Raw genomic sequence first — 55,931 nt, forward strand, 5'->3', positions numbered from 1 at the left:
GCACCGGCGAACCGTTCGAGACGCCGTCGCGCAGATCGAAGTGCGCGTCGATCGTGATGAGACCCGTGGATCCGGATCCGAGGGCGACGGGGTAGGTGAGGGAGTTGTCGCCGCCGAGGGCGATCACCAGCCGGGAGGCCGCGGCGAGCTGGGATACGCGGGCGATCGTGCGCGCGACACCCTCGTCGCCGTCGGGCTCGTGCACGTCGCCGGCGTCGGAGATCTGCAGCGCGGCGTTCAGATCCACGATGGGCGGGCCCATCAGGGTCGGGCTGTAGCGGCGGAGCGCTTCGCGGATCGCGGCCGGCGTCGCATGCGCGCCCGTGGGGGAGAGCGACGTGCGCCAGGTCGGAACTCCGAGCACGACCGCGTCGGCGGGGGTGCCGAACGCGGGCCAGTCGCCCCCGCGGGGCCAGAGGGGATCGTGCGACAGTGCCATGGGAGTCCCTTCTCGGAGGCGCGGACCGCATCCGATAGACAGCGTGCCACGGCGCCGGCCCTCGGCGGTGGCGTGCGGCCGAGCGCTGTCTGGCCCACGAGACACCCGGCTTCGTGCGGCGTGTGGTGCGGAGCCCACGCCAGCCCTCGCCCTGGCCCGGCCCCTGGCCTTGGGGTCGGCCCTACCCTGGCCTGGTGCCCGGCTTTGGGGTCGGCCCCTCCGCCACGCCAGGCTCCTGGCGCCGACCCTAACCTGGCCTGGTGCCCGGCTTTGGGGTCGGCCCCTCTACGCCGGTCCTGGACCGTCCGTCACGATCGCACAGGATGTCACGATCGGCACAGGCCGTCACGATCAGCACACGACACCCCCGGACTCCTGTGCTGATCGTGACAGGGTGTGCCGATCGTCACAGACCACGGAGCGCGGCGAGGATCGCGGCCTGCACCGAAGGCCAGTCGTGCACGACCTGTGCGTAGTCGAACCGGAGGGTGCGGTATCCGAGACGCGCGGCGGCCGCGTCGCGCACGAGATCCGGGTGCCGCTTCACCGGTCCGTCGTGGTTCTCCTTGCCGTCCACTTCGATGATGAGCCGGCCGACCATGAAGTCGACTCTGCCGACCTCGTCGATCTGCACCTGGCAGGCGAGGCGCAGACCGATCGCATGCAGCCTCAGCCGCAGCAGCGATTCGAGTCCGCTGTCGGCATCGGGTCGCGCCAGTTCCGTGAGCCAGCGTGCCGAGGCCGGCAACGCATCGCGGATCCGCCTCCGCGCCGTCGCAGGCAGAAGCCGCTTCCGCCAGGCGGATTCGAACGCGGCGAAGAACGCCTCGTCTCCGGCGCGGCGGCGCAGGTGCAGCAGGGCGGTTTCGAGGTCGGTCCGGCCGAGCGGTGGCGAGCCGCGGTAGTAGTGCGGAACGCAGGCGCAGTCCGGGTGCGTGCGGCCATGCCGCCCCGCACCCAGCCAGACGTGCGGTCCGGCGACCTCGGGCAGCACCCAGATCCCTCGCTCCGTCAGCACGCTCGCGCAGGTGAGCGCGCCACCGTGCGCGACCGCGGCACGGACATCGGGAGCGATCGGACCGACGGCGAACACGCCGTCCCTCAGGCGGTCGACCGTTCCGGCGCGCACGGCTCGGGAGAGCGTCGTGCGCGTGAAGCCGAGGCGCTGCAGTTCCGGACCAGGGGCGATGCCGCCCCGGCGGCGGATCGTATCGATCAGAGAGAGCATGCTACGAGGGTGACGAACTCCGTCGTCCCCGGGGCGGCGATCACAGGATCTGTGCACAACCCTCGATGAGCGTCGGCTGTGGAGGACGATCGGCGGGCACCTCGACTGACACGATCAGCACACGATGCGACGATCGGCACACGAAATGGCCGGATCCGTGTGCTGATCGTGACAGGGTGTGCTGATCGTGACGGCTTGGCGGGATCCACGCCCCCGCTCGCACCCCGCACGCCCACGCCGCGGCCCGCCCGTCCCACGCCGCGGCCCGCCCGTCCCACGCCGCGGCCCCCGCGCCCCGCACGCCCCGAACGCCGGCCCCGCTACACCGGGATGACCGCGTGCGCGACGGCGAAGATCGCGAGTCCGGCGAGCGCTCCGACGACCGTGCCGTTCAGCCGGATGTACTGCAGGTCGCGGCCGACCATGAGCTCGATCTTCTCCGTGGTCTCGGCGGGATCCCACCGCTCCACGGTGTCGGTGATGATCGAGGCGATGTCGTGCCGGTAGCGGTCGACGAGGAACACCGCGGCGTCGGTGACCCAGCCGTCCACCCGTCGCTGCAAGGGCTCCTCGGTGGCGAGGCGGCCCCCGAGCTCGGCGAGCGCCGCCGCAGCCCGACGGCGCAGGCCGCTCTCCGGATCCGCGAGTGCCGACAGCAGTCCGGTCTTCGCCGCGTTCCACGCCTCTGCCGCCAGCGCCCCGACGCGGGGGCTGTCGAACACGGCGGCCTTGGCGTTCTCCAGGCGCGCCCGGGTGCCGGCGTCGTGCTGCAGGTTGTCCGCGAGGCGGGCGAGGTAGCCGTCCAGCGCGAGCCGGGCCGGGTGGCGCGGATCCGCCTGCACGGCCCGCACGAACCGCACTGCTTCGTTGTAGGCGGCCTCGTCCACGAACCGGTGCGCGAGTCGCGGCACCCACCCCGGCAGCCGGCGCGAGAGCAGCCCCTGGAACGCCGCCGCGTTGCCGTCCAGCCAGGTCGCGATGCTGTCGACGGCGAGGTCGACCGCCCCGCGATGGGCGTCCGCCTCGACGATCCGCTGCAGCCAGGTGCCCGCCGGCGTGCCCCACTCCGGTTCCACGAGGTGCTCGCGCGCGAGCTCCGCGATCACGCTCTGCACGTCGTCGTCGCTCAGGGCGCGCAGGACCGCGGAGGCGATCGTGGATCCCTCGCTGGAGACCCGCTCGGCGTGGGCGGGATCTCCCAGCCAGGATCCGAGCCGCGCGGCGATCGAGGTCTCGGAGAGCTTCGTGCGCACGACCTCGGCGGAGAGGAAATTGGTCTCGACGAACTCGCCGAGCGTGCGTCCGATCTCGTCCTTGCGGTTGGGGATGATCGCGGTGTGCGGGATCGGCAGCCCGAGCGGACGGCGGAACAGCGCCGTCACGGCGAACCAGTCGGCGAGGGCGCCCACCATGCCGCCCTCCGCGGCGGCGCGCACGTACTCGAGCCACGGATAGCGGGCCTGCAGCCAGAACGCCAGCACGAAGGCGACGGCCATGATCCCGAGCGCGGCGAGGGCGACGGCCTTCATCCGGCGCAGGGCGCGCAGGCGCTCCTGATCGGCGGGGGACAGCAGTGCTTCACGGGCGCGCGCCATGGGGCCATCCTTCCATCCCGGGGGCCGGAGCGGCCGTAGCGCGCACGACGGGCCGAGTGCGCGATCGATGCAGACGGCGCCCGTGGCGCGCGAGGCCGGCGGGCATGCAGACGGGAGAGGGACGACGGCCGGCGAGTACGGCGACAGGAGACGGGAGAGAGGCGAAGGCCGGCGGGCGCGGCGACAGGAGACGGGAGGGGAAGAGGGATCCGTCCCCAAACGGATCCCTCTCGCAAGCGCCCCAGCGCGATCGGCTGCGGCGTCGGAGGTCCGACGCCCGCGTCCGGCGACCACCGCACGGCGCTCCCGGCGCACGGCGTCCCGCGCCGGCGACCCGGGAGGCGGCCGTTTCGTGCGGGTATCACGAACGGCCGGCGGATGTACGTGTCGTCGGCTCAAGGATCCCGCATTCCGACCCCGTGGGCGTGGTGGATCCGGCGTATTCCTGCGCCGGGGTCAGCGGATCCGGCGGCCGATACGGTGGAGGCGTGCTTCGTGAACAGCGCCTCGAGGTGGTCCTGAGGGCGGTCGTGACGGTGCGCCCGTCCGAGGACCCGGTCCTCCGGCGCGCCCTCGCCGACGCCGTCCCCGGCGATGAGGCGTTCGTCGCGGCGCTACGCGCCTTCGTCGATCTCTGCGCGGGCCAGGGCACGGACGGCGAGGCGGCCGCTGTGGCGCTGGACGCCGTGGATCCCTCCGACGTCGACGCCCTCGCCCTCGCCAGGGCGGTGGCGGGCTGGGCGCGGGCGGCGTGGCCCGCCGTGGCGCGCGTGCATCGTGATCCGCTGCAGGACGCCGCGGCGGATCCGCGACCGCTCGGCCGGCGGATGCGGCGCCCGCTGGAGCTGCTGCTGATCGAGGCGGCGCTGGGCTGCTCGCGCCTCGATCTGGCGGCGGAGTTCGCGGCCGAGTGCGACCCGGATGACCCCGTCGGCTTCGACGGGCCGGACGATCCGGTGCGCGCGCTGCTCCGCTGCATCCTGGCGCGCGTGCGACTTTTCGGCGGGGACGTCGTCGCGGCTGAGGCCTTCGCGCGCGCCGCCGAGGGGACGCCGGGTCTGCCGCCGCTGATGCACGCGTTCGCGGCGGCCTGCGTCGCGCTGGTCGACAGCAACGCCGATCAGCGCGCGGCGATGCGCGAGGCGCTGCGCGAGCTCGCGACGGTCGATGCACCGCCGACGCACCTGCTGGTCAGCGGCATCCATGTGATCGGCGCGTACGCCGCGAATGCGCAGAACGACGTGCGCACCGCGGCGCGTTTCGTGCTGCGCGCCGGCGTCGACGCCCGGCTCTCCAACCTCCGTGTCGTCGATCGCGCGCTCTGCGGGGAGATCCTCGTGCGCGCGGCGCTGGACGATCGGGATCTCGACGCGGCCCGGGCGTGGCACGAGGAGCTGTCGGTGCTCGTGGACCACCCGATCGCCGACACGGTGATGGATCGCATCGCGAGCCGCATCGCCCACGCCGAGGGCGACGATGCGCGGGCGGCCGCGCTCGCCGAGCGCAGCGTGGCGCGTGCGATCGACCGGCGCCGCGTCGTGGAGGCCACCGAGGGGGAGATCCTCGCCGCCCGTGCCCGCATCGCCGCGGGGGAGGTGGCGGAATCGGTGCGCCGGCTGACCGCGGTGGTCGAGGCGAGCGAGGGCGCCGGTCGCGACGTGGTGCGGGCGATGGCGGCTCGCGAGCTGCGGCGCACCGGACGTCGCCTGCCGCCGGATCGGCGTCGCGCCTGGAACGGGCTCAGCGACCGGGAGCGGGAGGTCGCGGTGCTGCTCGCGCGCGGCGACTCCAACGCGGACATCGCCGCGGCGCTGTTCATCTCGCCGCACACGGTGCGCGGTCATGTCTCGCGGATCCTGTTCGCCTTCGGAACGCCCACCCGCGCCGGCGTCGCGAGCGCGCTCGCCGGGACGGGGGATCCGGCCGGCGCAGCACCGCCGTCCGGCACGGCGGCGCTCACCCCGCGGCAGCGCCAGGTCGCGGAGCTCGTCGCCTCGGGCGCCTCCAACCGCGAGATCGCGACCCTGCTCGGGATCGGCGAGTTCACGGTCGAGAAGCACGTCGGGGCGATCCTGCAGCGCTGGGACATCGCCTCCCGGGCGGCGATCGGCGCCATTCTGCTCCGCGACGGTCCGCCGGACGGAACGGTAGCCTCGTCTTCGTGATCGAAGACATCAAGAAGCGCGCTCTGCACCGCACCAGCATTCTCGAGGGTCAGCTCCGCGGCGTCGCGAAGATGATCGAGAACGAGGACTACTGCATGGACATCATCACCCAGTCCCGTGCGATCCAGCGCTCCCTGGAATCGCTGAACCGGCTCCTCATCGAGAACCACCTGCGCACGCACGTCGCCCACATGTTCGACGAGGGCGGCGCCCAGCGCGAGCAGGCGATCGACGAGCTGTTGAAGGCGTTCGACTTCCAGGGGAAGTAGCTCGCCCGAAACACACTCGAAACACGCATTTTCGTTGGAGATGACCTCACCGACAACGAATATCGTCGCAAATATCTGAGATTCCTTCGTTTTCTTCTGTACCGACCTTGGATCCTGTGACAGACTCTCTGCAGCGAATTACTCGATGTGGAGGTTCCATGAGCAGTCCTGTGCCCGTACCTGCTCAGAGCACGACCGACGCGCCGACCGGCGGTGTCGAGATCTCTGGTGTCACCAAGTACTACGGCGATGCGACCGCCGTCGACCGGCTGTCGCTGTCCATCCGCCCCGGGGAGTTCCTCTCCCTGCTGGGCCCGTCGGGGTGCGGCAAGACCACGACGCTGCGCATGATCGCCGGCTTCGAGCATCCGGACGAGGGCGACATCCGCCTGAGCGGCCGCAGCGTCCTCGGCCTTCCCCCGCACAAGCGGGAGGTCAACACGGTCTTCCAGGCCTATGCGCTGTTCCCGCACATGACCGTCGCGGAGAACGTCGCCTACGGGCTGCAGCAGCGCAAGGTGCCCAAGGCCGAGCAGCGCGAGCGCGTGGCCGAGGCGCTCGACATGGTGCAGCTGCGCCGCTTCGCCGACCGCAAGCCCACCCAGCTCAGCGGCGGGCAGCAGCAGCGCATCGCGCTGTCCCGCGCCCTGATCAACCGCCCGTCCGTGCTGCTGCTGGACGAGCCGCTCGCGGCACTGGACCGCCAGCTCCGCGAGGAGATGCAGCTCGAGCTGAAGCTGCTGCAGTCGCGGCTCGGCACCACGTTCGTCTTCGTCACGCACGACCAGGCCGAGGCCCTGTCGATGAGCGACCGGATCGCGGTGATGCGCGCCGGCCGCATCGAGCAGCTGGCCGCCCCCGCCGACATCTACGCCGAGCCGGCGTCCGCCTATGTGGCGTCGTTCATCGGCCAGCAGAACTTCCTGCACGGCGCCGTCCTCGGCGGCGGAGACGCCGTCGACACCTTCGCCGGGGCTGTGCACGGCCGCTGGGGCGGGGAGCAGGGGCAGCCCGGATCCACCGCGGTCGCCGCGATCCGTCCCGAGTTCCTGCGGCTCGCGCCGGCCGGCACCGCCGACGGGCCTGGTATCGACGGCACGGTCCTCGGGGTCTCCCACCTCGGCGAGACCCTGCAGGTCGCGGTCGACGTGGGCCGCGAGCAGGCGTTCCTCGTGCGGATCCCGGCGCCCGGGGCGCCCTCGGTCGCCGTCGGCGATGCGGTGCGCTGCACCTGGAGTCCTGCCGACGTGCGCATCTTCGCCGGCGACGGCATCCCCGAGACCGCGACGCACGTGATCGCGCTCCCGAAGGAGGCCGCCTGATGGCGTACGGCGGGATCCTCGACCGCCCGCCGGTCCGGGTGCTCGCGAACACGGCCTCGGCGCGGAAGATCCGCACCGAGCTGACCCGGCGAGGGTTCCTCGCCACCGCGATCGCCGCCTCGGGCGCGGTGCTCTTCACGGCGTGCGCCCCCGGCAAGGCCTCCGCCGCCTCGAGCGCGCACGGCGGGCCGCTCGAGGACAAGCTCTCGATCTACACGTGGAGCGACTACGACGCCCCGGAGGTGCTCACCGCCTTCACGAAGAAGAAGGGGCCGAAGGTCGTCGTCGACGCCTTCAACTCCAACGAGGAGCTGATCGCCAAGCTCGTCGCGGCGCGCGGCACCTCGGGCTACGACATCGTCGTGCCGAGCGGTCTGTTCATCCTGCCGATGGCGGAGAACGGACTGCTGGAGAAGCTCAACCTCGATCTCATCCCGAACTTCGCGACGATGAACCCGAGCTTCATCCATCGTTCCTTCGACCCGAAGAACGAGTACTCGATCTGCAAGGCCTGGGGGACGACGGGCTTCGTCTACGACAGGACCGTGATCAAGCGCGAGCTCACGAGCTGGGCCGACTTCATCGACGCCGCGCAGAAGGAGGCCTCGGGCCGGACCGCGGTGCTGGACGATCCGGCGCCCCTGTGCGGCATCTACTTCTGGTCGCATGACATCGACTGGAACACCACCGAGAAGAAGCCCCTCGACGCCTGCGAGACGTTCATGACGAAGGAGCTCGCGCCGCACATCACCACGTTCGACTCGGCGCCCGGCGGGCAGATCATCCCGCAGGCCTCGGCCGCGCTCGTGCAGTCGTACAGCGGCGATGCGCGCACCGGGATCTCCCAGTCGAAGGACCCCGACCGCTGGCAGTGGGTGCTCGGCGGTCCGGCGACGGAGCTGTGGATGGACAACTGGGCGATCGCGAAGGGTGCTCCGCATCCCGAGGCGGCGCACGCCTTCATCGACTTCATCATCGCGCCGGATGTGCAGCTCGCCCAGGTCGACTACATCGGCTACGACACGGGCGTGCAGGGCACGCGGCAGAAGGCCGAGGAGGCCGGATTGGAGCGGCTCGACATGGTGTACTTCGACGACGCGCAGGTGCAGACGATGCACGAGCAGAAGTTCACGAGCGCCCAGGAGCGGATCGTGGCGATCTGGAACGCGACGAAGGCGGCCGCCGGTGCATAAGCTCAGGATCCGCTTCGGTCTGGCCCTGCCCGCCTGGGTGTGGCTGCTCGTCTTCTTCGTCGTGCCGATCGGCGTCGTCGTCTGGTACAGCTTCGGCTACAAGCCGAGCATCTTCGCGACCAATGCGAACGACAAGCTGTCCTTCGACCGCTACATCGAGGCGCTCTCGCCCACGTTCTTCGCGACCTTCCAGAACACGCTCTGGGTGGGCGTCGCGGGCACGGTCCTGTGCCTGCTGATCGGCGCCCCCGTCGCGTACTGGATCGCCGTGAAGTGCGCGCCGAGCCGCCGGGGCATGTTCCTCGCGCTGGTGATGGTGCCGTTCTGGACCAACTTCCTGGTGCGCACGATCGGCTGGCAGATCATCCTCGCCCCGGAGGGGTGGCTCTCGCACGCCCTGCAGTTCCTGGGGGTGATCCCCGGTCCGCTCGGAGTGCTGAACACCCGCGGGGCGGTGCTCCTCGGCGTGGTCTACAACTACCTGCCGCTGATGATCCTGCCGCTGTTCGTCGCGTTCGACCGCGTGAGCGGACCGCTCCGCGAGGCCAGCAAGGATCTCGGCGCCGGCAGCTGGAAGACGTTCCTCCGGGTCACCGTCCCGCTCGCGCAGCCCGGCATCATCGCCGGAGTGCTGCTGGTCTACATCCCGCTCATGGGCGACTACATCACGGCCACGGTGCTGGGCGGAGCGAAGGGCAACATGGTGGGTCAGATCGTGGCCAGCCAGTTCCAGACCGCGCAGAACTGGGCGCTCGGCTCCGCGATGGCGGTGCTGCTCATCCTCACCATCGCGCTGTCGATCGGGGTCGCGGCCGCGATCGGCTGGCTCGTGACGATCCCGATCCGCCGCAGCTACCGCCTGACGCTCGAGGAGGCACGATGACCGTCGTCGCAGAACGACCCGCTGAGCAGGCGGACCCCTCGCCGTCCGCACGTGCCGCGGCCGGCGCGCGCACCCGGGCGCCGCGCAACGTCAGCCGCTGGCTGCTGCCGCTGTGGGCGACGCTCGTGTTCGTCTTCCTCTTCCTGCCGATCGCCGTCGTGATCGTGTACTCGTTCAACGTCGGCCGCCTGCTCATCTCGTGGGACCACTTCGGGTTCGACTCGTTCGCGGCGATCGTCACCAAGCCCGCGGTGCGCGACGCGGTGCTCGTGTCGCTGCGCACCGGTCTCATCGCCGCCGTGCTCGCGACCGCCCTCGGCACGCTCGCCGGCATCGCGATGGCGCGCACCCCCGGCAAGTGGGTGCCCTGGTTCCTCGCGCTGCTGCTGCTCATCTCGGTCACCCCCGAGATCGTGGACGCGGTCGCGCTGCTGCCGTGGGTCGTGTTCCTCGGCCAGGATCTGGGGATGTCGATCTTCAACGACGGAACGGTGCGCCTCGTGATCGGCCAGTCGCTGTTCTCGATCGCGATCGTGTCGTACATCGTGCGGGCGCGCCTGGTCGGATTGGACGCGAAGCTCGAGGAGGCGTCGGCGGATCTCTACGCCAAGCCGCTCACCACCTTCTTCAAGGTGACCCTGCCGCTGGCGATGCCGGCCGTGCTCGCCGGCTTCCTGCTCTCGTTCACGCTGGGTCTGGACAACACCATCGTCTCCGCGTTCGTCCAGGTCTCCGGCACGACGCCCTGGCCGGTGTACGTGCTGAGCGCTCTGCGCAGCGGCCTGCGTCCGGAGATCGCCGCGGTGTCGACGATCATGCTCGTGCTGACGCTCGGCGCGCTCGCGCTCGTCGCCCTGGTGCTCAAGCGCGCCGGCGACTCGGCGGCCGACATCGCCCGGACCATGGCCGGCGGCTGAGGCGGATCCGAAGCTCCCGTCGCAGAAGATGCCGCTCTGAGACCTCCGGAGCGGCATCTTCTGCGACGGGAACGGACCTTTTGCGACGGGAACGGACCTTTTGCGACGGGAACGGATCCGGTCCCCGCAACCGGGCCTGGAGGGACGAACCGGGAGGCAATACGCTCGGCTGCGTGGACGCCTCCGACCTCGCCGCACTCCGCGGCGGCCTGCTCGCCTTCTGCTATCAGATGCTGGGCTCGCCGTTCGACGCCGAGGACGCGGTGCAGGACGCGCTCGAGCGGGCCTGGCGCAGCCGGGCCTCGTACCGGCCCGACCGCGCCGCCCTGTCCACCTGGGTGTACCGGATCGCGCGCAACGTGTGCGTCGACCGGCTCCGGGAGAGCCCGCGGCGCCCGCTGCCCCGCGACCTCACCGCCGCGGGGATCGACGTCGGGGCGCCGCTGGTCCCGGCGCTCGACGTCCCGTGGCTGATGCCCGCGCCGACCGGCTGGTGGGCGGACTCCGAGCCCGAGCGCGCGGTCGCCGAGGCGTCCGGGGTGCGACTCGCGGTGACCCTCGTGCTGCAGGCGCTGCCGCCGAAGCAGCGCGGCGTGTTCATCCTGCGCGAGGTGCTGGGGCATTCGGCGGCGGAGACCGCGGAGATCCTCGAGACGACCGTGCCGGCGGTGAACTCCGCGCTGCAGCGCGCCAAGGCGGCGGTCGCCGAGCGCGCGGCGCGTCCTGCGCCGTTGCGGCGGGAGACGGTCGAGGGGTATGCGCGAGCGATCGAGCGCGCCGACGTCGCGGCCCTCGCCGCTCTCGTCGCCGATGACGTCCTGTTCGAGATGCCGCCCGTGCCGCACTGGTCGATCGGGCGCGAGACGTATGCCGCCTTCATGGCGCACCTGTTCGCGTGGCAGGGGTCGCGCTGGGCGACCCGGCCGATCTCCGCCAACGGGCAGCACGGGATCCTGCTGCTGCGCGTCGATGAGGAGGGCGCCCGCCCGCACACGGTGCAGCTGTTCGAGGCCGATGCCTCGGGGGAGCGGATCGGGCACGTGCTGGTGTACCGCGACGACGCGCTGTTCGCGCTGTTCGAGCGGGACGGAGCCGTCACCGACGCCGGGGGATCGGACCCGCCCGGCACCGATGAGTTCGACCCCGCTCGCGCGTAGACCCTGGTGACGCCCTCCGCGGCCCATGCGCGGGGCGGGACAAGGAGCACGACATGGCACGCATCATCGTGGCGCAGTTCATCACCCTCGACGGGGTCGTGGAGGACCCGGACGGTTCCGGCGGCACGCCGTTCGGCGGGTGGTGCTTCCGGCACGGGCCCGCGGCGATCTCGGGGGACAAGTTCCACTACGGATCGATCCTGCAGACCGGGATCTTCCTCTTCGGCCGCCGCACCTGGGAGGCGTTCGCGGCGATGTGGCCGGCGCGGGAGGAGACCGATGCGTTCGCCCGGGCGCTGAACGCCGCCGACAAGGCGGTCGTGACCGGAGGGGACGTCGACCTGAGCCGGTGGCGGAACTCCCGGAGGGTCGCGGCGGATCCGATCGGCTGGGCCCGCCAGACCGCCGCCGAGCGCGATGTCGTCCTGATCGGCAGCGGATCTCTCGTCGAGCGCTTCGTCGAGGCCGGCGTGGTCGACGAGTACCGGCTGCGCGTGTTCCCGACCGCGACGGGCGCGGGCCGTCGGCTGTTCCCCGACGGCGCGGCACTCGATCTCGTCAGCGTCGAGCAGGTCGGACCCACGAGCCTCGTGATCGCGACCCCGTCCGTCCGGGGTCGTTGAGCGAGACGCCCTTCGTCTCACCCAGGGTCGTTGAGCGAGACACTCTTCGTCGCACCCGGGGTCGTTGAGCGAGACGCCCTTCGTCTCACCCGGGGTCGTTGAGCGAGCACGGCCGCAGGCCGAGCGAGACGAAACGCGGCGCCCTCGCAGGACACCGCGTTTCGTCTCGGTCGGCTTCGCCGTCCTCGCTCGACCACCCCGGGGGTCAGAGAACGTTCTCGGCCTCCGTGAGCACTCCGCGCAGGATCCCGGTGATCTCGCGGAACTCCGCCGGGCCGATCGTGAGCGGCGGGGCGAGCTGGATCACGGGGTCGCCGCGGTCGTCCGCGCGGCAGTACAGCCCCGCCTCGTAGAGGGCGCCGGAGAGGAATCCGCGCAGCAGGCGCTCGGACTCGTCGTCGTCGAAGGTCTCCCGGGTCGTCTTGTCCTTGACGAGCTCGATCCCGAAGAAGTAGCCGTCGCCGCGCACGTCGCCGACGAGCGGAAGGTCGAGCAGCGTCTCGAGCTCCGCGCGGAACAGCGGAGAGTTCTCGCGCACGCGCTCGTTGAGCTTCTCCTCCTCGAAGATGTTGAGGTTCTCCAGGGCGACGGCGGCGGAGACCGGGTGCCCGCCGAACGTGTAGCCGTGCGGGAACGACAGATCGCCGTGCGCGAAGGGCTCGTAGATCCGGTCGCTGACGATCGCGGCTCCCAGAGGGGAGTAGCCGCTCGTGATGCCCTTGGCGCAGGTGATGATGTCGGGCACGTAGCCGTAGGCGTCGCACGCGAACATGTGCCCGATCCGGCCGAAGGCGCAGATCACCTCGTCGGAGACGAGCAGCACGTCGTAGCGGTCGCAGATCTCGCGCACCCGCTGGAAGTAGCCGGGAGGGGGCGGGAAGCAGCCGCCGGAGTTCTGCACCGGCTCGAGGAAGACGGCCGCGACCGTGTCGGGACCCTCGAACTGGATCATCTCCTCGATCCGGTCGGCGGCCCAGACTCCGAAGGCCTCGGGATCCGTCGGGGCGCCCATCTCGGCCGCACGGTAGATGTTCGTGTTCGGGACGCGGAACCCTCCCGGGGTGACGGGCTCGAACATCGCCTTCATCGCGGGGATGCCGGTGATCGCGAGGGCGCCCTGCGTCGTGCCGTGGTAGGCGATCGAGCGCGAGATGACCTTGTGCTTGGTCGGCTTGCCGCGCAGCTTCCAGTAGTGCTTGGCGAGCTTGAACGCGGTCTCCACGGCCTCGCCGCCGCCCGACGTGAAGAAGACGCGGTTCAGGTCGCCCGGTGCGTAGCCGGCGAGGCGGTCGGCGAGCTCGATCGCCGCCGGGTGCGCGTACGACCACAGTGGGAAGAAGGCGAGCTGCTCGGCCTGCTTCGCGGCGGCCTCGGCCAGCCGCCTGCGGCCGTGGCCGGCGTTGACGACGAAGAGGCCGGCGAGCCCATCGATGTACTGCTTGCCGGTGTCGTCCCAGATGTGGTGTCCCTCGCCTCGGACGATGATCGGCACACCGGTGCGGTCCATCGTGGACTGCCGGGTGAAGTGCATCCAGAGGTGATCGTGTGCTTTCTGTTGCAGATCGGCGCTCATGCTCCGATCTTGTCACTCGAAATTGAAAATGACAACAGAAATCGAAGGTGCGGATGCCTGGATTCTGCGGATTCCGAGGTTGCGTGCGAAGGGTGGGGTGGGGAGAGGACGCGCGTCGACCGCCCTCAGGGAGCCGATCCTGTGTAGTACTATCACTACTTCAGGGAACCGAGGTACATGATGTTCAGCATGACCGCGCGCGAGTTCAACCAATCCGTCGCCCGGGCGCAGCGCATCGCGGACAAGGAGCCGGTGCTCGTCACCAAGCACTCGCAGCCGGCCTACGTGCTGCTGAGCATCGAGGAGTACGAGCGGCTGCGACCATCCGCTCCGGCGTCGATGCTCGACCTGCTCGCGATGGCGCCGGAGGGTGAAGGGGATGACGGAGAGTTCGATCGCATCATCGACGAGATCGTCGCAGACCGGAAGAAGGACATCGGTCGTCCACCGCTGGAGTTGTGAAGGATGTACCTCGTCGACACCAATGCGCTCTCGGAGGCGCGGCGGACAGGATCCTTGGGTGAGCGTTCGCGTCGCTGGATGAGCTCCGTCGCACCGGGGTCGCTGTTCATCAGCGTGGTCTCGGACTACGAGCTGGAGCTCGGCGCGTTGACGCTGGAGCGGAGAGATCCTCGTCAAGCACACGCGTTGCGCGGATGGATCGACGGCATCCGTCTCGAACTCGGAGCGCGGATACTCCCTGTCACGCCGGAGATCGCTCGGATCTGCGCCGGCATCAACGTGCCGGACCGGCGTCCCTGGGCGGACTCGCTGATCGCCGCGACGGCGCTCCATCATGGTCTGACGGTGGTCACCCGGAACGAGAAGGACTTCGATGTTCCGGGGCTGGCCGTGATCAATCCCTTCTCGGGGTGACCGTGGCCTGACCCGCTCAGGGGAGCGGGACGACCTCGGTGTCCGGCATCGGCGCGGCGTCGCGACCGCGCAGATCCGGGAAGTACCGCACGAACACCACGGAGACGATCAGGGCCACGGCGGCGAAGCAGGTGGCGGCCAGATAGGCGCCGGCGGGGCTGTGCAGGCTGTCGATGAGGAAGCCGGCGATCGCGGATCCGGCGGCGGCGCCGATCAGCTGCCCGGTGCCGGCCCAGCCGAACGCCTCCGCGGTCTCGGAGAACTTCACGCTCGCCGAGGTGATCGCGAACAGCACCGCGAGGGCCGGGGCGATGCCGATCCCGGCGGCGAGCAGCGTGCCGCCGAGCCAGAACACGTTGAGGGAGATCATCGTGAGCGCGAGACCCACGGTGACGATCGTGAGGCGCCGGGCCATCGCCCACGGCCCCATCGGCACGCGACCCGAGGCCAGGCCGCCGACGAGGCTTCCCACCGAGAACACGGCGAGCACGAGCCCCGCCTCCAGACCCCCGTGGTCGAAGGTCTTCACGACGCCGGCCTCGACCGCCGCGCACGCCCCGATGAGGAGGAACCCGATGACGGTGGCCAGCAGCACGGGGGGCTTCAGCACGACGGCGCCGAACCCGCGACGGCTGCGCGGGATGCGCACGCGCCCGACCTCGGGGGACAGGATGAACCACGCTCCGCCGCCGACGAGCACGGCGGCCACGAGCAGCAGCCCCTGCACGGTCCCGACCTGGGTGGACACGATCGTGATGACCACCGGCGCGACGATCCAGATGATCTCCTGCAGCGAGGCGTCCAGCGAGAACAGCGGCGTCAGCTGCGACGAGTTCACCAGCTTGGGGTAGATCGTGCGCGCCGCGGACTGGATCGGCGGCGTGGACAGCCCTGCGACCATGCCGAGCACCACGAGGCCGGCGAGGGGGAGGGCGGTGAAGAACGCCAGTCCGAGGAACGCGAGCACGCAGACCGACAGCGTCAGCGTGAGCACGGGGCGCATGCCCCAGCGGCCCATCCAGCGGCTCGTGACGGGCCCCGACACGGCCTGGCCGATCGACGACGCGGCGAGCACAAGGCCGGCCGCGCCGTAGGAGCCGGTGGCGTGCTGCACGTGCAGCAGGATCGCGAGGCTGGCCATTCCGTTCGGGAACCGCGCGGTCAGCTGTGCGGCGATGATGCGTCCGACTCCCGGTACGCGCAGAAGCTCCTTGTATCCCGATCCGGCCACGGATCAACGGTACAGGGCGGGACCGGATCAGTCCGCCTCGGCGAACTCCTTCGCGGCCGCCTCGACCTCGGAGTCGCTGGGCACTCGCGGCGCGTAGTCGCGGGCGCGGACGTGGGCGAGGAATTCGGCGTCCGGCGCGACGGCGTACGTCCTCACGTAGTACGTGACCGGTCCGGTCCAGAGGAACTCGCCGTCGGTCCTGGCCGTGAGCGGGACGACCGGAGCGTCGTCGGCCAGCACGTCCACGCCGCGCACCGTCGTGTGCGCGACCACCGCCCCGGCCTCGAGGTACGCCGCGACGCGCGACGCCTCCTCGGGGCTCAGGCGCTCCTCGTTCAAGGAGGGGCGCTGCCCGGGTGGGAGGCTCCCGGCGTCAGCGAAGACCGAAACCTGCTTCATCATGCGTTCTCACTCTCCGTTCGGCTGGAAGCTCGTCCACGAGCCGTTGTGCGGCTTGACCGGCTTACCGGTCACGGGATCGACGTCCGTCACGAACGGCGTTCCGTGGGACGACGACCACACGGGCTTCGTCGGTGCGGTCACCTCGACGTTCAGATGGTTCGACAGCTGCTGTGCGAAGCCGTCGGAGTCGGCACCGGTGCTGCACGAGAACAAGCGTATCGGCGTCGTGCCGTCCCAATCGGTGTGCTTCCTGACGTGCGCGGCGAAGTCCTCCGCGGTCAGCATGGACCCGTCGGCGCCCTGCACGGCGCTCGGCGAACCGTGCAGGTCCAGCACGTACTCGCCGGGGTAGCGGGGGACGTCGCCGGCGAACGGCCGGTCGTCCTCCGGCAGGAAGTGCCAGCCGCCCTCCGTCTTCTCGCCCTTGCGCAGCTTGCGGTCCTTCCACCAGCCGCGGGCGACCGCGTCGTCCACCTGATCGAGATCGGCCACCTCGCGCGCGACGGTGTCGAGATGGTCGACCATGTTGTCGGCGAGGTGGTGCAGCCTGAGCTGTGCGTGACCCATCCCGTGCAGGACGGCCTGCCGCAGTTCGCGGATCACCGGTTTGAGCGACATCCCGCCCCCTCTCGATCGTGACGCGGGCCTTCGGCTGGAGGCCCGGGTTCACGCTATGCGGAGGCGACCGGCGCGGCGATGGGGAGGACTCCCCCAAGCCGCCGGCGGACCCCTCCGTGCGACACGCCGACGACACGCCGAGGGGCGAATTCCACAGGCTGGGGAATGTCCGAAGCCCCGCCTAGCGTCGGATCTGTGGAGGGATCCGATCCGGGGCTTCCGGAGCCGCGGGAAATCGCGGATCGAAGGCACCGGGACGACGCCTCCGACTGTGGACAAAGTCGTGGAGAACCTGTGTCGAAGCGGTGGAATACGGTGGAAAACTACACAGTTGTAACTACTAGCCCTTGTGGTCGACCCGAATGTCCGCACCTATATGTAGTATTGAACTCCCGGCAGGGCCACCTGCTCGAAAGCCGGGCTCTGAGGGGAAGAAGAGGCGCAACACATGTCCATCACGGTCTACACCAAGCCCTCCTGCGTGCAGTGCAACGCGACCTACCGCGCACTCGACGCGAAGGGCATCGAGTACGAGGTGCACGACGTCTCCGAGGACGCCGCGGCGCTCGAGCACGTGAAGTCGCTGGGCTACCTGCAGGCGCCCGTCGTCGTCACCGACGAGGACCACTGGTCGGGGTTCCGTCCCGACAAGATCGACGAACTCGCCGCTCGCCTGGCGTAACCACGGAGGAGGCGATCTCATGAACGCCGCCACCGCGACCGCCGCGCCGCTGCTGGTCTACTTCTCGAGCATCTCGGGCAACACCGCCCGGTTCATCGAGAAGCTGGGCCTCGAGGCGCGACGGATCCCGCTGCACAGCACGGAGGAGCCGCTCGTCGTCGATGAGCCGTTCGTGCTGGTCACTCCGACCTACGGCGGGGGACAGGGGCGCGGCGTCGAGAAGGGCGCCGTGCCCAAGCAGGTCATCCGGTTCCTCAACGACGAGCGCAACCGGCGACACATCCGCGGAGTGATCTCCGCAGGCAACACCAACTTCGGCGACGCGTTCTGCGCCGCCGGTGACATCATCAGCCGCAAGTGCCAGGTGCCCCACTTGTATCGGCTCGAGATCTACGGCACACAGGACGACGTCGATCGCGTGAGCGACGGATTGGAACGATGGTGGAAGCAGCAGCAGCAGTGAAGGCCGAGGCCGACTACAAGGCGAACCAGGCGTACGAGGGGCTCGACTACCACGCCCTGAACGCGATGCTGAACCTGTACGACGCGAACGGGCAGATCCAGTTCGGCGCCGACAAGCGCGCGGCCCGCGAGTACTTCCTGCAGCACGTCAACCAGAACACGGTGTTCTTCCACTCGCTCAAGGAGCGCCTCGACTACCTCGTCGAGAAGGAATACTACGAGGGCGCCGTCCTGGACAAGTACTCGTTCGACTTCATCAAGGAGCTCAACGAGTTCGCCTACTCGAAGAAGTTCCGCTTCGAGACCTTCCTCGGTGCGTTCAAGTACTACACGAGCTACACGCTCAAGACCTTCGACGGCAAGCGCTACCTGGAGCGCTTCGAGGACCGCGTCGTGATGACCGCTCTCGCGCTCGCCGACGGCGACGAGGGCGTGGCGAAGAACCTCGTCGAGGAGATCATCTCCGGCCGCTTCCAGCCGGCCACTCCGACGTTCCTCAACGCCGGCAAGGCGCAGCGCGGCGAGCTCGTCAGCTGCTTCCTGCTGCGCATCGAGGACAACATGGAGTCGATCGCCCGCGGCATCAACTCCGCCCTGCAGCTCTCCAAGCGCGGCGGCGGCGTGGCGCTGCTGCTGAGCAACATCCGTGAGTCCGGCGCGCCGATCAAGCAGATCGAGAACCAGTCCTCGGGCATCATCCCCGTCATGAAGCTGCTCGAAGACAGCTTCTCCTACGCCAACCAGCTCGGCGCGCGCCAGGGCGCCGGCGCGGTGTACCTGAACGCGCACCACCCCGACATCATGCGGTTCCTCGACACCAAGCGCGAGAACGCCGACGAGAAGATCCGTATCAAGACGCTCTCGCTCGGCGTCGTCGTGCCGGACATCACGTTCGAGCTCGCCAAGAACGGCGAGGACATGTACCTCTTCTCGCCGTACGACGTGGAGCGCGTCTACGGCGTGCCGTTCGGCGACATCTCGGTCACCGAGAAGTACCGCGAGATGGTCGACGACCCGCGCATCAAGAAGACGAAGATCAACGCGCGCGAGTTCTTCCAGACGATCGCCGAGATCCAGTTCGAGTCGGGCTACCCGTACATCATGTTCGAGGACACGGTGAACAAGGCCAACCCGGTCAAGGGCCGGATCAACATGTCCAACCTGTGCAGCGAGATCCTGCAGGTCAACACCCCGACGACCTACAACGAGGACCTCTCGTACGCGCAGATCGGCAAGGACATCTCCTGCAACCTCGGCTCGATGAACATCGCGCTCGCGATGGACGGCGGCGACCTGGGCGCGACCGTGGAGACCGCGATCCGCGGCCTCACCGCGGTGAGCAACCAGAGCCACATCGCCTCGGTGCGCTCGATCGAGGACGGCAACGACCGCTCCCACGCGATCGGCCTCGGTCAGATGAACCTGCACGGCTACCTCGCCCGCGAGCACGTCTACTACGGGTCCGAAGAGGGCATCGACTTCACGAACATCTACTTCTACACGGTGCTGTTCCACGCGCTGCGCGCGTCGAACAAGCTCGCGATCGAGCGCGGAACGGCCTTCGACGGCTTCGAGGACTCGACCTACGCGTCCGGCGCGTTCTTCGACAAGTACATCGACCAGGAGTGGGCGCCCGCGACGGAGAAGGTCGTCGAGCTGTTCGCCGGCCACCACATCCCGACGCAGGCCGACTGGGCCGAGCTGAAGGAGTCCATCCAGAAGCACGGCATCTACAACCAGAACCTGCAGGCCGTGCCGCCGACCGGATCCATCTCGTACATCAACAACTCGACGAGCTCGATCCACCCGATCGCGTCGAAGATCGAGATCCGCAAGGAGGGCAAGCTCGGCCGCGTCTACTACCCGGCGGCGTTCATGACGAACGACAACCTGGAGTACTACGAAGACGCGTACGAGATCGGCTACGAGAAGGTCATCGACACGTACGCCGCGGCCACGCAGCACGTCGACCAGGGCCTGTCGCTCACGCTGTTCTTCAAGGACACGGCGACCACGCGCGACATCAACAAGGCGCAGATCTACGCCTGGCGCAAGGGCATCAAGACGATCTACTACATCCGCCTGCGTCAGATGGCGCTCGAGGGCACGGACATGGCCGAGTGCGTCAGCTGCATGCTGTGACGCTCTGATCAGCCACTCTTCTGAAGGATTGACATGACTCCCGAACCGCTCAAGCTGGTCGACCGCGTGCAGGCGATCAACTGGAACCGCATCCAGGACGACAAGGACCTCGAGGTCTGGAACCGTCTGGTGAACAACTTCTGGCTGCCCGAGAAGGTGCCGCTGTCGAACGACATCCAGTCGTGGAACACGCTCACCGCCGAGGAGCAGACCCTCACCATGCGCGTGTTCACCGGTCTGACGCTGCTCGACACGATCCAGGGCACCGTCGGCGCCGTGTCGCTCATCCCCGATGCGATCACCCCGCACGAGGAGGCCGTCTACACGAACATCGCGTTCATGGAGTCGGTGCACGCGAAGAGCTACTCCTCGATCTTCTCGACGCTGTGCTCGACGAAGGAGATCGACGAGGCGTTCCGCTGGTCGGTGGAGAACCCGAACCTTCAGAAGAAGGCTCAGATCGTCATGGATTACTACCGGGGCGACGAGCCGCTCAAGCGCAAGGTCGCGTCGACCCTGCTGGAGAGCTTCCTGTTCTATTCGGGCTTCTACCTGCCGATGCACTGGTCGTCGCGGGCGAAGCTCACCAACACGGCCGACCTCATCCGCCTCATCATCCGCGACGAGGCCGTGCACGGCTACTACATCGGCTACAAGTACCAGCGCGGTCTCGAGACGCTCGACCAGGCGAAGAAGGACGAGCTCAAGGACTACACGTTCTCGTTGCTGTACGAGCTCTACGACAACGAGGTGCAGTACACGCAGGACCTGTACGACGAGGTCGGCCTCACCGAGGACGTCAAGCGCTTCCTGCACTACAACGCGAACAAGGCGCTCATGAACCTCGGCTACGAGGCGATGTTCCCGGCGACCGTGACGAACGTGAACCCGGCGATCCTGTCGGCGCTCTCGCCCAACGCGGACGAGAACCACGACTTCTTCAGCGGATCCGGATCCTCCTACGTCATCGGCAAGGCCGAGGCCACCGAGGACGAGGACTGGGACTTCTGAGTCGCTGACTCACCCCCGGCCCGAAAGGGCTGATGAGAGGCCTGGACCTGCGGATTTCTGCAGGTCCAGGCCTCTTCGTGTCGTCTCGTAAGCGCAGAGGACGACGACGGTGAACCTCGTCATCCGTTCGGATCGGCGCGCGGGCGGCACGGACGACTGAGTCTCGGCCGGACGTCGACGGCTCTCGCGGATGTGCACTCTGCACTGCCGTCGTCCTGAATCGGGACGGCATCGGCGGGACCGGGCTGCGATCCGCGCTCATAGCGTTCCTCTATCAACGATCGACGGTGATCGAGAGGAACCACGATGTCGCTGCCCCACCTGCCCTGGACCTCGCCGGCCGCGGGAACCGATGCCCCGTGCATCGCGGACGCGGAGCGGATCCTGTCCTACCGCGCCGTCGAGCGGCGCGCCGCGGCCTTCGCCGAGCAGCTGCTCGAACTCGGCGTCGGAGCCGGAGACGTCGTCGCGATCATGCTCCCGAACAGCGTCGAACTGCTGATCGGGATGCTCGGCGCGTGGCGGATCGGCGCGGCGGTCACGCCGGTCAACCCGACCTTCACCGTCCGCGAGCTCGAGTACCAGGTCGCGGATTCGCGCGCTCGGATCCTGCTCGCTCCGCCCACGGCTCCCGCGGTCGATGTGCCGGTGATCCTGCCGGAGCACATGCGAGCGCTCCCGGAGGAGCCGATCGAGGATCCCCGGATCCTCGGCGCCGATCTCGCGCTGCTCGTGTACACGAGCGGCTCGACCGGGCAGCCCAAGGGCGTGATGCTCGACCACGACAACCTCGCGGCGATGGCAGGATCCCTCGTCACGCATCTCGATCTCTCGTCGAGCGATCATGCGCTGCTCGTGCTGCCCCTGTTCCACGTGAACTCGATCTGCATCAGCTTCCTGGCGCCGATGGCGGCCGGGGCGAGGGTCACGATCCTCGAGCGCTTCTCGCCGGAGCCCTTCCTCGACGCCCTGGACCGGTTCCGCCCGTCGTACTTCTCGGCGGTGCCGGCGATCTTCGCCCGCCTCGCCGAGCTGCCGGCCGAGCGGACCGCGCAGGTGCGCTCGCTCCGGTTCGCGATCTGCGGCGCGGCACCCGTGTCGAAGCAGCTGCTGCGGCGCTGCGAGGAGCGGTTCGGCTTCGCGATCCTGGAGGGCTACGGGCTCACCGAGAGCACCTGCGCCTCGGCCTGCAACCCGCTCTGGGGGATCCGCAAGCCCGGCACCGTGGGCCGGGCCCTGCCCGGTCAGCAGATCGCGATCGTCGACGAGGACGGCCGGCTGGTGCCGACGGGACGCCGCGGCGAGATCATCATCTCGGGCCCGACGGTGATGCGGGGGTACCTCGGCCGCCCGGCCGCCACCTCGGCGACGGTGCACGGCGGCTGGCTGCACACGGGCGATGTCGGGATCCTGGACCGCGAGGGGTATCTGACCATCGTCGACCGGATCAAGGACATGATCATCCGCGGCGGCGAGAACCTCTACCCGAAGGAGATCGAGGCGTTCCTCGCCACGCATCCCGAGGTGCTGGAGTCCGCCGTCGTCGGGGCGCCGCACGACGTGCTGGGGGAGGTCCCGGTCGCGTACGTCGTGCTGCTCCCGGGCGGATCCGCCACGGCGGATGATCTGCTCGCGCACTGCCGGACCGGTCTCACCAAGATCAAGATCCCTGCCCGCCTCGAGATCGTCGAGGCACTCCCGCGCAATCCCGTCGGCAAGATCGACAAGCCTGCGCTGCGGCGGCTCGAACCCGCCGTCCTCTGAGCGCCGGCAACGGCGACCCCCCCATCCGCACGCAACAAGACCCTGCACCGAAGGAGCTGACATGGGCCTGAAGACCGGGAACTTCCCTCCCGTCGACCTGGAGACATTCCTGCAAGAACCCCTCCGCCACCGCGTGAAGACGCTCGCCCTGCACTGGGTCGAGTACGGCTTCGGCTCGGCGGCGATGATCCCGCTCACGTACATCGTGAAGATGGCCGTGCTCTGGCTGTTCGTCGGCAGCATCATCATCACGTCCACCAGCGGCGTCGGCTGGTTCTGGGAGATCGGCACCTGGTGGAACCAGCCGATCGTGTACCAGAAGCTCATCATCTGGACGATGCTCATCGAGGCGATCGGCGTCGCCGGGTCCTGGGGGCCCGGTGCCGGCAAGTTCAAGCCGATGACGGGCGGGATCCTCTTCTGGGCGCGTCCCGGCACGATCCGGCTGCGACCCTGGGCATGGCTGCCCGGGACGAACGGCGACCGACGCACCGGCTTCGACGTCGCCCTCTACCTCGGCTTCCTCGCCTCGCTCGCGGTGGCACTGGTGCTGCCCGGCACGGTCACCCCGTCCCTGCACGCCGTGCTGCCGGACAACACCTCGGGCCTGGTCCCGGTCTGGCCGGTCGCCGCTGCGATCGTCTTCCTGATGCTCACGGGCGTGCGTGACAAGACGATCTTCCTCGCCGCCCGCGGCGAACAGTACCTTCCGGCGCTCGTGTTCTTCGCGACCCTCGGCTTCACCGACATGATCATCGGGCTGAAGCTGCTCCTCGTGATCGTCTGGGTGGGCGCGGCCGTGTCGAAGATGAACGCGCACTTCGTCAACGTCATCCCGCCGATGCTCAGCAACACCCCGTTCTGGCCGCCGAAGTGGTTCAAGCGTTCGATGTACCGGAGCTTCCCCTCGGACATCCGCCCCTCCCGTCTCGCGCACTTCATGGCGCACGTGATGGGCACGGTCGTCGAGCTCGGCGCCCCGCTCGTGCTGCTGTTCTCCACGAACCAGTGGGTGACGTTCGCGGCGCTCGTGCTGATGGTCGGGTTCTGCTTCTTCATCGTGTCGACTTTCCCGCTCGCCGTGCCGCTGGAATGGAACCTGCTGTTCGCGGTCGGGGCCGCCGTCCTCTTCCTCGGCTTCCCGGCCTGGGGCGGGTTCGCGATCACCGACTTCTCGAGCCCGTGGCTGCTCGCCGGGATCGTCGCCGCGATGCTGTTCTTCCCGATCCTCGGCAACCTGCGGCCCGACAAGGTCTCGTTCCTGCCCTCGCTGCGGCAGTACGCCGGCAACTGGGCCTCGGCGCTGTGGACCTTCACGCCGGGGGCGGAGAAGAAGCTCGACGCGATCATCCGGCCCACCGGCAATCAGGTCGACCAGCTGCAGCAGCTCGGGTATCCGTTCGAGGTCGCCGAGATCACGATGCAGCAGACGATCGCCTGGCGCTCGATGCACAGCCAGGGTCGCGGCCTCTACTCGGTGCTGTACGAGACTCTGCCGGACCTGGAGACCCGCACCGTGCGCGAGGGCGAGTTCGCCTGCAACTCGATCATCGGCTTCAATTTCGGCGACGGGCACCTGCACAATGAAGACCTGATCCGTGCGATCCAGGCCCGCTGCCACTTCGCCCCCGGCGAGTTCGTGGTGGTGTGGGTGGAGTCGCAGCCGATCCACAAGAAGACGCAGGAGTACAAGGTGATCGATGCGGCGCTCGGCGTGATCCAGCGGGGCACGTGGCTCGTGTCCGATGCGGTCGCCGCGCAGCCCTGGCTGCCCGACGGTCCGATCCCGCTCGACGTCACCTGGCGGGCGGCGCTGCAGCCGCCGGTGACCGCGACGAACGCGCACGGCATCCCCGCGATCAAGGCCGACGCCGCGGTCGGGGAGCTCGCGGAGGAGTCGCGGCGGTGACGAGGGCGGTGGTGGTCGGCAGCGGGCCCAACGGGCTCGCGGCCGCCACCGTGCTCGCCCGGGCCGGGGTCGAGGTCACCGTCGTCGAGGCCGCCGACGTGCTCGGCGGCGGTGCCCGCTCGGTCGCCTCGCCTCGCCCGGGACTGATCCAGGACCACTGCGCGGCCGTGCACCCGATGGCGCCGATGGGAGCCTTCTGGCGCACCCTCGACCTCGACGCGATGGGCATCGCGCTGCGGTACGCCCCGATCGACTGCGCGCATCCGCTGGACGACGGATCCGCCGGGGTGCTGCACACCTCCGTCACGGAGACCGCGGCCGGGCTCGGCGCGGACGGTCCGCGCTGGGAGGCCGCGTTCGGCCGGCCCTCCCGGGCCTTCGCGAAGCTCTCCGAGGACATCATGACGCCGATGCTGGGCGTGCCCCGGCACCCGTTCGCGCTTGCCCGGTTCGGACTCGTCGCGGGCCCGCCGCCCACGTGGGTCGCGCGGTTCTTCCGCACCGAGCGGGCGCGCGCGCTCTTCCTCGGCGTCGCGGCGCACGCGATCAACCGGATCGACGTGCCCCTCGTCGGGGGGATCGGCGCCGGCATCATCACCGCAGGGCATGCGGTCGGCTGGCCCGTGATCGAGGGCGGCACCGGAGTGTTCACGGATGCGATGGTCCGGATGCTGGACGGGATGGGCGTGACGTTCGAGACCTCCCGGCGCATCAGGCGCCGGGAGGATCTGCCCGCGCACGACCTGGCGATCCTCGACGTGCACCCCCACGATGCCGCGACCATCCTGCAGGGCGCCCTGCCGGAGCGGATCCGCCGCGCCTACCGTCGCTCCCGGTCGGGACCCGCGGCGTTCAAGGTCGACTTCGCCGTACGCGGCGGGATCCCCTGGCTGAACGAGGAGGCCCGTCTCGCCGGAACCGTGCACGTCGCCGGCTCGGCGGCGGAGATCGTCGCGGCCGAGCACGACGCGGCCGTGCTCCGGCGGATGCCGGAGCGTCCGTTCGTGCTCGTCGGCCAGCAATACCTCGCGGATCCGTCCCGCGCCGACGGTGACACGGTCCCGGTGTACGCCTATGCGCACGTGCCGAGCGGGTACCGCGGTGACGCGACCGCGGCGATCGTCCGGCAGATCGAACGCTTCGCCCCCGGCTTCCGCGACCGGATCCTCGCGACCCGTGCGCGCACGACGATGGCTTCCGCCCTGGAGAACCCGAACTTCGTGAACGGGGACATCCTCACGGGAGCGAAGACGCCGATCCGGTTCCTCACCGGTCCGCGGATCACGCCGCGTCCGTACGATACCGGTGTGCCCGGTTATCTCCTCTGCTCCGCCGCGACCCCGCCCGGCCCCGGCATCCACGGCATGAGCGGGTACAACGCCGCCCGCCGCGCGCTGCAGCAGCTCGGTCTCCGCACGTCGGCGCACCAGCACGAGCACGAGCCGATGCCGGTGGGCGCGGGGTGAACGGCGGGCGCGGGCCGCAGCGCGGCGGGGCGACCCCGGGCGGAGCGGACGCGGGCCGCGCGGCCGAGCCGACGACCACCGAGCTGCTCGCGGTCGTCGCGGGCCGCCTGGACGCAAGGCTCCCCGAGATCGTGCGGGACATGCGCGACCACCTCGCGACCCGCATCGACGATCTGGGCGGGGATCCGCTGCTCGTCGAGATGCTGCAGTCCAGCATCGAGGGCAACGTCGCCACGATCTGCCATGTGCTCGCGAACGACATCGGCATCGAATCGCTGCAGCCGACGACCGCCGCCGTCGAGTACGCGGTGCGGCTCGCGCAGCGCGACGTGTCCCTGGGTGCGCTCACTCGCGCCTACTACCTCGGCCAGAGCATGCTGCTGCGGCTCGCCCTCGACGAGGTGGAGCACCTCGACGTCTCCGAGAGCGCGCGGATGGAGGTGGTGCGGGGCGTCGCCGAGACGATCCATCGCTACATCGACTGGATCCTGCAGTACGTCAGCACGGTGCACGACACCGAGCGGCGGCGCTGGTGGTCGGCGCGTGCGACGCTCAACGCCTCGACGGTGCTGAAGGTGCTGCGCGGCGACGAGGTCGGCGAGAAGGCGTTCGCCGGAGCGACAACCTACGAGCTCGCCGGATCGCACCTCGCGCTGATCAGCTGGGTCGACGGAGAACCGGACAACGAGGCGCAGCAGCGCATGGACACCGTGATCCGCCGCATCGCCGGACTCCTGCGCTCACCGCGGCCGCCTTTGACCTCCGCCGCCGACGGAGCCACGGCCTGGGCCTGGATAGCGGGAGCGGGCCACAGGATCGACGATGTCACGCGCGCGGGGATCGACGACCTCGTCGCGTCGAGCGGAGGCATCAGGGTCGCATTCGGCCTGCCGGGCAGCGGAACCGAGGGCTTCCGGCGCTCGCACGAGCAGGCTGCGACCGCCCGCCTCATCGCACTCGGCACCCGGCGCTATGCACGCGCCGCGACGGTCGGATACGACGATCCCGACGTGGCGGTGCTCGCCCTGCTCACCAAGGATCCGGCCGCCACCCGAGCGTGGATCGCGGAGACCCTCGGCACGCTCGCCGCGCCCGGATCAGCCGCTCAGCAGATCCGCGACACCCTGCGCGTCTATTACGCGACGGGGGAGAACCACACCCGCACGGCGACCGAGCTGGGCCTGCACCGCAACACCGTGCGCCAGCGCGTGGCCCGGTTCCAGAGCGAACGCGCCGGGCGCTCCACCGATCCGCTGGAGATCGCGCTCGCCCTGCGCGTCCACGAGGCACTCCGAGAGGGCGGCTGACCGACCTGCTCAGGCCGTCAGCTGGCGTTCGGAGAGCTGGTCGAGGGCGGCGACGATCCGGCTGATCACGGATGCGGCCAGCTGCGCCTGCTTCTCGTCGATCTCATTGATCGCGGCGACCAGTTCGGCATGATGGGCCCCGACGGCGGAGTCGACGTGCTGGACGGCCGCGGCGGTGGCGCGCAGGTAGCGGGCGCGCCGGTCCGTGGGGTGGTCGACCCGTTCGACGTAGCCCTTCCGCACGAGCCGGTCGACGACGTTCGTGATGTTCGCGCTGGAGGTGTCGAGCATGGTGAGGAGATCCTTCGGGCCCAGATCCCTGCCGTCCCGCTGCGCCTGGACGAGATAGCGCAGTGCCCGGAGATCCAGGTTCGACAGTCCCGAGGCGCTCAGGGCGCGGGTCTCCTGGATGTGCTCCGCGCGGCGCAGGCGCAGCAGTGCGAGCGTCAGCTCGCGGCCCGCGGCCGTGCCGGCCTGCTCGGCGTAGAGATGCTCCTGCTCATGTCGGATGATCGTCTGCGGCATCTTCTCCTCCTGAGGTCTCCACCCGGCTCACTGCTCACCGGTGATCGCGTCGCGGGCCGCTTCGAACTCCGCATAGGAGCCGAGAAAGCGATGTGCGGAGTCCATGGCGACGAATCCCGATCCCCGAGCCTCGATCGTCCCGAGGAACTCGCCCGTGCGGTTGCCTGCCCAGAAGCCGCTCTCCACCTGGACCCAGACGGCCTCGTGGGCCGGATTCGTCCGGACGGGAACCGTGACGGCCATCGTCATGATCACTCCTCATGATAAACCCGCAGAACTATCTGACTCAGTTGTCTACACAGTTGCTCGTCTACACAGTTGCTGCGAGGTGCAGCGGCTGTGCGATCCTGCTCCGCGGCGGCCCGCCCCGAGAACGGGAGGGGCCGCCGCGGCAGTGCTGGCGGGGCGTCGTCCCCTTCGACTACGCCCGCTTGCCTCGCCCGACGATGAGGCCGTAGACGAGCAGGACCACGATCGATCCCACGATCGCCAGCAGCCAGGTCTGCAGCGAGAAGAAGTCCTGGAGCGGCGCGTTGAACAGAACGCTTCCGAGCCAGCCGCCGAGCAGCGCTCCCACCACTCCGAGGAGCAGCGTGGCGATCCAGCCGCCGCCCTGCTTACCGGGGAGGATCGCCTTCGCGATCGCTCCGGCGATCAGCCCCAACAGAAGAAACCCGAGAAATCCCATCGTCCTACTCCTTCAATCGTCGATCTGAGTCGTGAATCGAATGCCGATCAGTTGCCCAGGGCGTCCTTGACCGCGTCCTCGGCCTTCTCCGCGGCCTGCTTGACATCGCCCTTCGCCTGGGTCGCCTTGCCCTCGGCCACCTTGGCGTCGTCGCCGGTCACCTTCCCGATGACCTCCTCGACCTTGCCCTTCACCTTGTCGACTCCGGCGGACAGCTTGTCGTCAGCGCTCATGTCTTCTCCGTTTCGATAAGAAACACTCGCTAGATAGTTCAGTGAGTGGCATAACTTTTATAACATCAACCGGATGGAGGAAGCAAGGGCGGGGACCGAGGGCAGCCGCGGGTGCGGCGCTGAGCGAAGACCGGCCGGGCGTGTCAGCCGTTGCGCAGGCGGCCCCTGGTAGCGTCGCGGGAACGCCCACGACAGGAGCCCCGTGACCGACGACCCGACCCTCGGCCTGACCCTCAGCGGCGGCGGCGCCTACGGGGCCGCGCAGGCCGGCGTGCTGCAGGTGCTCGCCGAGCGGGGGATCCGTCCCGGGATCGTCGCGGGGACGAGCGCCGGTGCGCTCATCGGCGCCGCGTATGCGGCCGGGATGGATGCGGACACCATCGAGCAGGCGGTGCGCCGGTTCCGCTGGAGCGATATCGCGCGCTGGTCGTTCCGGCCGCGCTGGGGTCTGCTGGACACGCATGCGGTGACCGATGCGGTGCACGGGATCCTCGGCCGCGATCCGCTGATCGAGGAGCTGCCGCGACGCTTCGGCGCCTATGCGACGGATCTGCGCACCCGCCGCGGCGTGATCCTCGATCGGGGGCCGCTCAGCACCGCGTTGCGCTCGACCATCGCCGTGCCGGGCGTGCTGCCGCCGGTGCGCCGTGATGGCGCCCTGCTCGCTGACGGCGGGATGATCGACAACGTTCCCGATGCCGTGACGCGCGCGATCGGCGCGGAGCGCACGATCGTGGTGCGGCTGCACGCCAAGTGGGAGAACGTGCGCATGATGCGCACCGTCACGGCCACCGCGGATCTCGTCGCGGACCCCACGGTGCTCCTGATCCAGCCCGAGATGGAGCGCATGGCGCAGTGGGTGATGAAGGACGTGCCGCGCCTCATCGCCGAAGGCCGCCGCGCCGCGGAGTCCGCGCTCGATGCCGCGGACCAGGAGGGGCGGCTGCTCTCCGCCGCCTAGGCGGGAGGCGCGCGGCGGCGGACTCGGGATCGGACTCGCGCCTCAGGGCGGGCGGGCGCGCCGGCCGGGGGCTCGCGCCTCAGGATGACTCGACGGTCTCCTTCAGCGTCTGCAGCAGCTGCTCCCACATCTCCTGGGCATGCCGAGCGGCCTCTGCCGAGGAGTTGTTGCTCTGCGACAGCACCACGCGCGTCGTCGCGCCGTCGCCAGAGAGCGCGAACTCCAGGATGTGGTGGTTCTCGGGTTCATCCGGCTCTCCGCTCAGAGGGCTGAAATGCGTGAGCCGCAGCAGGCGCGGCGGATCGAAGACGAGGATCTCGCCCCTGTCCTGGTAGGGGGTGCCCTTCCAGACGCCGTCCCAGGTGATCGGGGATCCCGGCTGCCAGGTGGTCCGCACGGTGGCGCCGAACCACAATTCCGGCAGCCGATCGGGATCAGCGAGCGCCTCCCAGACCTGTTCGGCCGGTGCGGTGATCGCGACCTCGGCGGTCGCGACGTGATCTGCCTGTGTCATCTCGCGCTCCCTGAACGTGTCACGTCGAGTATGCGCCGTGACCCGGCGGGCGTCCAGCATGGAGCCGGCACGACGCCTCCGCGGCCGGTTGTCAAGCCCCGTGGAAGTCCGCGGGATCCGGCCTACGGTCGGTCTCTACGGCATCCCGCTACGAACGGAGGCACTCCTCATGGGCATCGGAACCGGCATCGTCCTCTTCGTCATCGGCGCGATCCTCGAGTTCGCGCTCAACGTCCAGGTCTCGTGGATCGACCTGCATCTCGTCGGCTACATCCTGATGATCGCCGGCGCGGTCGTGTTCCTGCTCAGCCTGATCCTGCTCATCACGCGGCGCGGCCGCCGCACCCCTCCGGCGAACGAAGAGGATCTGCTCTGAGGAGCGCCGCTCACAGCCCCCGGTGATCGGCCCAGCGAGTGCCGGCGCTCGTCGCGGCATCCAGGATCAACGCGTCGATCTCGGGGGAGTGCCGCACGGGGAACGACACGTAGGCGCCGCGTCCGCCGGCGACCGGGCGTCCGTACGCCTTCGCCGCGAGCGTCCCGTCGGGAAGCAGGCGCACCGTCAGCGACTGCAGTTCGAACCGCTCGCCGCGGCGCTCGTCCTCCCACCGAATCGCCGGAGGGATCGACACGTTCAGTGCGAGCGCTCCGATCTCGATGCCGTCGTCCATGAGCGCCGCTCAGGCGTTCCGGCGCTCGTGATAGTACGCGAGGAGCGCGCGGGTGGACGGATCCTGCGCCGCGATCGCATCCTGGTCGCCCTCGATGGCCGGGGCGATCTGCAGGGCGAGCTGCTTGCCGAGCTCGACGCCCCACTGGTCGAACGAGTTGATGCCCCAGATCGCGCCCTGGGTGAAGGTGATGTGCTCGTACAGCGCGATGAGCTGTCCGAGCACGGCCGGGGTGAGCGCGGGCGCGAAGATGGAGGTCGTGGGACGGTTGCCGGCGAAGGTGCGGGCGGCGACGAGCGCGCCCGTGGTGCCCTCGGCCTCGACCTCCGCCGCGGTCTTGCCGAACGCGAGCGCCTTGGTCTGGGCGAGGAAGTTCGCCAGGAACAGGGCATGCACGTCGCGGCCGTCGTCGGTGAGCGGATACGCCGGGTTGACGAACGCGATGAAGTCGGCCGGGATCAGCCGCGTGCCCTGGTGGATCAGCTGATAGAACGCGTGCTGGCCATTCGTGCCGGGCTCGCCCCAGAACACCTCGCCGGTGTCGGTGGTCACCGGAGAGCCGTCCCAGCGCACCGATTTGCCGTTGGACTCCATCGTCAGCTGCTGCAGGTACGCGGGGAAGCGGCTGAGCTGCTGCGCGTAAGGAAGCACCGCATGCGACTGGGCGTCGAAGAAGTTCACGTACCAGACGTTCAGCAGCCCCATGAGAACCGGCACGTTGCGGTCGAGGGGGGTGGTGCGCACGTGCTCGTCGACGGCGTGGAAGCCCGCGAGCAGCTCACGGAACACGGCGGGACCGAAGGCGATCGCCAGGGACAGGCCGATCGCGCTGTCGACCGAGTAGCGTCCGCCGACCCAGTCCCAGAAGCCGAAGGCGTTCGTCGGGTCGATCCCGAACGTCGCGACCCGGTCGAGCGCCGTCGAGACGGCGACGAAGTGGTGTGCGACCGCAGTGCTGCGCGCCTCGTCCGTGGACACGTCGACGCCGGCCTTGGCGAGGCCCTCCCAGAGCCAGTCGCGGGCGAGCCGTGCGTTCGTCAGCGTCTCGAGTGTGGTGAACGTCTTCGAGGCGACGATGAACAGCGTCGTCTCGGGGTCGAGGTCAGCGGTCTTCTCCGCGATGTCGGTGGGGTCGATGTTCGACACGAAACGGGCCTGGATCCCGCCGCCGTAGGGCTTCAGCGCCTCAGAGACCATGACCGGGCCGAGGTCGGATCCGCCGATGCCGATGTTCACGACGTGGGTCACGGTCTTGCCCGTCACGCCGCGCCAGTCGCCCGAGCGCACCCGGTCGGCGAACGCGCTCATCGCGTCGAGCACCTCGTGCACGTCGTGGTCCACATCCTGCCCGTCGACGACCAGCGCCGGGGACGCATCCGCGGGACGGCGGAGGGCCGTGTGCAGGACCGCGCGGTCCTCGGTCGTATTGATGTGCTCCCCGGCGAGCATGGCCGCGAAACGCTCGGCGACGCCGGTCTGCTCCGCGAGACGCACCAGGGCCTCGCGGACCTCCGCGGTGACCAGGTTCTTGGACAGGTCGACACGGAGGTCGGCCAGGCCGAAGGTCAGGCGCTCGACACGCTCCGGGTCATCGGCGAACCAGCCCCGCAGATCGGGGGAGAAGGACTCCCGCAGCGCGGTGAGCTCGGTCCAGGCAGGGGTCGCGGTGGCGTCGATCGGGGAGGTCATGCCCCCACGCTAGCGCCGCGCGAGGGCGCGCGTGCGAAATGACCGCGCGCCGCGGGGCACGGGGCGGACCGGAGCCGCCGGGCTCCGATCCGCCCCGGCGATCTCAGGCCTGTGCGCTGCGGTCGGGCAGCTGCTGCAGCGTCCAGCGGTTGCCGTCGGGGTCGGCGAAGGTGACGAACCGGCCCCAGGACAGCTCGTCCACGCCGTCGGCCTCCACGCCGAGGCCGCGCAGGTGCGCCAGAGCCTCGTCGGCGTCGGGTACGACGACCTGGATCGTGTTCTGCTTGCCCGGTTCGAGGTCGATCCCGAGATTGGTGCCGAACGCGATCGAGCACGCCGAGCCCGGAGGGGTCATCTGCACGAAGCGGAGGCCGTCGAACGGCGTCTGGTCGTGGTCGGGGGTGAACCCGATCCGGGTGTAGAACTCCTTCGCGCGGTCGACGTCCGTGACCGGCACGAAGATGAGCTCGATCTTCCAGTCCATGCTGCACACTCCTTCGGTGGGGAGAATCTCGGCGGATCCGCCGTCGGGCACGACGCTACGCCGGGGCACCGACATCGGCGCCGTCCCGAGGATCGCTCGCCACCCGTGATGCTCACTCGACGGGCGGCGGCGGGGCCAGCCGCAGCACGTCACGATCGATCCGGGTCTGCAGCACCCGCAGCGTGGTGTCGCTGATGGCCTTCCCGTCGCGCATTCCGATCAGGACGGACCTCTTGTGCTCCAGCACGGCCAGACCGAGCGCGGCGTACTCGGGGTCGGCCGCCCAGAGCGAGGGGTCCGACCCGTCGCCCGCGCCGTCGATGCGCCGCAGGCGGTCCCGGTACTCGCCGGTGACCCTGTCGCGCACCGGGTCCGGTGCGCCCACCCGCAGCGCCAGGTCGTCCACGGCCTCCAGCGCGGCCAGCGTCGAGCGCCGCTGGGCGGTGGACAGCTCGTCGGCCATCGCGGTGTCCGGCTCGAAGCGTCCCCAGCGGATCGCCCAGGGCAGCAGCACGCCCTGCACGGTGAGGGTGAGCACGACGACCCCCGTCGCCACGAAGACGATCTGGTCGTGGCCGGGGATCCCCGACGGCACCGCGAGGGCGACCGCGAGCGACACCGCGCCGCGGAAGCCGGCGATGGTCGACACCACCCTCGCACGGTGCGACATGCGGCGGCCGCGCTGCGACGGCCGCCGGTCGACGAGGCGGAGCAGCCACGCGGTGAGGACCTGGAACACGAACCGGATCAGCAGCAGCACGATCCAGGCGATCCCGCAGAAGAGCAGCAGGCCGGGGAGGGACGCGGCCGGCACGGCGCGCACGGCCGACTGGGCCTCGATCCCGATGAGCACGAAGAGGGCGCCGTTGAGGCTCCGCGTCGTGAGCGTCCAGAACGAGGTCATCTGCTGACGCGACTGGGCGGTGCCGGTGCGGGGCACGGTCTGACTGATCACGAGCCCGGCCACGACCACGGCGATGACGCCCGAGGCGTGCACCTGCTCCGCGGCGAGGAAGGCGGCGAACGGCAGGAGCACCATCGCCGCGTTCGCGGTGATCGCGTCCGGCAGCCTCTTCAGCACGAGGGTCCCCAGCAGCCCGGCGGCCAGTCCGATGGCGCCGCCGCCGAGGTATGCCAGCACGATCAGGCCCGTCACCTGCCATCCCGTGAGGGAGACGCCGCTCACCGCCACGCCGGCCGTGATGGTGAACATCACCAGGGCGGTGCCGTCGTTGACGAGGCTCTCCGCGCGCAGCTGGATCGCGTTGCGGTGCGGCAGCGCACGGGCGAGGCCGCCGACGGCGGTGGCGTCCGTCGGGGCGAGCGCCGCGCCGAGCACGAGCGCGGCCATCCAGCTCCAGCCCAGCGCGACGCCCGCGCCTGCGACGCCGTACGCGGTGGCGACGACGAGCAGCGTGCTGAGCAGCAGGATGACCCGCATGTCCCGGCGCACCTCGCGCAACGGCGTGGTGAACGCCTCCCAGAACAGCAGCGCCGGCAGGAAGAGCACCAGCACGACCTCGGCCGGCAGATGGATCTCGCGCACCGCGGGCACGAAGCCGCTGAGCAGCCCGAGGAACAGGTGCAGCAGCGGCGCGGGGAGGCGCAGCCAGGGTGCGGCCCAGCTCCCAGCCACCACGAGCGTCCCGACAAGCACGACCACGCCCAGCGGATCGATCATCAGCGCCTCCCTCCGACGACGGATCCACTGTGGCGCAGCTGGATGACGGCGCTGTTACGGGCCGGGCGCGCGGACGTTTCGTGCGCTCAGCCCGTCGTCGTGCATGCGCTCAGCGGTCGTCGCGGAGAGCCTGGGTCGCCTGCCGGTGCGGGAGCACGGAGTGCATGCCGGTGTAGCCCCCGCGCTCGGCGGCGGCGGCGAGGATCCGGCGCCGTGCGGCGAACCACCCCACGATGAGCGCGGGGACGATGGCGACGAGCGAGAGCAGCACCCAGCGCCCGGTCTCGGTGAACCCCATCGTGACGAGCACGAAGAGCAGGAACGCGAGCGTGAGATATCCCGTGTAGGGCGCGCCGAACATGCGGAACGACGCGCGCTGCAGCACGCCCCTCTTCGTGAGCGCGTGCAGCCTCAGCTGGCAGAGGATGATGGTGGCCCAGCCGCCGATGATGCCGAGCGCCGACACCTCGAGCACGATCTCGAACGCCTGGGACGGCACGAGCGCGTTCAGCAGGACGCCCGCGAGCGTGATGACCGACGTGAGCAGGATGCCGCCGTAGGGCACGCCGTTGCGGCTCATCCGGGCGGTGAAGCGCGGCGCGGATCCGTTCACCGACATGGAGTGCAGGATGCGGCCGGTGGAGTACAGGCCGGCGTTGAGGCTGGAGAGGGCCGCGGTGAGGACGACGAAGTTCATCACGGATCCGGCGACGGCGCCGGTGTCGGCGCCCCCGAGGTGGGAGAAGAACGTGACGAAGGGCGATTCGCCGGACTTGTAGGTGCTGAACGGCAGCAGCAGCGAGAGCAGCAGGATGGATCCGACGTAGAAGATCGCGATCCGGATGACGACCGTGTTGATCGCCCGGGGCATGACCTTCGCGGGTTCCGCGGTCTCGCCCGCCGCGGTGCCGATGAGCTCGATCGAGGCGTAGGCGAACACGACGCCGGAGATCGCGATCAACGGCGCGAAGAAGCCCATCGGGAACACGCCGCCGTGCTCCGCCAGGATCGAGAAGCCCGTCGGCCCGACGTCGGTCGGCGCCTGCATGATGAGGATCACGGTGCCGACGATGAGGAAGGCGACGAGGGCGGTGACCTTGATCATCGCGAACCAGAACTCCATCTCGCCGAAGAGCTTGACGCTGACCAAGTTGAGCGAGAGCACGACGACGAGTGCGATGAACGCGATCGCCCACTGCGGGACGGCGCGGAGGGGTTCCCAGTACTGCGCCCAGAACTTCACGTAGAGGGCGGCCGCGGTCACGTCGACGATCGAGGTCATGGCCCAGTTCAGGAAGTACAGCCAGCCGCTGACGAAGGCCATCTTCTCGCCGTAGAACTCGCGGGCGTAGGAGACGAAGGATCCGGAGGAGGGGCGGTGCAGGACGAGCTCGCCGAGGGCGCGGAGGATGAGGAAGGCGAAGAAGCCGCAGACGGCGTAGACGAGGATGAGGGCCGGGCCGCTGGACGCGAGCCGGCCGCCGGCGCCCATGAACAGGCCGGTGCCGATGGCGCCGCCGATCGCGATCATCTGGATCTGGCGGGGCTTGAGGGCCTTGTGGTAGCCGGCGTCCTCCCGGGAGAAGTCCTCGACCGCCATCGTGCGGTCGCCGGTCAGCTCGCGCTCGTTCTCGAGGGCGTCCTCGGGATCCATGGCCGAGCCGGGGTTCTTGTCGCTCATGCGGTGCCTTTCCCTGGGGCCGCCCCGGGACGACAGCCGGTCTTGTGTGCATCGGAGATCTTGCCCGGGATCCTATTCGCAGGGCAACGAACGAACCGGCGGAGGGCGACAATGAGGCATGACCGAAACCAACCTCGTCGGCGACCGCATGCTCACGCGCGCGGAGGGGCTGGCCGCGGGCCGCGCGGTCCGGGAGCGCACGCCGCGCGCGGCACTGGCGAAGATCGAGACGTCGGGGCGGGATCCGCTGGGGATCCTCGACCGGCAGAACAGCACGCGGCAGGCGGATCTCATCGCCCTCCGCACCGAGCGCATGGCCGCGAACCCGTTCGCCTTCTACCGGGGGACGGCGGCGCTCATGGCTGCGGATCTGGCCCGGACGCCCCACACGGGGATCCTGGTGCCGTCCTGCGGGGATGCGCACATCGGCAACTTCGGGTTCTTCGCGTCGCCGCAGCGCACCCTGATGTTCGACCTGAACGACTTCGACGAGGCCGCCTGGGCTCCGTGGGAATGGGATCTGAAGCGCCTCGTGGCGAGCGTCGTGATCGGCGCCCGCGAGACCAGGGGGCCGTCTGTCGCGGACGAGGCGGCCCGCCAGTGCGTCCTCGCGTATGCGAGGGCGCTGCGCGCGGGCGTCCGTGCGGATCCGCTGCAGCGCTACTTCGCGCATTTCGACGCGACCGCGACCAGGGACGGGATCGACGTCGACTCGAAGCGCGCCCTGCAGAAGGCGATCGCCTCGGCCGAGAAGAGGACGGGGGAGCGCGCCGCGCGCAAGCTCACCGTGCGCGGGGACGACGGGCATCTGCGCTTCATCGAGCAGCCCCCGGTCATGACGCACGCCGACCCCTGGATCCGTGAGCTCAGCGACACCGCTTTCGTGCAGTACGCGGCGACGGCCAACGTCGACATCCAGCTGCTGCTGCGGCAGTACCGGGTGCGCGACGTGGCGCGGCGCGTGGTCGGGGTGGGCAGCGTGGGAACCCGCTGCTACCTGGCGGTGCTCGGCACGGCGGACGCCGAGCCGCTGCTGCTGCAGGTGAAGGAGGCAGGGCGGAGCGTGCTGGTGGAGTACGGCGGGATCGTGCAGCCCGACGAGCTGCAGCGGCGCGTCGACGAGCGCGGCGAGGGGGCGCGGGTGGTCGGCATGCAGCGGGTGCTGCAGGCGTTCTCGGATCCCTTCCTCGGACACATCAAGGGCGCCCGCGACGACTACTACGTGCGCCAGTTCCACGACATGAAAGGCTCGATCGACACCGACGTCATCGAGGACGAGGGGTATCGCGAGTACGCGGTCGCCTGCGCGATCACGCTCGCCCGCGCCCATGCGCAGGCGCCGGCCGCGGCGCAGATCGCCGGGTACGCGGGCAAGGGGGCCCAGCTCGCCGATACGCTGGTGAGCTGGGCGGGCGCCTACGCCGACCTGGCCGCGGAGGACTACCGCGCGTTCGCCGCGCGGGCCGCCGACGCGGCGCCCGATGCCGCACCGAGCACGGCGCAGGATGCTGCGCAGAAGGAGAGCAGATCATGAAGCAGGTGCGATTCGGATCCGGATCCGCCCCCGCCGTCGTCGCCGGGATGATGCGCATCGACGGCCGCACCGACGAGCAGATCCGGGAGCTCTACGACACCGCGCGCGCGAACGGCATCGACTTCTTCGATCACGCCGACATCTACGGCGGGGCCATGCACGTCTGCGAGGAGCGCTTCGGCGCCGCCCTGGGGCTGTCCGCCGCGGAGCGCGACGAGATCACGCTGCAGACCAAGTGCGGGATCGTGCCCGCGCAGGGGATGTTCGACTTCTCCTACGAGCACATCGTCCAGCAGGTCGAGGGATCCCTCGCCGCCCTGCGCACCGACCGGATCGACGTGCTGCTCCTGCACCGCCCGGACGCGCTCGTCGAGCCCGAGGAGGTCGCCCGCGCGTTCGACGAGCTGCACGCGTCCGGCAAGGTGCGCTCCTTCGGCGTCTCGAACCACACCCCGGGGCAGATCGCCCTGCTGAAGACCGCGGTGACGCAGCCGATCGTCGCGAACCAGCTGCAGCTGTCGATCACGCACGCGCCGATCATCTCCCAGCCCATCGCGGCGAACATGGCCGCGCTCGACCAGAGCGTGGTGCGGGACGGCGGGGGGATCGTGGAGTACTGCCGCATCGAGGGCATCACGATCCAGGCCTGGTCGCCGTATCAGGCGGGCTTCTTCACCGGCGTCTTCCTGGACAACCCGGCCTACCCCGAGCTGAACGCCGCGATCGACCGGATCGCCGCCGCGCACGGCGTGACCCCGACCGGCATCGCCACCGCGTGGATCACCCGGCACCCCGCCGGGATGCAGGTCGTGCTCGGCACGACGACGCCCGCGCGCGTGCAGGAGGCGGCGGACGGAGCCGACGTCAAGCTCAGCCGCGCGGAATGGTACGAGCTGTTCCGGGCCGCAGGGCACACGCTGCCCTGACCGCCGTCCGGCGCGCAGCGGACGCAGGATCCCCGCTTCTCTGGCAGGCTGTCGTCATGGGCCTGGTGTTCTCGATCCTCGTGCTGGTGCTGATGGTCGGCGCGCTCATCGACATCATCACCCGCCGTGACGACCAGGTGAAGCACCTGCCCAAGGTGTTCTGGATCATCCTGGTGATCATCGTGCCGCTGGCCGGATCCCTCATCTGGTTCCTCGTCGGACGCGAGTACGACGGGGAGGGGATCCGGCTGCCGCGCCCGCGCGAGCGACGCCCTGCATCGCCCGCGCCGTCAGCGCCCTCGCCTCCCGCGGACACCCGCAGCACCGAGCAGCAGATCGCCGACCTCGACCGCGAGATCGAGGAATGGCGGCTGCGCGCCGAGATCGAGAAGCGCAAGAAGCAGGACGGGACGGACGTCGGATGAACGCGACTCCGCAGCTGCGCCGCGCGGTGATCGGCGGCGGCAGCGGCTACCTCGGCACCGCGCTGGCGCGAGCCTTGCGGGTCGACGGCTATGAGGTGCGCACGATCGGGCGCACCGGCGCGGACGCGCGCTGGGACGATCCGGCGGGGGTCCTCCGCCTCGTCGACGGCGCCGACCTCGTGATCGGGCTCGCCGGCCGCCGGATCGACTGCCGGTACACCGACCGCAACCGCGACGAGATCCTGCGCTCGCGCGTGCGCACGACGCAGGCGCTGCACCGTGCGGTCACCGCGGTGGCGGCTCCTCCGGCGGTGTGGATGAACGGCAGTTCGGCGACGGCGTACCGCTACACGCTGGTCTCACCGCGCACCGAGGCGGATCCGCTCGACGAGAAGGGCTTCTCGCCCGATGTGACCCGGGAGTGGGAGGCCGCGCTGTTCGACGGCGAGACTCCGGGGACGCGGCGGATCGCCCTGCGCACCTCGCTGGTGCTCGGCCGGGGCGCGCCCGTGATGGACATGCTGCTGCGCCTGGCCCGGCTGGGACTGGGCGGCCCGCAGTACGACGGCTGGTGGTTCCCGCACCGGCGCTATCGCGGGATCGGCGCCCACCCCACCGAGCCCGACCGCCCCGACTACGAGCACTCCCGGGGCCGGCAGCGGCTGAGCTGGATGCACGAGCAGGATTTCGTGCAGGCGGTGCGGTTCCTCCGTGACCACGACGAGATCGCGGGTCCCGTGAACATGGCGTCGCCGAATGCGGTGACCAACATCGAGCTCATGCGCACGCTGCGCCGCGCGGTCCGGGCGCCGTTCGGCCTGCCGGCGCCGCGCTTCGTGCTGGAGCCGGGCATGGCGGTGCTGCGCACCGAGTCGGAGCTCGTGCTCAAGAGTCGCTGGGTGCTGCCGCAGGTGCTCGAGGACGCCGGGTACGCCTTCCGCTACCCGCAGCTCGCGGGCGCCGTGCAGGCCATCGTCGGGCGCTGACGGGCCGGCCCGATCGCTCCGGTCGCAGAACCGTCGTTCCGGTCGCAGAACGGTCGCTCCGGTCGCAGAACGGTCGCTCCGGTCGCAAAAGATGTCGCTGAGCGGCGTCCAGAGCGACAGTTTTTGCGACGGGAGCGGATCCGGGTCCGCGACGGGAGGGGCGCGACGGATCCGGGTCCGCGACGGGAGCGGATCCGGATCCGGATGAGGGGGATCGGGGTCAGGGCGCGGGGGCGAGGGCGAAGGAGGCGCGGACGGCCTCATCGAGGGCGGGGTGCCGGAAGGCGTAGCCCACGTCGACCAGCTTCTCCGGGGCGACCCATCGGCTCTTCAGGATCAGCTCGGTCTCGGTGCGGAGCGCGACCGCGCCCAGCTCCAGCATCCAGCGTGCCGACGGCAGGCCCGCCCGCTTGCCGAGGGTGCGCCGGATCGTCGCCATGAGCGTGCGGTTGTCGCTCGCCTGCGGCGCGACGGCGTTCACGGGGCCCTCCAGCTCGGGGTGCTCCTCGAGGAAGGCGATGATGCCGGCGAGGTCGTCCAGGTGCACCCAGCTGAAACGCTGGAGCCCGCCGCGTGCACGGAAGTAGTGCGCCGTTCCCGCCGCTCGCCGGGCGCGGCCGATCGGCCACGGGCCGTCGTGCTGGGTTCCGCCCAGGCCGCACCGGGCGAGCCGGCGGAGGGTGCCGAGGACGCCGCCGTCGCCGAGCACGATCGCCGTGCGCAGTGCGACCCGTCGCGTGCGCGGGAGGTCGCCGGCGAACAGCTCACGCTCCCACGCCTTCGCCACCTCGACCGAGAATCCGGTCCCGAGCTCGCCCGTGGACTCGGTCTGCGGGCGGTCCTCCGCGTGCCGGTAGATCGTCGCGGTGGAGGAGTTGATCCAGAGGGGAGGAGGGGTGACGGCGTTGCGCACCGCGATCCGCAGGGCGGCTGTCGTCTGCTCGCGGGAGCGGAGGATCTCCGCCCGGTTCGCCGCCGTGTACCGGCAGTTCACGCTCTTCCCGGCCAGGCCGACGACCAGGCTCGCCCCGTCCACGGCGGCGTCGATCCCCGCCTGGTCGTCCCAGGTCAGGTCGGCGCCGTGCCGGGAGACGGTCACGACCTCGCGCCCCGCCGCACGCCAGCGCTGCTGCAGGTCCTGCCCGATGAACCCCGTCGACCCGCCCAGCACGACCCTGCCTCGGGTGCGGCCGTCTTCCTCGTTCATGCGTCCTCCTCGATCCGGTAGCGGAACGTCCCCGCGTACTCGTGGATCCGCCCGAGCAGTGGCACGTCCACGGTCAGGGCCACCCGCTGCAGGCCGGTGGCGTGCTCGATGCCGTCGATGAGCCGGATCCGCGGAGCGATGCACGACGGGATCCGGATCCGCAGGCCTCCCAGGAGCAGCCCGACGCGCGTGCTGCGCAGCTCCAGCGCGCCGTCGGAAGCCGTCGCCCGGAAGACCGCGGCGAGCCCCCCGCGCTGCCCGAGGCGGTCCGCGATGCGCCCCCGCGGCAGAGGTCGCACGCGATCGCACAGCGTCAGGTCGCCGTGCGGGAGGTGCAGCGTGCGCTCGGCGGATCTGCCTCCGCCGTCGCGATTGCGCACCGTGAACGGAAGGTCCTCCGCCCACCCGGCGTAGACCGCGCCACGACGCTCGAGGAAGCGCAGCAGCGGGCCGAGCAGCACGCGGACCGCGCGCCTGCGGCAGCCGACCCGCTCGAAGACGCCGTGCCCGACGCCGACCCGTCCCGAGGGGATCGCTGCGATGTAGGCGCGCATGCGAGGATGCAGCCGCTCCGCGCGTGCGCCGAGCGCCGCGGCGTAGGGGGAGAGCGGGTCCGGTGTCATGTCATCACGATATCGAACATGTTCAAAAAAGGCGAATGAACGTGGCCCTCGCCCCGTGGCGGGCCGTCGGCGGGGTGGGCGCCGGTCAGCTCCCGATCAGGCGCACCAGGCGCTCGTGCCCGGACTCCTCGAGCTCGGCGATGTCGGCGCGCGACTTCAGGAAGGCGTTGAAGGAGCGGTAGCCCAGGGCCTTCTCGCTGAAGGACGGATCCATGCGCCGCATCTGCGTCTTCACCGCCGAGCTGTGCAGCCACTCGTCGCCGTCGCTCTTGTCGTGGCCGAGGCGCAGCGCGCGCACGAGCGTCGCCGTGGCCTGCTCCTGATCGTCGGTGGTCGGCTCGTCCTTCTCCGCGGACGCCCTGGACTCCTTGCGCGCGCCCTGGGACTGCTTGGCGGTGGGCTTCTTCGGCGGGGTCTCGGCCTGGGCGGCGGCGCGCTCGACACCCGGCAGGGAGTCGTACGCCTCGAACTCGTCGCACGCGGCGGCGAGCGACTTCGCGGTCGAACCGGCGACGCCGACGCCGACCACGTAGCGGCCGAGGCGCTTGCAGCGCTGGGCGAGCGGCACGTAGTCGCTGTCGCCGGCGACGATCACCACGTGGGTGAGATCGGGGAGGCGGAACATGTCCTCCACCGCATCGACGGCGAGGCGGATGTCCGCGCCGTTCTTGGCGTAGGCCGCGGCGGGGAACAGCTGCACGAGGTCGACGGCGCGGGCGACCAGCTGCGAGCGGTACACGGCGTTCACGGGCGACGACCAGTCGGCGTACGCGCGGGTGAGCACGAGGGTGCCGAACGACGACGCGTAGTCGATGATCGCGCCGACGTCGATCGTCGCGGACTTGAGCCGCTCCGCGACCTCGGCGTCGGCGGGGTCGTCCTGGATGCGCTGGCGGTCCTTGCTGTAGGCGTTGCGCCCGTGCACGCGGTCGTACCAGGAGATGACGATGTTGTCGAAGTCCAGGTAGACGGCGACGCGGGTGTCCTGGGGCTCGGCCATGGGATCCTCCTCCGGAAGGGTCAGGCGGTCAGGCGGTCTCGCCGGGGTAGCGGACGCCGATCTGCGCGCGGATCTCGTCGAGCAGGCCCATGATCGCGACCGACTCCGCGACCGGCAGCAGGTCGCTGTCGAGGGATCCGTCGGCGATGTGGCGCTCCGCGGCGAGGGCCTGGTACTGCATGCCTCGACCGCCGCCGCGCTCGTCCGAAGTGGTGCGGCCGTCGAACTCCTCCCACACCGTGCCGTCCGTCGCCACGACGCGGAACGTGGTGGGCGAGTACCAGACCCGGTCGATCTCGATGCGTGCGAGGGTGCCGAGCACCACGGCGGTGTTGGGACCGGCCGCGCGCGAGGAGGACAGGGTGGTCGAGATCGCCCCGCCGGCGTGCGTCATGATCGTCGCGACTTCGGCGTCGGCGCCGGTGGAGATCAGCCGCCCCGTCGCCTGGACTGTCTCGGGTGCGCCGAGCAGGTCGTGGACGAACGAGATCGGATAGATGCCGAGATCGAGCAGCGCGCCGCCGCCGAGCTCCAGAGCGTTCAGGCGGTGGGCGGGATCCGTGGGCAGCGACTGCGTGTGGTCGGCAGAGACCGCGCGGATCTCGCCGAGCGTGCCGGCCGCGATGATCTCCCTGATCCGGACCATGTGGGGCAGATACCGCGTCCACATCGCCTCCATGACCAGCAGGCCCTTCTCGCGACCCAGGTCGGCGAGATCCTGCGCCTCGGCGCGATTGAGGGTGAACGCCTTCTCGACGAGCACATGCTTGCCGTGCTCGAGCGCGAGGCGGGCGTCGTCGTGGTGCATCGGGTGCGGCGTCGCGACGTAGATGATGTCGACCTCGGGATCCGCCGCGAGAGCCTCGTAGGAGCCGTGCGCGCGGGCGATGTCGAAGCGGGCGGCGAACGCGTCGGCCGACTCCTGCGATCGGGATCCGACGGCGACGAGGTCGAGCCCCGCGGTGCGCAGATCGGCGGCGAAGGCGGCGGCGATGCCGCCGGTGGCGAGGATGCCCCAGCGCAGAGCTGGTTGCGGGGAGTGGGCGGTCATGGGCACAAGCGTACGGGCTTCCGATAAGGGGGAGGAATCGTGCGCGCGGCATCGACGCCCGTGCGGTCCCGTCGCCGGGCTGGGAGGATGGGGGCATGGCCGATCTCATCACCGCCGCCGAACTCCGCTCCCTCCTCGAGGAGGGCGAGGATCTGCGGATCCTGGACGTGCGCTACCGACTCGGGTTCACCGACGGGCGGGAGAACTACCGGGCCGGGCACCTCCCCGGGGCGGTGTTCGCCGACCTGGAGGGCGAGCTGGCCGCTCACGGCGCCCCTGCGGACGGGCGTCACCCGCTGCCGTCCGACGACGAGCTCGAGCAGGCCGCGCGCCGCTGGGGGATCCGTCAGGGGCAGGCGGTCGTGGTGTACGACGACGCGCGCTCTCTTCCCGCCTCTCGGGCGTGGTGGGCGCTGCGCCGCGCCGGCGTGGCCGTCGTGCGCGTGCTCGACGGCGGACTCGGCGCCTGGCGGGCCGCCGGGGGAGCCGTCGAGGAGGGCGAGGTCGTGGCACCGTCGGGAGACGTGGTGCTCGCCCGCCCGGGAACGGCCGACGTGCTGGATGCCGATCAGGTCGCTGCGTGGACCGGGGTGCTGCTGGACGCCCGCGCACCCGAGCGGTTCCGCGGCGAGACCGAGCCGATCGATCCGGTCGCCGGGCACATCCCCGGAGCCCGCAACCTGCCGATCGCCGAGGTGCTCGACGCCGAGGGGCGGTTCCGCGCCCCCGCCGAGATCGAGGCCGCGTTCGAGGCCGTCGGCGCGGGGGAGGAGGTGCCGATCGCGGCCTATTGCGGATCCGGCGTGACGGCGGCGCAGCTCGCGCTCGCGGGTGCCCTGATCGGCCGCGAGGTGACCGTGTACCCGGGATCGTGGAGCGCCTGGTCGAACACGCCGGGGCGCCCGGTCGAACGCGGACCCGTGCCGGCCGAGGCGGATCCGCTGGAGGACTGAGCCGAGGCGGATCCGCTGGAGGACTGAGCCGATCCCGCGGGACGGCACCGCGCGGGGCGGGTCAGAGCGCTTCGATGACCTCGCGGAGCACGTCGGGGTCGTACCAGGCGATCTCCCCGTCGGCGAGGGCGTGGTACCGCTCGTGCCCCTTGCCGAGGATCACCACGGTGTCCTCGGGCCGGGCCATCCGCACCGCGGCGGCCATGGCTTCGCGGCGATCGGCGATCTCGGTGATCTCCACGACGCTGGAGCGCGCGCCGTCGATGAGGGAGGCACGGATCTCGGCGGGGTCGTCGTCGTAGGGGTTGTCGTCGGTGATGACCAGCACGTCGGCGAACATCGCGGCGAAGCGGCCCATCATGCGGCGCTTGGCGGCGTCGCGATGGCCGTTCGCGCCGAGCACCGCGATCAGGCGGCCCTCCGGCGTCGTGGTGCGGATCGCGCGCAGGGCCGCGTTGATCGCCTCCGGCTTGTGCGCGGAGTCGACGATCGCGGTGAACGGCTGCCCGAAGTCGAACCGCTGCAGGCGGCCCTCGACGCTCGGCAGCGCGGCGACGCCGGGGGCGAGCTCCGCGAGGTCGCGTCCCGTCTCGGCGAGGGCGGCGACCGCGGCGAGGATGTTGTTCACGTTGAACGCGCCGGTGAGCTGCGTGGTGAACCGCACCCGCTCGCCCTCGGGGGAGCGGACGGTGAACGAGGATCCGTGCGCGCGCAGCTCGACGTCCGAAGCCACCCAGTCGGCGGATTCGGATCCGCTCGCCGACGTCGTGCGCACGGGGACGGTCGCCTGAGCCGCCATCATGCGCCCCCAGTGCGAGTCGATGTCGACGATGCCGATCCGGGAGTGCTCGGGGGTGAGCAGCAGCGCCTTCGCGGCGAAGTAGTCGGCCTGGGTCGGGTGGTAGTCGCGGTGGTCGTGCCCGAGGTTGAGGAAGATGCCCGCGTCGAACGCGAAGCCGTCCACGCGTCCCAGGGTGAGGGCATGGCTGGACGCCTCGACGGCGACCGTGCCGAGGTGCTGCTCGCGCATGACCGCGAAGAGCGCCTGCAGCTCCGGTGCCTCCGGAGTGGTCAGCACGGGCGGGAAGAAGTCGTCGCCGACGGTCGTGCCGATGGATCCGATCGTGCCGGACTGCGCCATGCCGGCCGCGGCGGCCACGTAGAACGCGGTGGTGGTCTTGCCCTGCGTGCCGGTGATCCCGATCGACGTCATCGACGCGGCGGGGTCGCGGTAGAGGAAAGCGGAGGCGGGGCCGGCGGCCAGACGCGCGCTGTCCACGACGAGCGTCGGCACGTCCGAGGGGACGAGCGCGGCGCCCTCGGCGTCGGTGAGGACCGCCGTCGCACCCGCGGCGACGGCCTTCTCGGCGAACCGGGCGCCGTGCGCGTTCGCTCCCGGGATCCCCAGGAAGAGGTCGCCCGGCCGCACGTGGTCGGTGCCGAGCGCGACACCCGTGAAGCCGGTGTCCGCGGCGTCGGGCGCCTCCGCGCCGAGGTGTGCGGCGAGGTCGCCGAGCGTGGCGCGGAAGGTCTCGACGGGGCGGGAATCCAGGCGCGGAGCGGGGTAGTTCGACACGGAGGGCATGACCGTCCGAGTCTACCGGGCTCTTCGTCTCGCCTTCGGCTCGCTCAGGGACCGGGCAGCGAGACGAAGCGGTGCGCGCAATTCAGGCTGAATCTCCCGGCGGAGACGTCGGACACCGTTTCTTGGCCCCTCGGGCGCTCTCCAGCCTGAGTTCGGAACACCCGCGCGGGAAACGCCCCCGGACGAGGGATCAACCGGCGCGCATGAACTCCTCGGCCTCGCGCACCTGCTCATCGGTCGGACGGATCCCGGTGTACAGCACGAACTGCTCGAGCGCCTGCAGCGTGGCGACCGAGGCGCCGTTGATGACGGTTTTGCCCGCGGCGAGGCCGGCGCGCACGAGCGGGGTCTCGGCCGGAAGGGCGACGACGTCGAACACCGCCCCGGCGGCGTCGATCGCGGAGGGCGGGAACGAGAGGGCGTCCGCCTCGGCGCCGCCCGCCATCCCGATCGGGGTGACGTTGACGAGGATGTCGGCCGTGCGGTCGTCGACGTCGGCGACCCACCCGAAGCCGTAGAGGCCGGCGAGCGCGCGACCCGCCTGCTCGTTGCGCGCGACGATCGTGACGTCGGCGAAGCCCGCGTCGCGGAAGGCCGCGGCCGTCGCCTTCGCCATGCCGCCCGACCCGCGCAGCAGCACCGAGGACGCCGGATCCAGGGCGTTGCGGACGATGAGCTGCGCAATCGCCGAGTAGTCCGTGTTGTAGGCGGTGAGCACGCCGTCGTCGTTGACGATCGTGTTGACGGAGTCGATTGCGGTGGCGGAGGGATCCATCCGGTCCACCAGGGCGATCACGTCCTCCTTGTAGGGCATGGAGATCGCGCAGCCGCGGATCCCGAGTCCGCGCACGCCGGCGATCGCCTGGGCGAGGTCGGTCGGGGCGAACGCCTTGTAGATCCAGTTCAGCCCCAGCGCCTCATAGAGGTGGTTGTGGAACCGGGTGCCGTTGTTGCTGGGTCGCGCGGAGAGCGAGATGCACAGGGTCATGTCTTTGTTCAGGATCGGCACCGGTCCAGAGTAGCGAGCACCGTGGTGGGGACGTTGATCACGCTGCGCTCGTCCTCGCTCAACGACCCCGGAGGGCTCAGACCGCGGCGAGCGCCGGCTCCACGACGGCGAGGGCGAGCGCCTGCTCGAGGTCGGCGAGGATGTCGGCCGGATCCTCGATCCCGATCGACAGGCGCAGGGTCGTCGCGCCGATCCCGGCCGCGGCACGCTGGGCGGCGTTCAGGTGCGAGTGCGTCATCGAGGCGGGGTGCGAGACGAGCGAGCGCGCGTCGCCGATGTTCGCCACGAGGCGCACGACCTTCAGGCCGTCCACGAAGCGCTCCACGCGCTCCTGATCCCGCTCCTCGTCGCCCGTGGAGACCAGGTCGATCGAGAAGACCGAGGGGATCCCGCGGGGGAGGTAGCGCGCGGCGAGCTCGTGCCAGGGGTTGTCGGCGAGCCCGGGGTGGTGCACGGCGGCGATCGCGGGGTGCACGACGAGGGACTCGGCGATCGCCTGGGCCGACGCGCTCTGCCGGGAGACGCGCAGGTCGAGCGTCTCGATGCCCTGCAGGATCTGGTGCGCGTTGAACGGCGAGAGCGAGGGCCCGAGGTCGTGCACGTACTTGGCCTTCACCAGCGCCCCGAACGCGAACCCCTGCCCGAACCGCTCCCAGAGCGACTGCGGGCCGAACCGGGCGTGCACGGCGGTGAACTGCGGCCAGCGGGCGGGGTCTGCGCCGAAGTCGAAGGATCCGAGGTCGACGGCGACGCCGCCGAGCGAGGTGCCGTGGCCGCTGAGGAACTTCGTGGCGGAGTGCACGACGAAGTCGGCGCCGTGCTCTCCGGGGCGGATCAGGAAGGGCGTGCCGACCGTGCTGTCGATCACAAGGGGGACGCCCGCGGAATGGGCGATGTCGGCGACCGTCCGGAGATCGAGCACCTGGGCGAGCGGGTTCGCGACGGACTCGGCGAAGAACAGCCGGGTGCGCTCGTTCGCGGCCGCGCGCCAGGCCGCGGGGTCGTCCTGGTCGACGAAGGTCACCGTGATGCCGAAGTCGTCGAGCGTGTCCTGCAGCAGGTCGACCGTGCCGCCGTACAGCCGGTCGGCCGCGACGACGTGGCCGCCGCGGCCCGCGAGGGCGAGGATCGTGACCGCGACCGCGGCCTGCCCGCTGGCGACGGCGACCGCGGAGACGCCGCCCTCCAGCGCGGTGACGCGCTCCTCGAGCAGCTGCTGCGTGGGGCTGGCGTTGCGGCTGTAGATGTTGCCGGCGCGGCGCAGCGCGAAGAGGTCGCGCGCCTCCGCGAGGTTCGCGAACTGGTAGGCCGCCGACTGGTACAGCGGCGGCACCGCGGTGTTCTGCGGCGCGCCGGGCACGTACGCCGCCTGCACCTGCCTCGTCGCGAAACGGGTGGCGGGGGCGGAGGCGGCGGGATCGGTCACGGACCCATCCTGCGGCGCGCCGTGCCGGCCGCGCTGGGATGTTTCCGACTGTTGCGGATCCGCCGGGTGAGCCCCGCGGTCAGGCCTCCGCGAGACGGTGCACGAACGCGGCGATCTCGGAGAGCGCGACGGCGTGCCGCTCGAGGTGGGGGAGATGCGCCGCGTCCTCGAGCTCGACGAGCGCGGCGCCGGGGATCGTCGTGGCTGCATGGCGTGCCGCCGCGCGGACGTGCGGGAGATCCAGCGCGCCCACGAGCACGAGCGTCGGGACGCGGATCTCGCCGAGGCGCGGCCAGGCCACGGCGTCCTGCGCCCGCGCGCCGGGATCGTCGGTGGCGAGGGCGGCGCCGTTCATCGCGAGGAAGAGCTCGCGCGCCTCCTTCCCGACCCGTCCGGCACGGCCGGGGCCGTCGAGCCAGAGCTCGGCCTCGATCCGGTTGAGCTCTGCGAGGTCGCCCTGCTCGATCGCCGCGTCCCCTCGGCGGTCGAGCTCGGCGGTGACGGCGTCGAGCTCGGGCGCGGGGGAACCGCTGATGGCCGGCGCGATGAGCACGAGGGCCCGCACGCGTCCGGGGGCGACGAGGGCGAGGTCGATCGCCGTGCGTCCGCCCATCGAACAGGCGACGATGATGGCGGCATCCGCGGCGGCGGCGTCGAGCACGGCGCGCGCGTCTTCGACCGGAGACCAGTCGTCGTGCGGTTCCGTCGTCGTCTCACCGAAACCGCGCGCGTCGTAGCGGATGCTGCGCACGGACGGACCGAGCACGTCGACGAGGCCGGCCCAGGATCGCCGGTCGGTCACCCCGGCATGGATGAGGAGCACCGGTGCGCCGTCGGCCGCGCCGCTCTCCTCGACCGCGAGCCGCCCCCCGGGCACAGCGAGCATCGAGGTCGCGGTGCCGGCGGTCACGGGATCAGCACGATCTTGCCCCGCGCGGCGTGCGCCTCCACGAGGCGGTGCGCCTCGGCGGCCTCCGCGAGCGGCAGCTCCGGGCCGAACTCGATCGAGAAGCGGCCCTCGGTGATGAGCCGCAGTGCGACCGGCACGGCCTCGGCGCGCCAGGCGAGCTCCTGCGCAGTGAGCGGGACCGGGCTCCCGCCGCTGAACGCGCGGATCCCGAACGACGCGGCATCGGGTCCGCGCACGATCGTCGCGATCCGGTCCGGGTCGGCGACGAGGGCGAGGGAGGCGGCGATCGCCTCATCCGTGCCGGCGCCGTCGAGCGCGACCGTGATCTCGCGATCGCCCGCCGCGTCGCGGATCCGCTGCTCGAGGCCCTCGCCGTAGACGACGGGGATCGCGCCGAGCTCGCGCAGCCGTTCCTGCGAGGTCGCGCCGCCGGTGGCGATGACGTCGGCGCCCCACGCGACGGCGAACTGGATCGAGGCCTGGCCGACCGCGCCGGAACCGGCGTGCAGGAGCAGGAGGTCGCCCTCGCCGACGCCGAGCGAGCGCAGGGACTGGTACGCGGTGCCGGCGGGGATGCCGAGGGCGGCGCCCTCGGCGGAGGTCACCTCGTCGGGCATCACGGAGGCGTGCGCCGCCGGCACGGCGAGCGCGGTCGCATACGTGCCCCGGGTGTCGCGGATGGCGACGCGATCGCCGACGCGGAGATCGTCGACGCCGGGACCGACCGCGGTCACGACGCCCGCGCCGTCGAAGCCCTGGTGCCGGGGCTCGGTGATCGGGGGCAGCGGGCGGAAGCCGCTGCGCTGCTTGACGTCGATCGGATTCACCCCGGCTGCCTCGATGCGCACCACGACCTCGCCGGCGGCGGGGACCGGATCCGGCACCTCCACGAGGGTGAGGACCTCCGGTCCGCCGAGCTCGGTCTGCACGATCGCCTGCGCCATGGTTCCAGGCTACGACGCGGCGGAGCGGCGGGGCGCGGGGAAGGGGCCGGACCGCGGGTGCCGCAGGCCGGGGCGGAGGCGGATCGAGGCCACCCGACCGCCCGGGCTCACTTCTCGGCGAGCGCCTTCATGATCCGCTGCGGCGAGACCGGCTGCGCGGTGCCCAGGCGCTGGGCGAACAGGCTCACGCGGTACTCCTCGAGCAGCCAGCGCACCTCGACGAGCCGGGGCGCGGATCCGGCGGGCAGCGGGATCGCGCCCCCGGCATCGGCGTAGGCCTGCGCCATGCGCTCGTACTCGCTCTGCCGGGTGCGGTCCTTGCCCGGGGCGTCCGCGAGGGTGCGCAGCCGATCCAGGATGCCGTCGAGGTACCGCGGGAACTGGGCGAGGCGCTCGGCGCCGGCACCCGAGATGAAGCCGTTCGGGAGCAGGCCCGCGAGCTGGCCGCGGATGTCGTTCAGAGGCCCGAGCAGGGCGAGCGAGTTCTGCCCCTTCAGGGCCCGCTCGACCTCGCGCGCCTTCGTGAGGATCTTGGCGACCAGCGAGACGAGCGCGAACAGCTCGTCCACGACGACCGCGGAGACGCCGTCGCGCACGCGGGCGAAGTCGGCCTCGGTGCGGACGATCCCCGCGGTCCCCGTGCCCGTCGCCGGGGTGGTCAGCCGATCGATCGCCGCCCGTGCGACCGCGGCGCGGGCGTCCTCGATGAGCGTCGCGACGTTCGGGTAGGGCGAGGCGGCGAGCGCGAGCTTCTCGGCGCTCGTCAGATGCTGCTGCACGTACGACGCGGGGGAGGGGATCCCGAGCAGCACCAGCCGCAGCACGCCCTCGCGGGTCGCGGAGAGCGCCGCCTCGGCCGTCGCCTCCACCCGCAGGGCGACCGAGGTGCGCTGGTCGACGAGGGCGGGATAGCCGCGCACCACGCCCCCGGCCACGCGGGTGTCCAGCACCTCCGGCAGGTCGCCGAGGTCCCACGTCGTGATGCCGTCGCGCTGGGTGAGGGCCGGAGCGGGGGAGGCCGCGGCCACCGCCGCGGCGCCGCGCCCTCGTGCAGGACGGGCGGCGTCGGGACCGCGCTCGATCGAGCGGGCGACGCTCGCGCGCGAGCGGTCGGCGAGCTCGCGCTGCAGCAGCGTGAGGTCCCGGCCGGAGCCCACCACGCGTCCGCGCTCGTCGACCGCCCGGAAGTTCATCCGCAGGTGCGCGGGCACGCGCTCCAGGTCGAACTCCGCGGCCGACACGGGCTGGTTCGCGAGGGGCTGGATGAGTCGCGCGAGCGCCTCGCGCAGGCTCCGTCCGGGCAGGCCCTGATGGGCCTCGGGCCCCTCGGCGGAGAGCTCGGCGCCGAACTTCTCGGCCCAGTCCGCCGCGGGCACCACGTGCCGGCGGATCGCCTTCGGCAGCGCCCGCAGCAGCGCCGTCACCAGTTCGGCGCGGAGACCCGGCACCTGCCAGTCGAACCCGGCGTCCTGCACCTGCTGCAGCAGGGCCAGCGGGATCACGACGCTCACGCCGTCGTCCGCGGCTCCCGGCTCGAAGCGGTACGCGAGGCCGAGCACCTGATCCGCCTGCGCCCAGCGCGGGGGGAAGTCCTGCTGGTCGGCGCGCTCGTCGTCGTCGATCAGGTCCGCCTCGCGCATCACGAGCAGCCTCGGCGTCGTCGCCAGGGCGTCGCGCCACCACGCCTCGAAGGAGCGCACGTCGAAGACGTCGCTCGGGATGCGCTGATCGTAGAACCGGAAGACGGCCTCGTCGCCGACGAGGATGTCGCGGCGGCGCTCGCGCTCCTCGAGCTTCTCCAGGCGCTTGCGCAGCTCGGCGTTGCTGCGCCAGAAGGCGGACACCCGCTTGTCGATCCGGCCCGGATCCCACTCACCCTCGACGAGCGCATGCCGCAGGAAGAGCTCGCGCGCGGCCGGCCGGTCGATGCGGGCGAACTGCACGCGACGGCGCGTCACGATCTCGACGCCGAACAGCGTCACCTTCTCGAACGCGACCGCGGCCCCCGACTCCTTGGACCAGTGCGGCTCGGAGATCTGCCGCTTGGCGAGATCGCCCGCGAGCGCCTCGGCCCAGGCCGGGTCGATCGCGGCGGCCGTGCGCGCGAACGTGCGCGAGGTCTCCACGATCTCCGCCGCCATGACGGCGCGCGGCGCCTTCTTGCGCAGCGCGGAGCCGGGGAACAGCGAGAACCGGATCCCGCGCGCGCCGCGGTACTCGGCGGCGCGGCGCTTCGGATCCTTCTTCCCGCCCTTGGCCGGCGGCCCCTTCGTGAGGGCGCGCTCGTCGAGGATCCCGATGTGGCTGAGGAGCCCCGCGAGCAGGGCGCGGTGCACCGCATCCGGATCGGCGGAGATGGGGTCGTTGAGCGAGGACGGCGAAGCCGACCGAGACGAGACGCGGTCACCCGTGAGATCGCCGCGTTTCGTCTCGCGGAGACCCTTCGCGGGGACGAGCGTGCGCAGCTGCCGGTGCACGTCGAACCACTCGCGCACCCGCACGTAGTTCAGGTGCTCTGCGCGGCAGAGCCGGCGGAACGCACTGGATCCGAGCTCCTTCTGCTGCTCGCGCAGGTGATTCCAGAGGTTCAGGATCGAGAGGAAGTCGCTCGTCGGATCCGCGAACCGCGCGTGCATCCGCTCGGCCTCGTCGCGCACGCCCTGCGGGGCGTCGGCGGAGGGGCGCTCGCGCACGTCCTGGATCGACAGCCCGGCGACGATCGCGAGCACGGGAGCGACGACGCCGGTGCGCACGGCCTCCACGAGCATGCGGGCGAAGCGCGGGTCGATCGGCATGCGCGCGATGTCACGCCCGATCCGGGTGAGCCGAGGGGTCTCGGATCCGGTCCCCGCGGTTCTCGGGGGCACCTGCACCGCACCGAGCTCGACGAGCAGTTCGAAGGCCGACCGCACGTCGCGGGATTCCGGCGGCGTGAGGAACGGGAACTCCGCGATGTCGCCGAATCCGAGGCTCAGCATCTGCAGCACCACCGCGGCGAGCGAGGTGCGCAGGATCTCGGGCTCGGTGAACTCCGGGCGCTTGTCGAAGTCGTCCTCGCCGTAGAGGCGGATCGCGATGCCGGCGCTCGTGCGTCCGGCGCGCCCGGAGCGCTGGTTCGCGGACGCCTGCGACACGGCCTCGATCGGCAGCTGCTGCACCTTGGACCGGCTGCTGTAGCGCGAGATGCGGGCCGTGCCCGTGTCGATCACGTACTTGATGCCGGGGACCGTGAGGCTCGTCTCGGCGACGTTCGTGGCGAGGATCACGCGCCGCCGCAGTCCCGCCACGGTCGACGGCTCGAACACCCGGTGCTGCTCGGCGGCAGAGAGCCGCCCGTACAGCGGCAGCACCTCGACCGGCGCGGTCTGGGAACGGTAGGCGCCGCGGATCGCGTCGGCGGCGTCGCGGATCTCGGCCTCGCCCGGGAGGAAGACGAGCACGTCGCCGCGCTCCTCGCGGTCGAGCTCGCGCAGCGCGCGCACGATCGCGGTGACCTCGTCCTCGGGCTCGGACTTCGCGGTGCGGGCTGACTTGGGCGCGCCGGCGTCCTCGCGCTCCTCGACGAGGGGCCGGTAGCGGATCTCGACGGGATAGGTGCGCCCGGAGACCTCGATGACCGGGGCGGGCTCGCCCTCCGCGTCGGCGAAGTGCTTCGCGAAGCTGTGCGGATCGATCGTCGCCGAGGTGATGACGACCTTGAGGTCGGGGCGCTCGGGGAGGATCCGGTGCAGGTAGCCGAGGAGGAAGTCGACGTTGAGGGAGCGCTCGTGCGCCTCGTCGATGATGATCGCGTCGTAGCGGCGCAGGAGCCGATCGCGGTGGATCTCGTTGAGCAGGATGCCGTCGGTCATGAGCGCGATCCGGGTCTCGTCCGAGACCTGGTCGGTGAAGCGCACCTTGTAGCCGACGAGCCCGCCGAGCGGCACGCGGAGCTCCTCCGCCACGCGCTCCGCGATCGTCCGGGCGGCGAGCCGACGCGGCTGGGTGTGCGCGATGCGCTCGCGGCCGAGCTCGAGCAGGATCTTCGGCAGCTGCGTCGTCTTGCCGGATCCGGTCGCGCCCGCGACCACGACGACCTGATGGTCGCGGATCGCTGCGGCGATCTCGTCGCGCGCGGCACTGACCGGGAGTTCCGGCGGATAGGAGATCACGGGCGCAGACATAGCCCTCCAGCCTATCGCGGGAGAAGCCCTTGTATCGGGTCTTCGTGCCGTCTCGATGAGCCGCGATACTGGGGGCATCATGAGCACACCCGTCATCCTCGACTGCGATCCCGGCCACGACGACGTCTTCGCGATCTGGCTCGCCGCCGCGCATCCCGCGATCGACCTGCGCGCCCTCACCACCGTCGGCGGCAACGGACTGCTGGAGTTCACGACGCGCAACGCCCGCATCGCGTGCACGGTCGCGGGCATCGAGGGGGTGCCGATCGCGGCGGGTGCGGCCGGGCCGCTCCACGGCCGGCTGCATCCCGCCGAGCTGATCCACGGCGCGAACGCGCTCGGCGGTCCCGAACTGCCGGAGCCGACCGTCCCGGAGGATCCGCGGGACGCGCTGGCGCTCATGCGCGCGGTGCTCGAGGAGGCCGAGGAGCCCGTCACGATCGTCGCGACCGGGCCGCTCACGAACATCGGCCTGCTCGTGCGCGACCACGCCGACCTGCTGCCCCGCGTCGCCCGCGTCGTCTGGATGGGCGGGTCGACCGGCCGCGGCAACGCGACCCCCTACGCGGAGTTCAACGCCTGGACCGATCCCGAGGCGATGGCGCTCGTGCTGGACAGCGGCGTGGACTTCACGATGGTCGGGCTGAACATCTCGCACCAGGCGCTCATCACTCGAGAGGTGCGGGAGCGGATCCGGCGCATCGGCACGCGGTCCGCGGCGTTCGGCGCGGAGCTGCTGGAGTTCTTCTGCGCCACCTACGAGATCGCCGAGCACATGCCCGACGGACCGCTGCACGATCCGATCACGGTGGCGATGCTCATCGACCC

At 70.8% G+C, this 55,931-nt stretch carries 53 protein-coding genes (2 of these 53 only partly in view); 26 read left to right on the top strand and 27 right to left on the bottom strand.

What is annotated here, in order from left to right:
• The 3 genes from WFJ17_RS14520 to WFJ17_RS14530 all read right to left on the bottom strand — a co-directional run.
• On the bottom strand, nt 1–439 hold the start of the coding sequence (locus WFJ17_RS14520) for an agmatinase family protein (protein ID WP_336648790.1). The gene continues 464 nt to the left of window position 1, outside the view; the window shows 439 of its 903 coding nt (coding positions 1–439); it begins with the start codon at nt 437–439; the stop codon falls past the left edge of the window.
• A 406-nt stretch (nt 440–845) separates the two neighbouring features.
• Nucleotides 846–1,667: a DUF559 domain-containing protein gene (locus WFJ17_RS14525; RefSeq protein ID WP_336648791.1), complete on the bottom strand. Its 822-nt coding sequence runs from the start codon at nt 1,665–1,667 to the stop codon at nt 846–848.
• Nucleotides 1,668–1,987: 320 nt separating this feature from the next.
• Nucleotides 1,988–3,262, bottom strand: coding sequence for a DUF445 domain-containing protein (locus tag WFJ17_RS14530; RefSeq protein ID WP_336648792.1), 1,275 nt, complete (start codon nt 3,260–3,262; stop codon nt 1,988–1,990).
• Nucleotides 3,263–3,750: 488 nt separating this feature from the next.
• Between WFJ17_RS14530 and WFJ17_RS14535 the strand changes: the two genes are divergently transcribed.
• The 8 genes from WFJ17_RS14535 (at nt 3,751) to WFJ17_RS14570 (ending at nt 11,791) form a co-directional block, all read left to right on the top strand.
• Nucleotides 3,751–5,427, top strand: coding sequence for a helix-turn-helix transcriptional regulator (locus WFJ17_RS14535; protein WP_336648793.1), 1,677 nt, complete (start codon nt 3,751–3,753; stop codon nt 5,425–5,427).
• Nucleotides 5,424–5,696 (top strand): metal-sensitive transcriptional regulator, encoded by a 273-nt coding sequence (locus tag WFJ17_RS14540; RefSeq protein ID WP_251446509.1) that lies wholly within the window; start codon nt 5,424–5,426, stop codon nt 5,694–5,696. Before WFJ17_RS14535 ends, WFJ17_RS14540 begins: the two co-directional genes overlap by 4 nt.
• A 158-nt stretch (nt 5,697–5,854) precedes the next feature.
• Nucleotides 5,855–7,018, top strand: coding sequence for an ABC transporter ATP-binding protein (locus WFJ17_RS14545; protein WP_336648794.1), 1,164 nt, complete (start codon nt 5,855–5,857; stop codon nt 7,016–7,018).
• A complete protein-coding gene (locus tag WFJ17_RS14550) occupies nt 7,018–8,211 on the top strand; it encodes a polyamine ABC transporter substrate-binding protein (protein ID WP_336648795.1) in 1,194 nt (397 codons plus the stop codon). The genes WFJ17_RS14545 and WFJ17_RS14550 overlap by 1 nt, the downstream gene beginning before the upstream one ends.
• A complete protein-coding gene (locus WFJ17_RS14555) occupies nt 8,204–9,094 on the top strand; it encodes an ABC transporter permease (RefSeq protein WP_251446518.1) in 891 nt (296 codons plus the stop codon). The genes WFJ17_RS14550 and WFJ17_RS14555 overlap by 8 nt, the downstream gene beginning before the upstream one ends.
• The gene (locus WFJ17_RS14560; RefSeq protein ID WP_295035172.1) at nt 9,091–10,011 is read left to right on the top strand and encodes an ABC transporter permease; all 921 of its coding nucleotides are present in this window, start codon (nt 9,091–9,093) and stop codon (nt 10,009–10,011) included. Before WFJ17_RS14555 ends, WFJ17_RS14560 begins: the two co-directional genes overlap by 4 nt.
• A 173-nt stretch (nt 10,012–10,184) precedes the next feature.
• Nucleotides 10,185–11,168: an RNA polymerase subunit sigma-70 gene (locus WFJ17_RS14565; protein WP_336648796.1), complete on the top strand. Its 984-nt coding sequence runs from the start codon at nt 10,185–10,187 to the stop codon at nt 11,166–11,168.
• Between the two features lie 53 nt (nt 11,169–11,221).
• Nucleotides 11,222–11,791, top strand: a complete 570-nt coding sequence (locus WFJ17_RS14570) for a dihydrofolate reductase family protein (RefSeq protein ID WP_336648797.1) — start codon at nt 11,222–11,224, stop codon at nt 11,789–11,791.
• 205 nt (nt 11,792–11,996) lie between these two features.
• On the opposite strand, the gene WFJ17_RS14575 is transcribed toward WFJ17_RS14570, so the two are convergent.
• Entirely contained in the window at nt 11,997–13,364 is a 1,368-nt protein-coding gene (locus WFJ17_RS14575; protein ID WP_292884389.1) for an aspartate aminotransferase family protein, read from the bottom strand.
• Between the two features lie 189 nt (nt 13,365–13,553).
• Between WFJ17_RS14575 and WFJ17_RS14580 the strand changes: the two genes are divergently transcribed.
• Nucleotides 13,554–13,826 (top strand): type II toxin-antitoxin system prevent-host-death family antitoxin, encoded by a 273-nt coding sequence (locus WFJ17_RS14580; RefSeq protein ID WP_251446532.1) that lies wholly within the window; start codon nt 13,554–13,556, stop codon nt 13,824–13,826.
• Between the two features lie 3 nt (nt 13,827–13,829).
• A complete protein-coding gene (locus tag WFJ17_RS14585; protein WP_292884393.1) occupies nt 13,830–14,240 on the top strand; it encodes a type II toxin-antitoxin system VapC family toxin in 411 nt (136 codons plus the stop codon).
• Between the two features lie 16 nt (nt 14,241–14,256).
• On the opposite strand, the gene WFJ17_RS14590 is transcribed toward WFJ17_RS14585, so the two are convergent.
• The 3 genes from WFJ17_RS14590 to WFJ17_RS14600 form a co-directional block, all read right to left on the bottom strand.
• Complete coding sequence (locus WFJ17_RS14590; RefSeq protein ID WP_251446597.1) at nt 14,257–15,420, bottom strand: MFS transporter; 1,164 nt, start codon at nt 15,418–15,420, stop codon at nt 14,257–14,259.
• Between the two features lie 78 nt (nt 15,421–15,498).
• Nucleotides 15,499–15,873, bottom strand: a complete 375-nt coding sequence (locus tag WFJ17_RS14595; RefSeq protein WP_251446538.1) for a hypothetical protein — start codon at nt 15,871–15,873, stop codon at nt 15,499–15,501.
• Between the two features lie 6 nt (nt 15,874–15,879).
• A complete protein-coding gene (locus WFJ17_RS14600) occupies nt 15,880–16,491 on the bottom strand; it encodes a hypothetical protein (RefSeq protein ID WP_251446541.1) in 612 nt (203 codons plus the stop codon).
• Between the two features lie 448 nt (nt 16,492–16,939).
• Here WFJ17_RS14600 and nrdH point away from each other — a divergent pair, with 448 nt between their 5' ends.
• The 8 genes from nrdH (at nt 16,940) to WFJ17_RS14640 (ending at nt 27,234) form a co-directional block, all read left to right on the top strand.
• A complete protein-coding gene (gene nrdH, locus WFJ17_RS14605) occupies nt 16,940–17,173 on the top strand; it encodes a glutaredoxin-like protein NrdH (RefSeq protein WP_045251249.1) in 234 nt (77 codons plus the stop codon).
• Between the two features lie 19 nt (nt 17,174–17,192).
• On the top strand, nt 17,193–17,636 hold the full coding sequence (nrdI, locus tag WFJ17_RS14610) for a class Ib ribonucleoside-diphosphate reductase assembly flavoprotein NrdI (protein ID WP_251446613.1): 444 nt from the start codon (nt 17,193–17,195) through the stop codon (nt 17,634–17,636).
• The gene (nrdE, locus tag WFJ17_RS14615) at nt 17,612–19,777 is read left to right on the top strand and encodes a class 1b ribonucleoside-diphosphate reductase subunit alpha (RefSeq protein ID WP_336648798.1); all 2,166 of its coding nucleotides are present in this window, start codon (nt 17,612–17,614) and stop codon (nt 19,775–19,777) included. Before nrdI ends, nrdE begins: the two co-directional genes overlap by 25 nt.
• Before the next feature lie 33 nt (nt 19,778–19,810).
• On the top strand, nt 19,811–20,788 hold the full coding sequence (gene nrdF, locus WFJ17_RS14620) for a class 1b ribonucleoside-diphosphate reductase subunit beta (RefSeq protein WP_251446618.1): 978 nt from the start codon (nt 19,811–19,813) through the stop codon (nt 20,786–20,788).
• A 306-nt stretch (nt 20,789–21,094) separates the two neighbouring features.
• The gene (locus WFJ17_RS14625) at nt 21,095–22,552 is read left to right on the top strand and encodes a class I adenylate-forming enzyme family protein (RefSeq protein ID WP_336648799.1); all 1,458 of its coding nucleotides are present in this window, start codon (nt 21,095–21,097) and stop codon (nt 22,550–22,552) included.
• Nucleotides 22,553–22,613: 61 nt separating this feature from the next.
• Nucleotides 22,614–24,461: a DUF3556 domain-containing protein gene (locus tag WFJ17_RS14630; RefSeq protein ID WP_336648800.1), complete on the top strand. Its 1,848-nt coding sequence runs from the start codon at nt 22,614–22,616 to the stop codon at nt 24,459–24,461.
• On the top strand, nt 24,458–25,927 hold the full coding sequence (locus WFJ17_RS14635) for a phytoene desaturase family protein (RefSeq protein WP_336648801.1): 1,470 nt from the start codon (nt 24,458–24,460) through the stop codon (nt 25,925–25,927). Before WFJ17_RS14630 ends, WFJ17_RS14635 begins: the two co-directional genes overlap by 4 nt.
• Nucleotides 25,924–27,234: a PucR family transcriptional regulator gene (locus WFJ17_RS14640; protein ID WP_251446631.1), complete on the top strand. Its 1,311-nt coding sequence runs from the start codon at nt 25,924–25,926 to the stop codon at nt 27,232–27,234. Before WFJ17_RS14635 ends, WFJ17_RS14640 begins: the two co-directional genes overlap by 4 nt.
• Nucleotides 27,235–27,243: 9 nt before the next feature.
• Here the strand turns inward: WFJ17_RS14640 and WFJ17_RS14645 are convergent, their stop codons facing one another.
• From WFJ17_RS14645 to WFJ17_RS14660, 4 genes are all read right to left on the bottom strand, one after another.
• Complete coding sequence (locus WFJ17_RS14645) at nt 27,244–27,759, bottom strand: MarR family winged helix-turn-helix transcriptional regulator (protein WP_251446634.1); 516 nt, start codon at nt 27,757–27,759, stop codon at nt 27,244–27,246.
• Between the two features lie 27 nt (nt 27,760–27,786).
• Nucleotides 27,787–28,008 carry a hypothetical protein gene (locus WFJ17_RS14650; RefSeq protein ID WP_251446637.1) on the bottom strand — a complete coding sequence of 74 codons (222 nt, stop codon included), beginning with the start codon at nt 28,006–28,008 and terminating at the stop codon, nt 27,787–27,789.
• Nucleotides 28,009–28,180: 172 nt separating this feature from the next.
• Nucleotides 28,181–28,447, bottom strand: coding sequence for a GlsB/YeaQ/YmgE family stress response membrane protein (locus WFJ17_RS14655; RefSeq protein ID WP_251446640.1), 267 nt, complete (start codon nt 28,445–28,447; stop codon nt 28,181–28,183).
• A 47-nt stretch (nt 28,448–28,494) separates the two neighbouring features.
• Nucleotides 28,495–28,680, bottom strand: a complete 186-nt coding sequence (locus tag WFJ17_RS14660) for a CsbD family protein (RefSeq protein WP_251446643.1) — start codon at nt 28,678–28,680, stop codon at nt 28,495–28,497.
• 202 nt (nt 28,681–28,882) lie between these two features.
• Here WFJ17_RS14660 and WFJ17_RS14665 point away from each other — a divergent pair, with 202 nt between their 5' ends.
• Nucleotides 28,883–29,641 carry a patatin-like phospholipase family protein gene (locus WFJ17_RS14665; protein WP_251446646.1) on the top strand — a complete coding sequence of 253 codons (759 nt, stop codon included), beginning with the start codon at nt 28,883–28,885 and terminating at the stop codon, nt 29,639–29,641.
• Nucleotides 29,642–29,720: 79 nt separating this feature from the next.
• Here the strand turns inward: WFJ17_RS14665 and WFJ17_RS14670 are convergent, their stop codons facing one another.
• Nucleotides 29,721–30,155 carry an SRPBCC family protein gene (locus WFJ17_RS14670; RefSeq protein WP_251446649.1) on the bottom strand — a complete coding sequence of 145 codons (435 nt, stop codon included), beginning with the start codon at nt 30,153–30,155 and terminating at the stop codon, nt 29,721–29,723.
• 169 nt (nt 30,156–30,324) lie between these two features.
• Between WFJ17_RS14670 and WFJ17_RS14675 the strand changes: the two genes are divergently transcribed.
• Nucleotides 30,325–30,531, top strand: a complete 207-nt coding sequence (locus WFJ17_RS14675) for a DUF6458 family protein (protein WP_374208782.1) — start codon at nt 30,325–30,327, stop codon at nt 30,529–30,531.
• A 10-nt stretch (nt 30,532–30,541) separates the two neighbouring features.
• On the opposite strand, the gene WFJ17_RS14680 is transcribed toward WFJ17_RS14675, so the two are convergent.
• The 5 genes from WFJ17_RS14680 to WFJ17_RS14700 form a co-directional block, all read right to left on the bottom strand.
• Nucleotides 30,542–30,826 carry a hypothetical protein gene (locus WFJ17_RS14680; RefSeq protein WP_251446652.1) on the bottom strand — a complete coding sequence of 95 codons (285 nt, stop codon included), beginning with the start codon at nt 30,824–30,826 and terminating at the stop codon, nt 30,542–30,544.
• 9 nt (nt 30,827–30,835) lie between these two features.
• Nucleotides 30,836–32,515 (bottom strand): glucose-6-phosphate isomerase, encoded by a 1,680-nt coding sequence (gene pgi, locus WFJ17_RS14685; protein ID WP_336648802.1) that lies wholly within the window; start codon nt 32,513–32,515, stop codon nt 30,836–30,838.
• A 103-nt stretch (nt 32,516–32,618) separates the two neighbouring features.
• The gene (locus WFJ17_RS14690; RefSeq protein WP_292884429.1) at nt 32,619–32,999 is read right to left on the bottom strand and encodes a VOC family protein; all 381 of its coding nucleotides are present in this window, start codon (nt 32,997–32,999) and stop codon (nt 32,619–32,621) included.
• Nucleotides 33,000–33,111: 112 nt separating this feature from the next.
• Nucleotides 33,112–34,680, bottom strand: coding sequence for a Na+/H+ antiporter (locus tag WFJ17_RS14695; protein ID WP_336648803.1), 1,569 nt, complete (start codon nt 34,678–34,680; stop codon nt 33,112–33,114).
• 109 nt (nt 34,681–34,789) lie between these two features.
• The gene (locus WFJ17_RS14700) at nt 34,790–36,361 is read right to left on the bottom strand and encodes an amino acid permease (RefSeq protein WP_442927988.1); all 1,572 of its coding nucleotides are present in this window, start codon (nt 36,359–36,361) and stop codon (nt 34,790–34,792) included.
• 118 nt (nt 36,362–36,479) lie between these two features.
• Here WFJ17_RS14700 and WFJ17_RS14705 point away from each other — a divergent pair, with 118 nt between their 5' ends.
• Genes WFJ17_RS14705 through WFJ17_RS14720 form a run of 4 tightly spaced genes read left to right on the top strand, consistent with a single transcriptional unit; the run spans nt 36,480 to nt 40,232 of the window.
• On the top strand, nt 36,480–37,895 hold the full coding sequence (locus WFJ17_RS14705) for a DUF2252 domain-containing protein (RefSeq protein WP_336648804.1): 1,416 nt from the start codon (nt 36,480–36,482) through the stop codon (nt 37,893–37,895).
• Nucleotides 37,892–38,821: an aldo/keto reductase gene (locus tag WFJ17_RS14710; RefSeq protein WP_336648805.1), complete on the top strand. Its 930-nt coding sequence runs from the start codon at nt 37,892–37,894 to the stop codon at nt 38,819–38,821. Before WFJ17_RS14705 ends, WFJ17_RS14710 begins: the two co-directional genes overlap by 4 nt.
• 56 nt (nt 38,822–38,877) lie before the next feature.
• A complete protein-coding gene (locus WFJ17_RS14715; protein WP_251446670.1) occupies nt 38,878–39,246 on the top strand; it encodes a PLD nuclease N-terminal domain-containing protein in 369 nt (122 codons plus the stop codon).
• Nucleotides 39,243–40,232: an epimerase gene (locus WFJ17_RS14720; protein ID WP_336648806.1), complete on the top strand. Its 990-nt coding sequence runs from the start codon at nt 39,243–39,245 to the stop codon at nt 40,230–40,232. The genes WFJ17_RS14715 and WFJ17_RS14720 overlap by 4 nt, the downstream gene beginning before the upstream one ends.
• Before the next feature lie 220 nt (nt 40,233–40,452).
• On the opposite strand, the gene WFJ17_RS14725 is transcribed toward WFJ17_RS14720, so the two are convergent.
• The 4 genes from WFJ17_RS14725 to WFJ17_RS14740 all read right to left on the bottom strand — a co-directional run bounded on the left by WFJ17_RS14725 (nt 40,453) and on the right by WFJ17_RS14740 (nt 44,113).
• Nucleotides 40,453–41,439 (bottom strand): epimerase, encoded by a 987-nt coding sequence (locus WFJ17_RS14725; protein ID WP_336648807.1) that lies wholly within the window; start codon nt 41,437–41,439, stop codon nt 40,453–40,455.
• Nucleotides 41,436–42,062, bottom strand: coding sequence for a DUF4166 domain-containing protein (locus tag WFJ17_RS14730; protein WP_336648808.1), 627 nt, complete (start codon nt 42,060–42,062; stop codon nt 41,436–41,438). The genes WFJ17_RS14725 and WFJ17_RS14730 overlap by 4 nt, the downstream gene beginning before the upstream one ends.
• A gap of 85 nt (nt 42,063–42,147) precedes the next feature.
• A complete protein-coding gene (locus WFJ17_RS14735) occupies nt 42,148–43,062 on the bottom strand; it encodes an NYN domain-containing protein (protein WP_251446680.1) in 915 nt (304 codons plus the stop codon).
• A gap of 28 nt (nt 43,063–43,090) precedes the next feature.
• Nucleotides 43,091–44,113, bottom strand: a complete 1,023-nt coding sequence (locus tag WFJ17_RS14740) for a Gfo/Idh/MocA family protein (protein WP_251446683.1) — start codon at nt 44,111–44,113, stop codon at nt 43,091–43,093.
• Nucleotides 44,114–44,208: 95 nt separating this feature from the next.
• Between WFJ17_RS14740 and WFJ17_RS14745 the strand changes: the two genes are divergently transcribed.
• On the top strand, nt 44,209–45,066 hold the full coding sequence (locus WFJ17_RS14745) for a sulfurtransferase (RefSeq protein ID WP_336648809.1): 858 nt from the start codon (nt 44,209–44,211) through the stop codon (nt 45,064–45,066).
• Between the two features lie 61 nt (nt 45,067–45,127).
• Here the strand turns inward: WFJ17_RS14745 and WFJ17_RS14750 are convergent, their stop codons facing one another.
• The 6 genes from WFJ17_RS14750 to hrpA form a co-directional block, all read right to left on the bottom strand.
• On the bottom strand, nt 45,128–46,651 hold the full coding sequence (locus WFJ17_RS14750; protein ID WP_336648810.1) for a Mur ligase family protein: 1,524 nt from the start codon (nt 46,649–46,651) through the stop codon (nt 45,128–45,130).
• A gap of 190 nt (nt 46,652–46,841) precedes the next feature.
• Complete coding sequence (locus tag WFJ17_RS14755) at nt 46,842–47,660, bottom strand: shikimate 5-dehydrogenase (protein ID WP_336648811.1); 819 nt, start codon at nt 47,658–47,660, stop codon at nt 46,842–46,844.
• A 76-nt stretch (nt 47,661–47,736) separates the two neighbouring features.
• A complete protein-coding gene (locus WFJ17_RS14760) occupies nt 47,737–49,086 on the bottom strand; it encodes an O-acetylhomoserine aminocarboxypropyltransferase/cysteine synthase family protein (RefSeq protein WP_336648812.1) in 1,350 nt (449 codons plus the stop codon).
• Nucleotides 49,087–49,165: 79 nt separating this feature from the next.
• On the bottom strand, nt 49,166–49,996 hold the full coding sequence (locus tag WFJ17_RS14765; protein WP_336648813.1) for an alpha/beta fold hydrolase: 831 nt from the start codon (nt 49,994–49,996) through the stop codon (nt 49,166–49,168).
• A complete protein-coding gene (locus tag WFJ17_RS14770; RefSeq protein ID WP_336648814.1) occupies nt 49,993–50,940 on the bottom strand; it encodes a quinone oxidoreductase family protein in 948 nt (315 codons plus the stop codon). Before WFJ17_RS14770 ends, WFJ17_RS14765 begins: the two co-directional genes overlap by 4 nt.
• Before the next feature lie 107 nt (nt 50,941–51,047).
• Nucleotides 51,048–55,103 (bottom strand): ATP-dependent RNA helicase HrpA, encoded by a 4,056-nt coding sequence (hrpA, locus tag WFJ17_RS14775; RefSeq protein WP_442927989.1) that lies wholly within the window; start codon nt 55,101–55,103, stop codon nt 51,048–51,050.
• Nucleotides 55,104–55,182: 79 nt separating this feature from the next.
• Between hrpA and WFJ17_RS14780 the strand changes: the two genes are divergently transcribed.
• Nucleotides 55,183–55,931 carry the 5' portion of a nucleoside hydrolase gene (locus WFJ17_RS14780; RefSeq protein ID WP_336648816.1) on the top strand. The gene runs 184 nt beyond the window's last position, so 749 of the gene's 933 nt are visible here — the first part of the coding sequence; the start codon lies at nt 55,183–55,185; its stop codon lies off the right edge, out of view.

Origin of the sequence: Microbacterium sp. MMO-10 (genome assembly GCF_037148715.1) — a bacterium.
Lineage (GTDB): Bacteria > Actinomycetota > Actinomycetes > Actinomycetales > Microbacteriaceae > Microbacterium.

Excerpts from the sequence above, each read along its gene's own strand:
- WFJ17_RS14525 (WP_336648791.1), bottom strand. The coding sequence starts at position 1,667 with ATGCTCTCTCTGATCGATACGATCCGCCGCCGGGGCGGCATCGCCCCT.
- WFJ17_RS14530 (WP_336648792.1), bottom strand. The coding sequence starts at position 3,262 with ATGGCGCGCGCCCGTGAAGCACTGCTGTCCCCCGCCGATCAGGAGCGC.
- WFJ17_RS14545 (WP_336648794.1), top strand. The coding sequence starts at position 5,855 with ATGAGCAGTCCTGTGCCCGTACCTGCTCAGAGCACGACCGACGCGCCG.
- WFJ17_RS14550 (WP_336648795.1), top strand. The coding sequence starts at position 7,018 with ATGGCGTACGGCGGGATCCTCGACCGCCCGCCGGTCCGGGTGCTCGCG.
- WFJ17_RS14560 (WP_295035172.1), top strand. The coding sequence starts at position 9,091 with ATGACCGTCGTCGCAGAACGACCCGCTGAGCAGGCGGACCCCTCGCCG.
- WFJ17_RS14570 (WP_336648797.1), top strand. The coding sequence starts at position 11,222 with ATGGCACGCATCATCGTGGCGCAGTTCATCACCCTCGACGGGGTCGTG.
- WFJ17_RS14575 (WP_292884389.1), bottom strand. The coding sequence starts at position 13,364 with ATGAGCGCCGATCTGCAACAGAAAGCACACGATCACCTCTGGATGCAC.
- WFJ17_RS14580 (WP_251446532.1), top strand. The coding sequence starts at position 13,554 with ATGACCGCGCGCGAGTTCAACCAATCCGTCGCCCGGGCGCAGCGCATC.
- WFJ17_RS14585 (WP_292884393.1), top strand. The coding sequence starts at position 13,830 with ATGTACCTCGTCGACACCAATGCGCTCTCGGAGGCGCGGCGGACAGGA.
- WFJ17_RS14595 (WP_251446538.1), bottom strand. The coding sequence starts at position 15,873 with ATGATGAAGCAGGTTTCGGTCTTCGCTGACGCCGGGAGCCTCCCACCC.
- WFJ17_RS14600 (WP_251446541.1), bottom strand. The coding sequence starts at position 16,491 with ATGTCGCTCAAACCGGTGATCCGCGAACTGCGGCAGGCCGTCCTGCAC.
- nrdH (WP_045251249.1), top strand. The coding sequence starts at position 16,940 with ATGTCCATCACGGTCTACACCAAGCCCTCCTGCGTGCAGTGCAACGCG.
- nrdI (WP_251446613.1), top strand. The coding sequence starts at position 17,193 with ATGAACGCCGCCACCGCGACCGCCGCGCCGCTGCTGGTCTACTTCTCG.
- nrdE (WP_336648798.1), top strand. The coding sequence starts at position 17,612 with ATGGTGGAAGCAGCAGCAGCAGTGAAGGCCGAGGCCGACTACAAGGCG.
- nrdF (WP_251446618.1), top strand. The coding sequence starts at position 19,811 with ATGACTCCCGAACCGCTCAAGCTGGTCGACCGCGTGCAGGCGATCAAC.
- WFJ17_RS14625 (WP_336648799.1), top strand. The coding sequence starts at position 21,095 with ATGTCGCTGCCCCACCTGCCCTGGACCTCGCCGGCCGCGGGAACCGAT.
- WFJ17_RS14630 (WP_336648800.1), top strand. The coding sequence starts at position 22,614 with ATGGGCCTGAAGACCGGGAACTTCCCTCCCGTCGACCTGGAGACATTC.
- WFJ17_RS14645 (WP_251446634.1), bottom strand. The coding sequence starts at position 27,759 with ATGCCGCAGACGATCATCCGACATGAGCAGGAGCATCTCTACGCCGAG.
- WFJ17_RS14650 (WP_251446637.1), bottom strand. The coding sequence starts at position 28,008 with ATGACGATGGCCGTCACGGTTCCCGTCCGGACGAATCCGGCCCACGAG.
- WFJ17_RS14655 (WP_251446640.1), bottom strand. The coding sequence starts at position 28,447 with ATGGGATTTCTCGGGTTTCTTCTGTTGGGGCTGATCGCCGGAGCGATC.
- WFJ17_RS14660 (WP_251446643.1), bottom strand. The coding sequence starts at position 28,680 with ATGAGCGCTGACGACAAGCTGTCCGCCGGAGTCGACAAGGTGAAGGGC.
- WFJ17_RS14670 (WP_251446649.1), bottom strand. The coding sequence starts at position 30,155 with ATGACACAGGCAGATCACGTCGCGACCGCCGAGGTCGCGATCACCGCA.
- WFJ17_RS14675 (WP_374208782.1), top strand. The coding sequence starts at position 30,325 with ATGGGCATCGGAACCGGCATCGTCCTCTTCGTCATCGGCGCGATCCTC.
- WFJ17_RS14680 (WP_251446652.1), bottom strand. The coding sequence starts at position 30,826 with ATGGACGACGGCATCGAGATCGGAGCGCTCGCACTGAACGTGTCGATC.
- pgi (WP_336648802.1), bottom strand. The coding sequence starts at position 32,515 with ATGACCTCCCCGATCGACGCCACCGCGACCCCTGCCTGGACCGAGCTC.
- WFJ17_RS14690 (WP_292884429.1), bottom strand. The coding sequence starts at position 32,999 with ATGGACTGGAAGATCGAGCTCATCTTCGTGCCGGTCACGGACGTCGAC.
- WFJ17_RS14695 (WP_336648803.1), bottom strand. The coding sequence starts at position 34,680 with ATGATCGATCCGCTGGGCGTGGTCGTGCTTGTCGGGACGCTCGTGGTG.
- WFJ17_RS14700 (WP_442927988.1), bottom strand. The coding sequence starts at position 36,361 with ATGAGCGACAAGAACCCCGGCTCGGCCATGGATCCCGAGGACGCCCTC.
- WFJ17_RS14705 (WP_336648804.1), top strand. The coding sequence starts at position 36,480 with ATGACCGAAACCAACCTCGTCGGCGACCGCATGCTCACGCGCGCGGAG.
- WFJ17_RS14710 (WP_336648805.1), top strand. The coding sequence starts at position 37,892 with ATGAAGCAGGTGCGATTCGGATCCGGATCCGCCCCCGCCGTCGTCGCC.
- WFJ17_RS14715 (WP_251446670.1), top strand. The coding sequence starts at position 38,878 with ATGGGCCTGGTGTTCTCGATCCTCGTGCTGGTGCTGATGGTCGGCGCG.
- WFJ17_RS14720 (WP_336648806.1), top strand. The coding sequence starts at position 39,243 with ATGAACGCGACTCCGCAGCTGCGCCGCGCGGTGATCGGCGGCGGCAGC.
- WFJ17_RS14725 (WP_336648807.1), bottom strand. The coding sequence starts at position 41,439 with ATGAACGAGGAAGACGGCCGCACCCGAGGCAGGGTCGTGCTGGGCGGG.
- WFJ17_RS14730 (WP_336648808.1), bottom strand. The coding sequence starts at position 42,062 with ATGACACCGGACCCGCTCTCCCCCTACGCCGCGGCGCTCGGCGCACGC.
- WFJ17_RS14735 (WP_251446680.1), bottom strand. The coding sequence starts at position 43,062 with ATGGCCGAGCCCCAGGACACCCGCGTCGCCGTCTACCTGGACTTCGAC.
- WFJ17_RS14740 (WP_251446683.1), bottom strand. The coding sequence starts at position 44,113 with ATGACCGCCCACTCCCCGCAACCAGCTCTGCGCTGGGGCATCCTCGCC.
- WFJ17_RS14745 (WP_336648809.1), top strand. The coding sequence starts at position 44,209 with ATGGCCGATCTCATCACCGCCGCCGAACTCCGCTCCCTCCTCGAGGAG.
- WFJ17_RS14750 (WP_336648810.1), bottom strand. The coding sequence starts at position 46,651 with ATGCCCTCCGTGTCGAACTACCCCGCTCCGCGCCTGGATTCCCGCCCC.
- WFJ17_RS14770 (WP_336648814.1), bottom strand. The coding sequence starts at position 50,940 with ATGGCGCAGGCGATCGTGCAGACCGAGCTCGGCGGACCGGAGGTCCTC.
- hrpA (WP_442927989.1), bottom strand. The coding sequence starts at position 55,103 with ATGTCTGCGCCCGTGATCTCCTATCCGCCGGAACTCCCGGTCAGTGCC.